Below are 57671 nucleotides of genomic sequence, written 5' to 3' on the forward strand. Positions count from 1 at the left end.
AGGTCGGCGACTTCACGGGCGCGGCGGTCACCGCGGCGGTGGCGGACGGCCTGACCGGGGTGGTCTTCGTGGGCATGGCCGGCAAGCTGGCCAAGCTCGCCGCGGGGGTGCTGATGACCCACTACACCCGCTCGAAGGTGGACCTGTCGCTGCTCGGGGCGGTCACCGCCGAGGCCGGTGGGAACGAGCGCCTGGTCGCCGCGGTCAGTACGGCCAACACCGGCCGGCACGCGTACGAGCTGTGGGAGGCCGCCGGTCTGCTCGGTGCCGCCGGTGACCTGCTCTGTCACCGGGTCCGGGCGGTGCTGCGGCGGTTCGCCGGGGACGCGGTCGCCGTCGACGTGGCCCTGGTGGACTTCGCCGGATCCCGGGTCGTCGCCTCCTCCGGGCGGTGGGTGGCGTGACCGCCGCCGGTGGACGTCACGGCGTGCCCGCCGCCGGCGCTGACCGGAGCGTGCCGGTCGCTGACAGCGGCCCGGTGGTGCGCGGGGTCGAACCGGAGCCGCACCCCGTCGGATCGGCCGCGACGCCCGCACCGGAACGTGCCGTGGCCTCCGACGCGGCCGTGACCGTGGTCGGGGTGGACGCCGCTGGCAACCCGCCGCATCCTGGGCTCGCCGCCGCCCTGTCGCGCGCGGGACTCGTGGTCGGCGCGGCTCGGCACCTGGCCGCGACGCCGGTGCCGCCCGGAGTGGAGACGCTGCTCCTCGGTGCAGTGGCCCCCGCCCTCGACCGGCTCGGGACCGCGGTTGCGGCGGGCACCCCGGCCGTGGTGCTGGCCAGTGCCGATCCGGGGTTCTTCGGGATCGTGCGGCGGCTGCGGGTGGCTGGCCTTCCGGTGCGGGTGCTGCCAGCGGTGTCCAGCGTGGCGGCCGCGTTCGGCCGAGTCGGCCTGCCCTGGGACGGCGCGGCTGTGGTCACCGCCCACGGGCGGGATCCGCGGGCGGCGCTCAACGCCTGTCGGGCGCTACCACTCGTCGCCGTGTTGACCGCTCCGGGTGCGGGCGCCGCCGAACTCGCCGCCGGTCTGGTCGGCTGGCCGCGCACGCTGGTGGTGGCCGAGCACCTGGGCACCGACGCCGAACGGATCACCTGGACGACGCCGGAGGAGGGCGGCGCCCGCGCCTGGGCCGACCCGCACGTCCTGCTCAGCATCGCCGCCGGCGGGCCGCACGCGAGGGTGGACGCGGCGCGGGCCGACAACCAGCCGGCCGCCGCGCCGACCGGCGGGTGGGCGTTGCCCGAGAGCGCGTACGCGCACCGCGATTCCATGGTCACGAAGGCGGAGGCGCGCGCTCTCGTGGTGGCCCGGTTGCGTCCCCGGCTGGGCCGACTGGTCTGGGATGTTGGCGCGGGCAGCGGTTCGGTCGGCGTCGAGTGCGCGCTGCTCGGTGCCGCGGTCGTGGCGATCGAGCGGGATCCGGCGGCGGTGGCGCTGGTCCGGGCCAACGCCGCCCGACACGGCGTCGAGGTGCGGCTGGTGCCCGGCTCCGCCCCGGACGCCCTGGCCGGGCTGCCCGAACCGGACGCGGTCTTCGTCGGCGGCGGCGGCAGCGAGGTGCTCGCGGCTGTCGCGGCGCTTCGCCCGCCGCGGATCGTCGTCGCGCTCGCCGCGCTGGACCGGATAGTCCCGGCCCGGAACCTGCTGCGGGAGTCCGGCTACGTCGTGCACGGTGTGCAACTGTCCGCCGCTCGCCTCGCCGATCTGCCGGGCGGGTCGGTCCGCCTCGCGGCCGCCAACCCGGTGGTCGTGCTCACCGGGGAGCGGCCGTGAACCAGAGCAACCACACCGTGACCGGATCCCGTCGGATCGGGCTCGTCGCCGCCACCGCGGCCGGGTGGCGCCACGCCAGGATGCTCGCCGACGCCTGGCCGGACGCCCGGCCGGTCGAGGCGGACACCGTCGCCGACGCGCTGCGGGCCGCCTGGGCCGAATGCGAAGCGATCGTGACATTCCTGGCCACCGGTGCGGTGGTGCGGATCCTCGCCCCGCTGCTCGGCGACAAGCGCACCGACCCGGCGGTGGTGGTGGTCGACGAGGCGACCCGGCACGCGGTAGCCCTGCTGGGCGGTCACGCGGGTGGCGCCAACGCGCTCGCCGCTGAGGTCGGCGCGGTGCTCGGCGCCGTGCCCGTGGTCACCACCGCCACCGACGCGGTCGGCCTGCCCGGACTGGACACGCTCGGTTGGCCGGTCGAAGGCGCGGTCGCCGCGGTGAGTCGCGCCATCCTCGACGGCGAACCGGTGACGCTGGTCACCGACGCCGTTTGGCCGCTGCCCGCCCTGCCGGAGAACGTTCACGCCGTCGTGGCGCCGGCGCACCGCCCCGACGCCGGACCGGCCCGGGCGTCCACCGCCGCGGCCCCTGCCGTCGCTCCGGACCGTGTCCCTGGCCGGGGCGGCTCCCCCGCGCCGGCCGGCGGCTACCGGCTGCTGGTCACCGACCGGACGGTGCCGTTGGACGGCCGAACGGCCGTACTGCGGCCGCCGTCACTGGTGGCGGGGGTCGGCGCGAGCCGGGGTGTGCCGGCCGGCGAGGTGCGCGGTCTGCTGGACCGGGTGCTCACCGAGGCGGGGCTGAGCGCGGCGAGCCTGCGCTGCCTGGCCAGCGCCGACGTCAAGGCCGACGAGGCGGGCATCCGGGCGACCGCCGACGCGCTCGGCGTGCCGCTGGTGACCTGGCCGGCGGCGGACCTGGCAGCGGTCGACGTGCCCAACCCCAGCGAGGTGGTCCGCGCGGCGGTCGGCACGCCGAGCGTCGCGGAGGCCGCTGCGCTGCTCGGCGGCGACGCGGAGCTTCTGGTGCCCAAGACCGCGACCGCTATGGCCACCGTCGCGGTGGCCCGGCACGCACCGCGCGGCCGGCTCGCCGTCGTGGGTCTCGGCCCCGGCGCGCCGGACCTGCGCACTCCCCGGGCCGTGGCCGAGCTGCGACGGGCCGCCGTCGTGGTGGGCCTGGACCAGTACGTCGACCAGGTCCGCGGGCTGCTGCGCCCCGGCACCCGGCTGCTCGTCAGCGGGCTCGGCGCGGAGGAGGAGCGGTCCCGAGCCGCCGTCGCGGAGGCCAGCGCCGGCCACGCGGTCGCCTTGGTCGGCTCCGGTGACGCCGGGGTGTACGCGATGGCGAGTCCCGCTCTGGAGCACGCCGACGAGCGGGTCGACGTGGTCGGGGTGCCCGGGGTGACCGCCGCGCTCGCCGCCGGCACCCTGCTCGGGGCGCCGCTCGGCCACGACCACGCCTACCTGAGCCTGTCCGACCTGCACACCCCGTGGGAGGTCATCGCGCGGCGGGTGGTTGCCGCGGCCGAGGGAGACTTCGTGGCGCTGCTGTACAACCCGCGCAGCCGCGCCCGGAACTGGCAGCTGCCGGAGGCGCTGCGGATCCTCGCGGCGCACCGGCCGCCCGACACGCCGGTCGGGGTGGTGCGCAACGCCAGCCGCGAGGGTCAGTGGGTGCACCTGGCCACTCTGGCCACCCTCGACCCGGCAGTGGTCGACATGTACAGCGTCGTGGTGGTGGGCAGCAGCCAGACTCGGCTGATCGCCGGCCGGATGGTCACCCCGCGCGGCTACCGGTGGCGCCGATGAACCGTCCCGCGCCGGTGGTGATCGGCGCCTGCCAGGGCTGTGGCGCCTGTCTGCTGACCTGCCCCACCCACGCCATCCGGCCCGTCGCCGGTGGCCTCGCCGTCCGTGTCGACCGCTGCACCGGCTGCCTGGAATGCCTGGAGATCTGCCCGGTGGACGCCATTCGCCCCACCGGCACCGACCACGGTGGAGGACACAGATGAGTACGACCATGCCGCTGCTGTGGACGCTACGCGGGGGCGAGCGTCCCGACGACACGGCGGTGGATCCGGACGCCTGCTCGGCGACGGCCGGCGCGGGTGAGAACCGGTGAGCCGGCTCGTACACCCGATCGAGGTCGAGTCTTACCGGATCCTGCGGGAGCGGGTCGACCTCGGTCACCTGCCGCCGCTGACCCGCACCGTCACCGAGCGGGTGGTGCACGCCAGCGCGGACCTGGACTATGTCACCGACCTCGTCTGCGACGAGGCTGCCCTGACCGAGGGGTTGGCGGCGCTGCGCGCCGGCGCCCCGGTGGTGGCCGACGTGGCGATGGTCGCCGCGGGGATCACCGGCCGGGATGCCGTCTGCCCGGTCGCCGAGCCGGGCACGGCCGAACGTGCCCGCCGGGCCGGGGTCACCCGCTCCGCCGCGGCGGTGCGGGTCGCCCTGGACCGGGTCGGGTCCGGCGCGGTGTGGGTGGTCGGCTGCGCGCCGACCGCGCTGGTGGAGCTGATCAGCCTCGACGCGCGACCGGCGCTGGTGATCGGTCTGCCGGTCGGCTTCGTCGGTGCCGCCGAGTCCAAGGCCGCGTTGCGGGCCAGCGGCCTGCCGGGGGTCTCCAACCAGGGGGAGAAGGGCGGGTCGGCGGTCGCCGCCGCCGCCCTCAACGCCCTGCTGTACACGGAGGAGGGGAACCAATGAGCGCACGGCACAGCGCGCTGGTCGTCGTCGGGCACGGCACCCGCAGCTCCGCTGGCGTCGCGCAGTTCGCCGCGCTGCTGGACCGGATCCGCCTTCGCGCGGCCGGTCGGGTCGGCGACGTCGGGGGCGGCTTCATCGAGCTGTCCCGCCCGCCGCTCACCGACGCGGTCGGCGCGCTCGTCGCCCGGGGGCACCGGTCGCTGGTGGCGCTGCCGCTCGTCCTCGCCGCCGCCGGGCACGGCAAGGGTGACATCCCGGCCGCACTGGCCCGGGAGCGGCAGCGTCACCCCGGCCTCAGCTACGCGTACGGGCGGCCGCTCGGCCCCCATCCGCTGCTGCACGACGCGCTGGAGCAGCGGATCGACTCCGCGCTGGCCGGCGCGGGGCGGGCCGGCAGCTGGGTCGCCCTGATCGGGCGGGGCTCCACCGATCCGGACGCGAACGCCGAGGTCGCCAAGGTGGGCCGGCTGTTGTGGGAGGGGCGCGGCTACGCCGGCGTCGAACCGGCTTTCATCTCGCTCGCCGAGCCGTCGGTGCCGGCGGTGCTGGAGCGGTTGCGTCGGCTCGGCGCCCGGCGGATCGTCGTCGCCCCGTACTTCCTGTTCGCCGGAGTGCTGCCGGACCGCATCACCACGCAGGCGCGGGCGTACGCCGCCGTCCATCCGGAGCTGGACGTGCGGGTGGCCGACGTGATCGGCGACTGCGACGCCCTCGCCGACCTGGTGCTCGAACGGCACGTCGAGGCGGTGCGCGGCGACATCCGGATGAACTGCGACACCTGCGCCTACCGGGTGCTGATGCCCGGCTCCGCCGACAAGGTGGGCCGGCCGCAGACGCCGCACGACCACCCCGACGACCCGGTCGGCGGGCACGGTCACCAGCACCACGGTCACCAGCACCACGGTCACCAGCACGAGCCGACGCTGCGCGCGGGCGAGGCGGCGATCGTCGGCGCCGGACCCGGGCCGGATGACCTCGGCACGGCACACGGGAGGGCACCGCGCGACGGCGTCGGCGTGGTGGTCGAGCGGCTCGCCCCGTAGGAACTGCTCGCCGGGGTGACCGTGGTGGACGCGGTGCGGGTTCTCCGGGGACCGTGGGTCGGGCCGGCGTGGTCAGGTCAGCGCACCGGCCGCCGCGTAGCCCAGGCTTGCCGCCGCGACGGTGGCCGCCACACCGAGCAGGGCGTTGGTCAGCGCGTCGCGGTGGCGGCCGACGTGAGCCAGGCGCAGGGTCTCGTAGCTGAACGTCGAGTATGTGGTCAGTGCGCCGCACAGACCGGTGCCGAACAGCGCACCGGCCGCCGGAGAGACCGGGAGACCCACCAGAAACCCGAGCAGCAGCGAGCCGACCACGTTGACGGTCAGCGTCCCCCAGGGAAACGCCGTACCGAGTCGGGTCTGCACCGCCCGGTCGGTGAGGTAGCGCAGCGGCGCCCCCACGGCGGCGCCGAGCGCGACCAGCAGCGCGGTCATCCGCCACCGCCGGTCGGGCCGGCGCCGTGGCGCGAGCTCGCGCTCGGGTTCCGCCCGGTCCTGGCCAGCCGGTCGGTGGCGGCGTGGCCGGCCCAGACCGCCAGCACCGCGCCGGCCAGGGTGGCCGCCAGATAGGCCAGGGCGGTTGCCGGTGCGCCGGCGACGACGAGTTGCTGCGCCTCGACCGCGTAGGTGGAGAACGTGGTGTAGCCGCCGAGCACCCCAACGCCGAGGAACGGACGGGTCAGGGCCGGCCCACCGCGTCGGGTGAGCACCGCCATCAGGACGCCGATCAGCAGGCACCCGCTCAGGTTCACCGTGAGGGTCGGCCAGGGAAAACCGGCCGGGTCGTGCGGCAGCGCGGCCGACAGGCCCGCCCGGCCCAGCGCGCCGAGCGCACCCCCGGCGGCGACGGCCCCGAGCACCGTGACCGGGTGGGCGGTCAGCTCGGCCCGGTCGGCGGGTACACGCAGGTCGACGTCGGCGTCGACGCGTCGCTGCTCCGGACCGGACACCCGCCCCTCCACCCCGCTCCGGTGTTGGACCGGGCCACCCTACCCCGATTATCCGCCGGCCCCGGGGCGGTGCGAGGCCTCGGCCGGGATCAGCGGACGCGGCGTCGGCCCCGCCGGCCACACCGCGCCGACCTCGGTGAGCCTCGTCGTGGCCGGGCCTTCTCGACCTCCGCACCCGTTCGCCGCGGCGCGGTCCGCCAGCACCCCGGGCCTCGCCGAGTCACCCCAGTCCAACGGACTCCCGACGCCGCCCGGTGCGCCGTGGTGGTGGTGCCCGGTCGGGAGCGGGCGTACGGTACCAAGATCGGCGGAGCGTGCCGGGTGGCGCCGAGCCTCCGTCGCCGTCCGAACCAGGCGTGAGGAAGGGCAGCGATGGAGGACCGTACGCCCCGTCCCGAGGAACTGGAACCGATCGAACGGGCGGGAGTCGACGAGCTGCGGACCCTGCAGCTGGAACGGCTGCGCCGGTCGCTGCGGCACGCGTACGACACGGTGCCGCACCACCGACGGGCCTTCGCAACGGCCGACGTCCACCCCGACGACTGCCGCGACCTTGCCGACCTGGCCCGGTTTCCCTTCACCACCAAGGCGGACCTGCGTGACAACTACCCGTACGGGATGTTCGCCGTGCCGCGCGAGCGGATCGCCCGGCTGCACGCCTCGTCCGGCACCACCGGCCGACCCACGGTGGTCGGGTACACGGCCGGGGACGTGCGGACCTGGGCGCGGCTGATGGCCCGCTCGATCCGGGCGGCCGGGGGACGTCCCGGCGATCGGGTGCACGTCGCGTACGGCTACGGGCTCTTCACCGGCGGTCTCGGCGCGCATTACGGCGCCGAGGAACTGGGCTGCACCGTCATCCCGGTCTCCGGCGGGATGACCGAGCGGCAGGTGCTGCTGATCCGTGATCTCGAGCCGGAGATCATCATGGTCACCCCCAGCTACATGCTCGCCATCGTCGACGAGATGGAGCGCCAGGGTGTCGATCCGCGGACCACGTCGCTGCGGGTCGGCATCTTCGGTGCCGAACCGTGGACCGAGGACATGCGTCGCGAGATGGAGCGCCGCCTGGATCTGCACGCCGTGGACATCTACGGACTGTCGGAGGTGATGGGCCCCGGTGTCGCCGTGGAGTGCGTGGACACCAAGGACGGCCCGCACCTGTGGGAGGACCACTTCTACCCGGAGATCATCGATCCGGTCACCGGCGCGGTGCTGCCCGACGGGGAGCGCGGGGAACTGGTCCTCACCTCCCTTACCCGGGAGGCGATGCCTGTCGTCCGCTACCGCACCCGCGACCTCACCCGGCTACTGCCCGGCACCGCCCGGCCGATGCGGCGGATCGAGAAGATCACCGGTCGGACCGACGACATGATGATCGTGCGGGGCGTGAACGTCTTCCCGACGCAGATCGAGGAGCTGATCCTGCGGACGCCCCAGCTGTCCCCGCACTTCCAGTGCGTCCTGGCTCGGCAGGCGCGGATGGACACCCTCACCGTCCGGGTGGAGCGGCGGCCCGGAGCCGACCGGGAGGCCGCCGGGCAGGCCGGCGCGGCGTTGGTCGGGCTGGTCAAGGAGATGATCGGAGTCAGCGTGGCGGTCGAGGTGCTCGACCCGGACTCAGTGGAGCGGTCCATGGGCAAGATGCGCCGGATCGTCGACCAGCGGCGGGGCGGGTGACGTGGGGGAGCGCAACGCCGCGTACGACATGTTCGCCGCCGACGTCGCCTCGCGCGGGCTCGGCATCGAGCTGGTCGAGGCCGCGGACGGGGCGGCGGTGGCCCGGATGCGGGTGACCGCCGCGATGGTCAACGGGCATGCCATCGCCCACGGCGGCTTCGTGTTCCTGCTGGCCGACACCGCGTTCGCGCTGGCCTGCAACAGCCACGGCCCGGTGGCCGTCGCCGCCGGAGGTGAGATCACCTTCGTCCGGCCGGCCCGTGCGGGAGATCTGCTCGTCGCCCGTGCCACCGAGCGCACCCGGTACGGCCGCAGCGGCATCTACGACGTCACCGTCACCCGCGACGAGGGCGAGGTGATCGCCGAGTTCCGGGGCCGCAGCCGCACCCTGAACGGGGCGTGAGGCTCAGGCCGCCGCCGGCACGGACACCAGGCCGGATCGGCGGGGGACAGCCTCCGTAGCCGCGCCGGGTTCCCCAGGCCGTCGGCTTCCCACCGGCCGCCGCCGGGCCGGTTCGGACGGTGCGGCGGACAGGCGCGGTCGCGGTGGCACGTTCCCGGCGAGGGTCCCGGTCGCGGGCCGGGGCTGCGCGACCTCGGGTCCGGTCGCGCCCGGCCGGCGCCGCACGTGCCCGACGGGCGGTGATCCGGATGTGGCGGGACCGGCATCGCCGGCCGCCGCGGCGGTGGCGGGGCGCCGCGGCGTGGGGTCGCCGGGCCTGACGGCCGACGATGCCGCCGGAGCGCGCTCGACCCGCCGCGCGGTCGCGAGCACCGGCCGGGGCGCCGCGAGGGTCGACCCGCGTGTCTCGGGCCCGCGTTGGCCCGAGGCCGCCGCAGCACCGGGCCGGCCGACCACCGTGCCGGTCATCCGACGCACCCGCTCCTGGCCAATTGGCCAGGACGGCGCGACCGCCGGAGCCGGTCCGGGCATGCCGTCCTCGGTGGCGACCGGCCGGGTGAACGCGCCGGGCCTCCCGTTGGACGCGCGCTCCGGCGCACCGGCGGCACGGCGGACGCCGGGACCGTCCGGCCGGGCGATCCGCCGGGCGTCGGGCGTCGGGTCCGGGCCGTCGTCGACGGGCGAGCGGGTCGGGGGCACCGGCCGGGGCGCGGACGGCCCCGACCGGTGGCCTGCGCGGGTGAGCAGTTCGGCGCGGACCGTCCGGGTCAGCCGCGCGGCGGCGACCGTGGCGACCAGTGGGTCGCCCACGGCGTATCCGCCGGGCCGGGCGGCCAGCAGGTCCCGCTCGACCAGCTGACGCAGCGCTGCGACGGCCCGGCCCGGGGACCACCCGATCAGGTGGTCCACGGTGTCGGCGTCGACCGGAGCGCCGACCGCCGCGGCCGCCATCAGCACCGCCCGCTGCTGGCCGTCGAGGCGGTCCAGGCGGGCGTCGACACTCCGGCGTACCGGATCGGGCAGCGGCGGCCGGGCGGGGACGGCCCCGCCGTCGGGCAGCGCCGCCACGTAGGCCGCGGCCCGCCCCGGGTTCCCGCCAACCAGCGGCAGCAGGGCCGTCACCAGGGCCGCCGGCTTGCCGGCCCGGTGCAGCAGGTGACGCAGCAGCCGTCCGGCCTCCACCGAGGACAGCCGGCGTAGTGACAGCCGGCACCGGTGGTTTCGATCGCCGGTCCGAGCGTCGGCCCACTCCGGGACGTGCAGCGCCACCACGGCTAGCGGCAGGGCACGGGTGCGGGCGCCGGCGAGGAGCCGGTGCAGGAAGTGACCCAGTTCTGGAGCGCCTCGGTCGAGGTCGTCGACGGCCACCGCCACCGGCTGCCGCTCGGCGAGGGCGAGCAGGCACTCCTGCCAGACTGCCGCGCCCCGCAGGGCGTGGGTGCCCGCGTCCGGCCGGGCCAGCAGCCCCTCCAGCGCGTACACCGCCTCGGTTCGGCGGGCCGCCGGAACCAGCTCGGAAACGGCGGCGGTGAGCCGCCCGCGTACCACCGGGGACGGGTCACCGGCGCGGACTCCGGCGAACGCGCGGACCTGGTCCGCGACGGGTGCCAGCGCCTCCTCCGGATACGGCGGGCAGCTCACCCGACACCAGCGGACCGGCGTCCCGTCGACCGCCTGTACAGCCCGGATCACCTCGTGCAGCAGCCGGCTGCGTCCGCTGCCGGCCGGGCCGGCCACCGACACCCACCGGGGCTGGCGCTCCCGCACCGCCCGCACGAGCTGGTCCCGTACGGTCGCCAGTTCCCGCCGCCGCCCGATCAACGGTCCGCCGTGGCGGGCGGGCGTCGGGCGGGTCGCGGCGGTGGCGTGCCACACCTCCAGTGGCAGTGCCTTGCCCGCGACGGCCACCGGCGGCACCGGGCGTTGCTCGATCAACCCGTTCGTGGCCTGGTGGGTGGCCGCGCAGAGCGCCACCCCGCCCGCCGGGGCGTACTCCTGTAGCCGCGCGGCCAGGGTGATCACCGCGCCGCTCGCCGTGCCGTGCGCCCCGTCCCGGGTGGCGGCGAGGTCCACCACCGCCTCGCCGGTGGCCACCCCGACCCGGATCCGCAGCGCCGGCCCGCCGAGCAGCGACCGCCGGTCCAGCGAGCGCTGGATCTCCAGCCCGGCCCGCACCGCGCGGTACGCGTCGAACCCGTCGGATTCCCGGGCACCGAAGAGCGCCATCACCGCGTCGCCGACGTACTTCTCCACCACGCCGCGCCAGTGCTCCAGAACTCCCGCCACGGTGTCGAAGTAGGCCCGCTGCAACGCCCGGACGTCCTCCGGGTCCAACCGGTCGATCAGCGCGGTCGACCCCACGATGTCGGCGAAGAGGACGGTCACCGTCCGCCTCTCCTCCGGCAGCGGCCAGTGTGCGGGTGGCTCGGCGACGCGGCCCGTGGGAGGCGGCGGGACCACGGCCAGGAGCCGGCCGTCGGCGTGCCGCGGACTAGCGGTGGTGGTGTACATGGGCTCGCACCCGCCCTCTCCCTCGATCGTGGCTGACGATCGGAGACTGTCACCCGTGGGCCGGCCGGGGATCTGCAGAACGACGTATGTCCGCCGCCCGCAACCTTTGGTCATAATGTCGACGGGATGAGTACGAGAGGGCCGAAAGGCCTGTAGAACGGTCCACCGACCTGTGACTAGGCTTCGTGTCATGGCCAGCGATGTGGACGGTGTACCGCTCGTCGGCCGGGCCGACCTAGTCCAGGTGGTACGGTCCGCGCTGCTCGGAACCGTCGCCCAGGGGCAACCCGCGGCGGTCTTCCTCACCGGTGAGAGCGGGGTGGGCAAGACCCGGCTGTTGCGCGAGGTGGGCGCGGGGCTGCGTGACGCGGGTGCCCTCGTGCTCACCGGTGCCTGCCTGGACATCGGCGACGCCTCGCCGCTGCACCCGTTGTTGCAGGCGCTGCGCCGTTTCGACGCCGAGCTGACCGCCTCGCACGCCCGCACGTCGTCGGCGGTTCGCGGCCTGCTCGGGATGTTCGCCGAGGAGACCGCCAGCCCGGACGGCGCCGGGGCGTTGTTGGAACGCGTGTCGCGCGGGCTGCACCTGATCGCCGAGGGACGGCCGTTGGTGCTCGTCCTCGACGACCTGCAGTGGGTCGACCGCAGCACCCGTCAACTCTTGCTCTACCTGCTCGCGGGCCTGGGCGACCTGCAACTGTCGGTGCTGGCCGCGGTCCGGGCCGAGTCGTTGCAGGGGGCGCACCCGCTGCGCCGGGTGCTGACCGAGCTGCGTCGGCTCCGCTCGGTACGGGTGGTCGACCTGGCTCCGTTGGACCGTTCCGGCACCGAGCAGCTCGCTGCCGCGGTCGTCGGCGGACCGCTGTCTCCGGACGCCGCGGACCAGGTGTGGCAGCGCAGCGGCGGCAATCCGTTCGTGGTGGAAGAGTTGGCCCGCGACCTGCGGGACGGCCGCGACGGGCTCTCCGACACGCTGCGCGAGATCTTCCTGGCCCGGGTGGACGCGTTGCCTCAGCACGCACACGCCGTGGTGCACGCGGTTGCCGCCGGGGTGGAGCCGGTGGAGCACTGGCTGCTGGCCAAGGTGGTGCGGCTGCCGGAGGACGAGCTGATCGAGGCGGTCCGGGCGGCGGTCGCGCACCGGCTACTGGTCGGCGCCGACGACGGCTACCGACTGCGGCATCGGCTGGTCGCCGAGGTGCTGGAGCACGAGCTGTTGCCCGCGGAGCGGGCCGCCCTGCACCGGCGGTTCGCCGAGGCGTTGACGGCCGCGCCGGCCGAGCTGCACCAGGCCCGGTTGGCACACCACTGGCGGCTCGCCGGTGAACCGGCGCGTGCCCTGCCCGCCGCGGTGGCGGCGGCCGAGGAGGCGGAGCGGCTGCACGGGTTCGCCGAGGCGCACCGGCACTGGACGGCCGCGCTGCACCTGGCTGGCGAGCCCGCTGCCGGGCCGGACGCCGACCGGATCGCCCTGCTGGAACGGGCGGCCGAGGCGGCGCACCACTGCGGCGAGCACGCCCGGGCGCTGGCCCTGCTGGAGGAACTGGCCGCCGCGGACGCCGGCGGGTCCGCCTGTGCGCTGCACATCCGCCGGGCCCGTTACCTCGCCGCCGCCGGTCGGTCGGCGCTGGCCGAGGCGGAGTACCAGCGTGCGCTCGACGCCGTCGACTGCACGCCCCGCGAGCGGGCCACCGCCGCGGCCCACGTCGCCGAGCTGCTGCTGCACCTGGGCCGGTACGCCGACGCCGGTCGGCGGGCCCGGGAGGCGCTCGAGCTGTCCGCGGTGGTGGAGGGGTCCACCTCGGAGGTGGTGCTGGCGAGCGCCGCGCTCGGGTTTTCCGAGGCGTACCTGGAGGACCCGGACGCCGGCTTGGCGGTCGTGCGCCAGGCGCTGGAGACCGCCGAGCGGGCCGGCCGGCCGGAGGATGTGGCCTGCGCGTACCTGCACCTCGCCGAACTGCTCACCGGCCCGCTGAACATCCTCGAGGAGGGCGTGGTGGTCGCCCGCCGGGGTGCCGAACGGGTCGCGGAGTTGGGGCTGGGCCGCACGTACGAGACGCGGCTGCTGGCCATCGCCACCAACGGGCTGTTCCGGGTCGGCCAGTGGGCCGAGGCGGAGAAGGTGGTGGCGGCGGCGCTGCGCCACCGGCCATCCGGTGCGGACGCCGTCGAGCTGCTGCTGGCCCGCTGCCGGCTCTCCGTCGGGTACGGCGACATCGAGGCCGCTGACCGGGACCTCGACGCGGTGGCCACCCTGTGCGCGGGCGGCGGGGCGCGGCACGTGATCCCGCTGCTCACCCTGCGAGCCGGCCTGGCGATGTGGCAGGGGCGGCACGACCTGGCCCGGCAGGCCGTGCAGCGCGGCCTCATCGAGAGCCGCTCCGACGACTTGGTGATCCTCGCCGCGTTGATCTGGCACGGTCTGCGGGCCGAGGCCGAGGCGCGCGCCAGCCGCACGATCGACGTCGACCAGACGGCGGTACGGCGGCTGCGGGAGGCCGCCGACCGGGTGGCCCGCAAGACCGAGTCGGCGGCCCGTCCGGTACGTAGCGTGGTCGACGCGTTCCTGGCGCTGTGCGCGGGCGAGGTGGGCCGGCTTGACGGGAATGCCCCGGAGCTGTGGGCCCGGTCCGTGCTCGAGTGGGACCGGCGTAACCACCCGTACCCGGCGGCGTACTCGCGGCTGCGCCAGGCCGAGGCGCTGCTTGCCCGGCGCAGCCGTAGCGCCACGGCCGCGAAGCTGCTGCGGCAGGCGTACCAGGCGGCGCAGGGGCTCGGGGCGGTGCCGCTGACCTCGGAGATCCGCACCCTGGCCGGGCGGGCGCGGGTGCCGCTGGACGAACGGGGCGCCGCCGCGGCGGGCGTCACGTCGTCCGAGGGGGACGAGTTGGCCGCGCTCACGGCCCGGGAGCGGGAGGTGCTCGCGGCCGTGGCGGAAGGGCTGACCAACAAGGAGATCGGCCAGCGCCTGTTCATCAGCGAACGGACCATCGGCGTGCACGTGTCGCACATCTTCGACAAGCTGCATGTGCGTACCCGGGTCCAGGCCAGCGCCATCTTCTTACGCAGCCGCCCCGCGTGACGCGCGTACGCATACGTCGTTCTACTGATCCGGCCGGCCAGCTCCGGCTGCAAGGCTGTGCAGCGTCGCCGGGACGGTGACGGGAGACAGGTGGAGGAGAGATGACCGAAGCGGTTTGGGGGCCCGTGCACCGGGACATCGTCGACCTGCTCGCCGACCGTCCCGCGGACGTGCCGGCAGTGGTGGACCACCTCACGAAGTTGCAGGACATGCTGGTCCGGTTTCCTCCGCTGGAGGAGAGTTGCCCGCTGGCCGACTTCAACAAGCTCTACCTGACCATCACCGAGAGCGTGCTGAACGGCCTCTACGACGACTGGTTCGCCGACCCGGTCTTTCTGTCCCGGCTGGACGTCGAGTTCGCCGCGCGGTACTTCGACGCGCTGCGGCTGTGGACCGATTCCAGCCCGAGCTGCCCCAGGGCGTGGTCGTGCCTGTTCCAGCGGATGCGGGGCCCGGACGCCCGGCCCCTACCGTCGGCGGCCGCCGGGGTCAACGCGCACATCAACTTCGACCTGCCGTTCGCTCTGGTGACGACATTCGACAGCCTGGAGTCGGAGCCGGTGGACGGCACCGACCAGCACCGCGACTATCTCAAGATCAACGATATCTTCGCGGACCGGATCCCGGGGCTGCGCCGTGGGTACCTGGACCGGTGGCAGCTGCTCATCGACATGCTCAACGGGGACATCGACGACTGGTACCAGGGGGAACTGGTCGAGTACACGCGCGACGTCGCCTGGCGTAACGCGCAGAAGATCTGGCGGTGCCGGCACGACCCGACCGCCCACGAGTGCGAGCGGGCGCGACTGGACGACAACGCCGCCCGGCTCGGCCGGCTGCTGCTGTCCCCTCTCGGGGCGTTCCTGCAGTAGCCGGGGACGGGGGGTCCCCGCGCTGCGCCACGGCGCGGAGCGCGGGGACACGTCCATCGGCCCACGGGGGTGGGCGGCCGCTGTGGGCAGCGCCCAGGCGGGCGTGACACGTGGGTACCCCCGTCCCGACGGGGAAAGCGGGTTCGTCGCGACAGGGGAACGGGTCGGCCCGGCCCGGGGGGTGTCGGCCGGCCCACCCGGGGTATGCCTGAGCCGTGACCTGTCCGGCCCGGCGGCCCGCCGCCCGACCCCGTCCCGCCGTACGATCCGGTCCGGCCCGACCCGGACAGCGCCGCACCGGCCGGGGCGGTGGGTGACGTGCCGCACCGATTCCCGTTCCGTTTCGACCGGCACTTCCGTCCGGCGCTGGCGGTGCTCGGTGTCCGGCCGGCGACCGCCTGGGTACGGGTCGACGACGACGAACTGGCCGTGCGGTTCGGTCCTTGGCGCCTGCACACCGGCCGACGCAACGTGGCCGGTGTCGAGTGCGGTGGACCGTACCGCTGGTGGCGAGCGGTCGGGCCGCGCCTGTCGCTCGCCGACGCGGGGGTCACCTTCGGCAGCAGCGCGGCTGCCGGCGTGTGCGTACGGTTCGCCGAGCCGGTACCCGCTCTGCTGCCGGGCGGTTGGCTACGACATCCGGGCCTGACCGTGACGGTGGCCGACCCCGGGGCGCTCGTCCGGCTGCTCGCCGGATCCTGACGGCGAACCAGGTCCGTCCGTTCCACCCGAACCGGGGTGTTCGCCGGCCTACCGTCGGACCGGGAGGGTGACGGAACATGGGTGACGGACGCGGGGCGCGGCCGCGCCGGTCGCATGGGCGCCGGCGTTCGCCCACCGGTCCGTCCGGGGCGGTTCGGGCGGCCCGGAGTCCGCGCCGCCCGGATCCGGGCGGGCGCCAGGTTACCCTGCCGGAGCGGGTGGCCAGCCCTTCCCGGAGCTCGGTGCCGGCGAGCCGGCTACGCCGGTGGTTGTTCCGCCACCGTGTGCAGCCGGTCGGTCCGGAGGCCGCGGAGGGGCAGGCGCGGACCCATCCCTGGTGGCAGGTGATGTGCCTGACCGGGGTGGACTACTTCTCGACGCTGGCCTATCTCCCCGGCATCGCGGTGGTCGCGGCCGGGGTCCTCTCTCCGCTGGCCACCCTTCTGATCGTCGCGTTGACCCTGTTCGGAATGCTGCCGATGTACCGGCGGGTGGCCGGGGAGAGCCCGCACGGGCAGGGCTCCGTGGCGATGCTGGAACGCCTGCTGCCGTTCTGGCGTGGAAAGGTCTTCGTGCTCGTGCTGCTGGGCTTCGTCGCCACTTCCTGGATCATCACGATCACGCTCTCGTCGGCTGACGCCACGGTTCACCTGCTGGAGAACCCGCTGCTGCCCGCGGGGGTGGGTGGGACCGCGGCGGCCGTCGGGGTCACCGTCGTGCTGCTGCTGATCCTCGGCGGGGTCTTCCTGCTCGGCTTCCGTGAGGCGGTGGCGGTGGCCATCCCGCTGGTCGTGGTGTTCCTCGCCCTCAATGCGGTGATCGTCGCAGTCGCGCTGGTCGAGATCGTGGCGGACGCCGACACCGTCGGCGACTGGACCGGCGCGCTGACCCGGGCCGGCTCCCCGGGTGGGGTGGCGCTGACCGCGGTGCTGGCCTTCCCGCTGCTGGTGCTGGGCCTCTCCGGCTTCGAGACCGGCGTGAGCATGATGCCGCTGGTCGCCGGGGCGGGTCCGGACCGCAGGACCCGACTCGCCGCCCGGATCCGAAACACCCGCCGGCTGCTCACCGCGGCGGCGGTGATCATGTCGGTCTACCTGGTCACGACCACTTTCGTGACCACTGTGCTCATCCCAGAGGGTGAGTTCGGACCCGGGGGGTCGGCGTCCGGCCGGGCGCTGGCGTACCTGGCCCACGAGCACGTCGGGGAGGCCTTCGGCACGGTGTACGACCTCAGCGGCGTGCTGATCCTGTGGTTCGCCGGGGCCTCGGCGATGGCTGGCCTGATCAACATCGTGCCCCGGTACCTGCCGGCATACGGGATGGCTCCCGAGTGGGGGCGTGCGGTCCGTCCCGTGGTGATCGTCTATACCCTGGTCAGCGTGGCGATCACGGTCGTCTTCCGGGCTGACGTCAACGCCCAGGCCGGGGCGTACGCCACCGGCATCCTCGCGATGATGGTGTCCGCCGCGGTCGCCGTGGCGATCTCCGCGGCGCGTCGCCGGCGGCGTCGCCTCGCCATCGGCTTCGCGGTGCTCACCCTTGTGCTGTTGTACGCGCTCGCCGAGAACGTCGTCACCAAACCGGACGGGATCACGATCTCCGCCCTGTTCATCGTCGGTATCGTCGTGGTCTCGCTGATCTCCCGGGTGACCCGGACGACCGAACTGCGCACGGAGCGGATCGAGTTCGACCGACCGGCGCGGCGGTTCATCGCGGAGTCGATCGCGCATGACGGCAGGTTGCACCTGATCGCCCACAAGCCCGCGCACGGAGCGATCAAGGAGTACACGCTCAAGGAGCGGGCCCAGCGTGGGATGAATCCGGTGCCGGGGGAGGGGGACGTCCTCTTCTGGAGATCGACGTGGTGGATCCATCGAAGTTCAGCGACGTGCTGCGGGTCCGTGGCGTGCAGGTGGGCGGGTTCCGGGTGCTCCGGGTCGACAGCTCGGCGGTCCCGAACGCGATCGCCGCGATCCTCTTGGCGCTGAGGGACGCGACCGGCGTCCGTCCGCACGCCCACTTCGAGTGGTCCGAGGGTAGTCCGATTGCGCACCTGCTGCGTTACCTCATCCTCGGTAGGGGTGACACTCCGCCGGTGGTCCGGGAGATCCTCCGCAAGAGCGAACCGGATCCGACCCGACGCCCCGGCATCCACGTGGGCGGTTGACGCGTCGTACCGCGCCGAAAGCGGCAATGTGAAGGCGATTGGGTGATTCATTTATATGAGCCCCACTCGGATCCCTTTATCCCCGTACGGTGACGTTCGGTGTCGGTCGCGAGGTCGGTGCCTCGCCGCCCGGACCGGTGCGGCCAGTCATGCACGAGGGAGAGGCAGGAGCTCGATGTCCACAGATCACGAAATCCGGCGACCTCCGCGAACCCGACGGCGGTCCCGAGGACTTCTCGCCAGCGGCCTGGTGGCGGGCAGCCTCGTCGCCGGCGCCGCGGGCCTGGTCGGCCCGACCAGCGCCGCCGCGGCGCCGCACGGCGACGAGAGCAGGATCGCCACCCGAAACGACCGGGGCCACGGGAAGCCCGGTCTGAACGAGTCGGGCCGCGACGTGCTCGGCCGGGAGACGGGGAAGCGGCTCGGCCAAGACCGCGCGGCGGTGTCCGTCCCGTGCGACACCTCCAGGCTGATCGCCGCACTGGTCCGGGTCAACGCCGAGGGCGGCGGGGCGCTGCGGCTCGCGCCGAAGTGCACTTACACCCTCACCGACGCGTTTCACCAGCCCGACATCTACGGCGGCGGCATCCGTGACGCGCGGGAGACCCCGGGCAGCGCCGAGAACCAGGGCAATGCGGAGGCCGCGGGTGGTGCGGAGGCCGCGGGTGGTGCGGAGGCCGCCGACCGTCCGGCACCTGCGGGTGGTGCGGAGGCCGCCGACCGTCCGGCACCTGCGGGTGGTGCGGAGGCCGCCGACCGTCCGGCACCTGCGGGTGGTGCGGAGGCCGCCGACCGTCCGGCACCTGCGGGTGGTGCGGAGGCCGCCGACCGTCCGGCGCCCGCGGCCGACGAAGAGGCGCCGGAACTGCCCGGCGGCGGCACGGTCAACCTACACCCCGCCGACGACAAGGCGGGCCTGCCGGCGATCTACCACCGGGTACGGGTCGACGGACGGGGCGCGACGATCGAGCGGGCCGCCGACGCCAAGGACTACTTCCGGTTCCTCACCGTCCGCGACGGCGGCGAGTTCCACCTGAGCGACGTGACGCTCGTCAACGGCCGCTCCGCCGCCGAGGGCGGCGCGCTGCACGTGGTGCACGGCGCGTCCGCGGTGATCGAACGGGTCACGGTGGTGCGCAGCAGCTCGCTGTCGGAGGAAGGCGGCGGTGGCGGCATGTTCAACGACGGCAACATGGTCGTCCGGGACAGCACCTTCATCGACAACCATGCGACGGGCGCGGCGGGCAAGGGCGGGGGCCTGCTCAACGGCGGGGTCCTGACCGTTCACTCATCGACCTTCAAGGGCAACAGCGCGGTGGCGTACGGCGGCGGAATGGCCAACTTCCGCGCGGCGGCGGAGGTACACACGAGCACCTTCGCGCACAACACCGCGGAGCAGGGCGGCGGACTGGCGAGCTTCTCGGCCCGGACCCGGACGGTCGACACGACGCTCTACCGCAACCGTGCTCGCACCGGCGGCGGAATCGCCAACTCCGACGCCCTGATCTTCCTGCGCGGCATGGAGATCCGGGACAACACCGCCACCGGCAACGGCGGTGGCATCCACGCCCACCAGGGCCTGGTGCCGCTGGACGACAGCGTGGTGGCGGGTAACATCGCCCACGGCCACGGCGGTGGCATCCACGCCGAGAAGTCGAACCTGCTGGTGCGGGACAGCACGGTGCGGCACAACAGGGCCGTCGAGGCGGCGTCGAACGGCGGGGGCCTCTCGGTCACCATGGGCCGGGTCGCGGTCTACCGCAGCACGGTCGTCGACAACGGGTCCACCCGCCCGGCGGGCGGCCTCTTCGTGGACAGGGCCGAGGCCACGGTCGACGAGGAGACGACGATCGTGGACAACAGGGTCACCAACTGCGCGGGGAGCATCCCACCGGTCGCCAACTGCTTCCGGTAGGGCACGCAAGGTCCGCGCTGGGACGGGTTGGCCGCTCCCGGCGCGGACCCGCGTCCGTCCAGGGCACGGACTCCCACGGGGCCGCGGGGGTTGACACCACCGCGGCCCTCGCGGCCGGGTGGCGAGGCTAACGACGGTTGACCCGGGCGCCGGCCACGGCGGCGGTCGCGGCCAGCGCCACGCAGACGCCGGCGGTGCCGAGCATCGGCAGCCAGGGGACCGTGACCGGGACTGGGACGCCTGTGCCGGCAAGGTCGGCGGTGGTGGCCCGCCACACCAGCCAACCGAGGAACGCCGTGGTGACCGTCCCGAGGACCAGGCCCGCGCCGGTGACCAAGGCGGCCTGCCACAGCGCCGCGCGGCGGACCTGGCGCGGGGTGGCGCCGAGCAGCCGTACGAGCTGGTTCGGCCGGCGTCGTTGCGCGGCGCCGATCAGGGTGACGTTGACGATGGCCAGTGCCGAGTACAGGCCGGCCGGGCCGAGCAGGATGAGCAGGCCGAGGTTGTTGGCCCGTCGGGTGGTGGCTGCGGCCCGCTCGATCCAGTCGCCGGCGGTGAGGACCTCGGTGTCTGGGCCGGCGAGGCTTTGGACGAGTGTGTGGGCGAGGTCGTCGGCGGAGACGCCGGGATGCGGCCGGACGAAGACGGTCGCGGGCCCCGAGTCGAGGTGGGGCACCAGGTCGGCCGGGATCAGCACCTCGGCGTAGAGGTCTGGGGTGTCCGCGACGACCGCGACCACGCGGAGGTCGACGGGGCGGTCGTCGATGCGAGCGTGGAGGGTGGCGCCGAGCCCGGTCTCGGCGTTGACCGCGAAGCTCCGCGTGACTGCGGCGGTCGGTCCGTGCAGTTCCGCCAGGTCGCCCTGCACGGCGCTGAGGCCGCGTGCCTGGATCGCCGCGTTGACATCGATGACATCGACGTTCTGGTGGTCGTTGTGGCCGATCGGAAGTTCGATCGACCGGCGAACATCGGCCACGGCCACCGCCGGGTCGACGGCGAGCGCGGCCGCTGCGGACGGGTCGGTGGTCGACACGACGACAGACGCCGAGAGGTGGGCTCGGTCTTGGGCGCTCGTCCAGTCGACGCCGAAGCTGAGTGCGATCAGCATCGATCCGGCGATGGCTGAGATGGCGACGACCGGGGCGGCGACGGCCGAGGTCGTCCGGTTGTCGGCGCGTAGCTCGTCGCGGGCGAGACGCGCGGCGACGTCGCGGTCGACGAACGGGCGCGCGAGCAGCCCGGCCAGGCGCGGGATCACCAGCGGCCCGGTCGCCATGAGACCGACCACGATGACCTCGGGCAACAGAACCGCGAGGATCAGCGTGAACAGCGGGGGGACGCGCGTGGCAAGGACCGCCGCGGCGACCACGACGGCAAGGCTGAGCGTGGCGACCAGCGCTTGGCCGACCGTGAGGCGGCGGCGTTCAAGGGCGGCCTCGCGCAAGGCGGCGGTGGGCGGGATCCGGGCGGCCCGCCGCGACGAGCGCCACGCGCCCAGCAACGCGACAGCCATGCCGAAGCCACCAGACACGAGCCACGCGGTCAAGGGGGAGGGGGCGGTGAGGCGCAAGTCGGTGATCCCGAACGTACGCACGAGCCGCAGCGCCGCCGGGGTGACGAGGGTGGTCAGCCCGCAGCCGACGACGGTCGCGGTGACGGCCACGACCGTCGACTCGCCGAGGATCAGCCGGCGGATCTGCCGGGGCGTGGCCCCGACGAGGCGGAGCAGGCCGATCGCGCGGCGGCGGGTGACGACCGCGAAGCCGAAGGTGCTGCCGACCACGAAGAGCGCGAGAAAAAGCGAGACGGCCGACATGATGCCGAACATCGAGGTCAGGTCATCCAGTTGCCGGCGTTGTTCCGGTGTCACCCCACGGGCCAGGGTCGCGTCGACCGCGGCGATCAGGGTCACGGTGACACCGATCAGGACGATGCCAACGGCCAGCGCGACGAAGGCCCCCAGATAGGCGGGCCAGGTGGTCCGGACGGTCTGACGGCTGAGGAAGCCGGCGCTCATCGCCGTACCCCATCCAGCTCCGCCGACTGCTCGAGGTCGTTCATCCGCTGGGCGACCTGCGTGGCGTCGGCACCCTGCAGACGGCCCACGAGCTGTCCGTCGGCCATGAACAGCACCTCGTCGGCGTACGACGCGGCGAGCGGGTCATGGGTGACCATCACCACGGTCTGCCCGCCGTCGGCCACCTCGCGCAGCAGGTCCAGGACGGCCCGGCCCGTACCGCGGTCCAGCGCGCCGGTGGGCTCGTCGGCGAACAGGACGTCCGGTCGGCCGTAGAAGGCGCGGGCGATCGCCACCCGCTGCTGTTGACCCCCGGACAGCTCCGGTGGCCTGCGGTGGGCCAGGTCGAGCACCCCCACCCGATCCAATGAGTCGACAACAACCGACCTGTCGATCGGTAGCCCGGCGAGCCGCGCCGGCAGAGCCACGTTGTCGTACGCCGTGAGCGCGTCCAGCAGGTTGTACGACTGGAACACGAAGGCCATGGCCGTGCGGCGGAAACGGGTCAGCGCCGTTTCGTCGAGCTGGCCGAGATCGGTCTCGCCGATCGTGACGTGACCCCGCGACGGGCGGTCGAGGCCGGCGGCTACCTGCAGCAGGGTCGACTTGCCGGACCCGGAGGGCCCCATGATGGCGGTGAACGTGCCGCGGTGGAACAGGTGGGTGACGCCGCGCAGCGCCGGGACCTGGCCGGCGCGGGAGCGGTAGGTTCGGGTCACCCCGTCGAGGGCGATCGCGATGGTGTTGGTTGGCATGGCCTCCATGTCACCCGCGACCGGCGGCCGGCGCAGTGGCCCGCACGCCCCGACGAGGTAGCGCGGGCGCTACCTCGAGACGGCCGCCGTTACCGTACAGTCGAAAGATGATCTCGAGCCCGGATGCCTGGAGCGCGGTCGGCGGGCGGCCGGACCGCTTCCTGGCCTCGCCGTGGCCGTGGCGGTCACTCGGCTACCTTGCCTCGACCGTCCCGCTCGGGATCGGCGCGCTCGTGGTGCTGACCAGCCTCGTGAGCCTCGGCGTGCTGACCACGGTGATCGTGGCGGGCTTCGTCATTCTGGCCGGCGTGCCCAGACTCACCGGGACCATCGCGCGACTGGAGCGGCAGCGGCTGCGGCTCGTGTTTCCCGCGCCGGCGGGCGGCCCGTCCGGCCGCTGGCCTGAGATCGGCCACGCCGCGCTGCTCGCCACCGTACTGTGGGTGGTCGACGCAGTCGTGCTGCTCCTGCTGTCGATTCCGGCGCTGCTCCTGCTCTCGCCCTGGTTGGTCAGGTATGAGCGCGTCGAGGTGACCGGGTGGCGTATCGAGACCCGGGGCGAAGCCTACCTCGCCGTCGCGGTCGGCGTCTTGGGTCTCGTCGCCGTCGCGTACGTCGTGACCTGGGTCGCATGCGGACAGGCGGCCCTGGTCCGGGTGCTGCTCGCCGCACCCGACGCCCACCTGACCGCGGCCGTGGCCGATTTGCGCCGTTCACGCCGCGGGCTTGTCGACGCATTCGAGGTCGAACGCCGTCGCATCGAGCGCGATCTGCACGACGGCGTGCAGCAGCGCCTCGTCGCGCTCACCATGACCCTGGGCAGCGCCGAACTCGAGGTCTCCGACGGTCCAGGCGCGGTGCTGCTGCGTGAGGCGCAGCGGCAGGCCGAGACGGCGTTGGGCGAGCTGCGCGCAACCGTACGCGGCATCCATCCCCAGGTGCTCAGCGACCACGGTCTCACGGCCGCAGTGCACGAGATCGCCGATGCCTCCCCAGTGCCGGTCGCAGTCGACCTTCAAGTTGCGCGACTATCCGGACCCGTCGAGACCGCCGCCTACTTCTTCGTCAGCGAGGCGCTGACCAACATCGCCCGCCACTCCGGGGCGCGCTCGGCGGCGGTGCACGGCTGGCTGCACCGGGACGACCTGATCGTCACCGTCGTCGACGACGGCGTCGGCGGCGCGGATCCGGCTCGGGGCACCGGGCTGGCGGGGCTGGCGGCCCGGCTTGCCGCGTTCGACGGCACGGTGACGGTGGCCAGCCCCGCCGGCGGTCCGACGGAGGTGAGAATGCAGTGTCCGATCAACCAGCCGGAGGCCTGAGGATCGTCCTCGCCGAGGACGCAGCGCTGCTGCGGGAGGGCCTCGTCGGCATTCTGGAACGAGCTGGCCACCACGTCGTCGCCGCGGTCAACGACGCGTCGGCGCTGCGGGCGTACGTTGACGGGACCGCGCCTGACGTCATCATCACCGACATCCGCATGCCGCCCACCCACACCGACGAAGGACTGCGCGCCGCCGCGGCGATCCGCGCCGACCATCCTCGCCTGGGCATCCTGCTGCTGTCGGCCTACATTGCCGACGCCTACGTCGCGCAACTCCTCGAGGCCACCGGCGGTGGCGGGATCGGCTACCTGCTCAAGGACCGGGTCGGCCACCTCAGGGCGTTCTTCGAGAGCCTCAACCGGGTCGCTGAGGGCGGTACCGTGATCGATCCCGAGGTGGTCCGTCACCTGCTCGCCCGCCGCCGCGACGACGGACCGCTCGCGACCCTGACCGACCGCGAACGGAAGGTGCTCGCCCTCATGGCCGAGGGCCACACCAATCAATCCATCGCCGCCCGACTCTTTGTCAGCGAGGCCGCCGTACGCAAGCACATCGGTGGCATCTTCGCCAAGCTACCCCTCGACCCCAACCACGACCGTCGCGTCTCCGCCGTGCTCACCTACCTGCGCGGGTAGCCCGGGCCAGCCCCGCCCTCCGGCGGACCCGCCACGTCGGTGCTTGCCCGATCAGCCGCGGAACCGGTGCGGCGTCCGGCGAGAGCACAAGCCCGAGCCGGCGCTCGTTGCCGGCCAGATCGCGCTTCCCGAACGCCTGGTGGTCGGCCCGCCGCTGTGATGGTCGGGTGGCCGTTGCCGGCGACAGGCCGCCTGCGGAGGAACTGTTCCAGCGTGGGCATGTGTGGGTGGCTGAAGGAATGCCCGGCGGCGCCCTTCGCGGGGTCGCCGGGCATCGGCGTCGGTCAGGCTTTCCCGTCGGCGGGGAGGACCGTCGCCGCCGGCTGGTTGTCCGCCAGGACCTGGGCCTGCTGCGGCCAGGTCGCCAGGCCCGGCGCGGCCCGTAGGCCGGCGGCACGGATCGTGCCCCGCAGCGACGACTCGTCCAACTCGGCGAGCTGCCGGTAGGTCCGGATGCCGGCCGCGTGCAACGCCGCCGCCATCTTCGGCCCGATGCCCTGGATTCGGCGGAAGTCGTCGCCGACCCCCGCGTCGGACGTCGACCGCCCCGGCGGGATGACGACCGGCCTGCGAGGCGCCGGCACCGCCACCGGCTCGGTGGCTGCCGGCTCGGTAGCGGCGGGCTCGGTAGCGGCGGGCTCGGCGGCTGCTGGTTCGGTACCCGCTGGTTCGGTACCCGCTGGTTCGGTAACCGCTGGTTCGGACACGGTGCGCTCGGGTGTCGCCGCCGGCTCGGGCTCGGCCCCGACCGGTCCCCGGGTCTGCTCGGAGCCGGCCGCCTCAGCGATCGGCGTCCCCGCCTCGGTGGCCGGCACCTCTGCCTCCCGGCGGATCGGGTCGCCGTCGTCGCTGGTCCCGGTGTCGGGTGCCGGGCGCGGGGCGCCGACCTTGACGTCCGCGTCGGCGACCACTCCGGTGGTCGGCGTGACCCGGTCGAGCACCGGCGCCACGTCGACGGGGTCGACCGGCTCCGTGGACGCGGCGGTGACCGGGGTCGGCCCGTCGTCGTCCGTGTGGCCATGCGGCGTCCCGGCGACGGCCCGATCGGCGACCGTGGCGGGTGCGGGGACGACGGTCGCCTCCGGACGTCCGGTCTCGGTGGTGGCGGGGGCGGGTTCGTGCCCGCCGGCCGCCGGCACGGTGGCCCGCGCGCCATCCACTGTGGTTGCGGTCGGCGCGGCGTTCCGTCGCCGGCGGATCGCCCACCCGGCGGCGATGCCCACCAGCAGAGCCACGACAAGTATCAGCCAGTCCGTCCACGCCACGGCAGATCTCCCTGTTGATTACGCGAGACAGTCGAGAAAGACTCGCCGCAGCTTGCCACACGCGTCGGCCGGTACGACAGCACGGATCCGGCGGCTGGCTCCGCGGGTGGGGTGGGATGTACCCGGGGTGCCGGCGGGGCGACGGACGGTCGCCGGATCGCCGCGTACGCCCGCGGACGGACCCCGGGGCTGTCCACCGAGGTCCGCGCCGGACGGTTACTCCTCTTCGCCGCGATAGGTGTAGAAATCCTCGACGAACCGGCGGGCCAACCTCGGTACCCGGCTGGTGACGCCGAAGTAGCCCCGGGCTCCGAGCAGCGCCAGTCGGCCCACGACCGGCCGGTACATCCGGTCGTCGCCGCTGGTGCCGCTACGGTTCAACGAGTCGGCCACCCGGGCGAATCCGTACGGCACCATCGCCGACTCGTAGTCGGCGACCGCCTCCACCAGAGCCTTCTGCCCGGCAGCCGCGAGACGCAGCTGCCGGCAGAGCAGCGCGGCATCGCGCAGGGCGGTGATCGCGCCGACGCCACGGCCGGGTGTCATGGTGTGGATGGCGTCGCCGAGCAGGGTGACGGTACTGCTTTTCCACGGTGGCACCGGCTCGCTGGTTGCCACCCTGATCGGCAGGGCGCTGTCGGGGTCGGCGCGGGCCAGCAGCTCCCGCAGCTGCGGGTGCCAGTTGCGGGTGAGGTCCAGGGCGACCCGGACCAGCTCCTCGCCCCGGCGCGTCAGGACGTCCGACGGGAACCGCCGGGCGGTGCTCCAGACGACCAGATTCACGTTGTCCCGGGTGCTGTCGTGGGTCCGTCCCGGCCAGCCTTCGAGCAGTGCCACGTCAGCCGGGTCGAGGCCTGGCTTGAGCGCGCCGGAGCGGTCCCACGGGAACTCCATGACGTGCAGGACGCCCATCATGCCGCCGGTGCCGAAGATGAGGGAGATGCCTTGCTCGACACGTTCGGGCAGCAGCGCCCGGACCTCGTCGGTCAGGGGGATCCGGGTGGCGATGTTGATGGTTCCCGCGTCCCGGGTGACGGCGTGCGGCAGGTACTGCCGGCGGACCGCCGATCCGGTGCCGTCGGCGGCCACCAGCAGGTCACCGCTGGCGCTGCTGCCGTCGGCGAAGTGCGCGGTGACGGTGCCGTCGTCGCGTTGTTCGTACCTGGTGAGGGTCCGGTCGAAGTGCACCACGTCCTCCAAGCCGGTGAGCAGGACCTGGCGCAGTGTCATCCGGGCGACGGACCGTTCGGTGTTGACCGGGTCGGTGTCCGGCCGCAGCGGGAAGGAGGCGGTCTGCCGCATCCGCTGCGTGATGACGTTGAAGTAGCGCGGAGAACGGGCACAGGTGGCCAGATAGGTGCGGAACAGCTCCGGGGGAAGGCACTCGCGCAGCGCCCGACTGCCGGTCGGCCCGATGCCGACCCGGTAGCCCAGCAGGCCTTCACCGCGGGTCCGGTACCGCTCGTAGACGGCCACGCTGATTCCTGCCCGGCGAAGCCCCTGGGCCAGGCAGAGCCCGCCGGTGCCGGCGCCGATCACCAGCACGTGTGGTCCGTTGCGGGACATGATCGCAGCCCCCTCAACCGGCCGGGTAGGGCGCGGCGGCGTCAGCGGCGTCCCAGCGGTAGAAACAGCCGGCGATCGCGTCGCGGGGCGAGCGCCAGGTTGGCAGGTACGGGGTGGTGTGCGCGGACAGTCGTTCGTTGACCTGTCGGTAGAGCGGGTGGTTCCGGGCGGTGGCGAGGGTGTCCGGGTCGACGTCCGCGGTCTCCATCAGGTGGACGCACAGGTCGTGCAGGCAGTACAGGGAGCGGTGCGTCACCCCGGTGAGGCTTGGCAACTCGGTGGCGTCGGACTCGGTGAAGATCTGCGCCACCCGTCCCTCCGCGCCCGGGATGATTCTGCTGACGATCAGTAGACGGCTCATGCGACTCCTTCCGCCGGTGGCGCCCGGGCCGCTGGGGCCGGGCCCTGTGGGTGCGCTCCACGCTGGCTGTGCGGCTGTCACCTGCCCGTCACGCACGTCCTGGTGGTGGTGACGCACGTCAGTGGGTGTGGCCGGCGGCCCGTTCGGCTGGGGGGCGGCGTGTCACGGTGTCCCGGCTGGCCTGCCGGATCGGTCCGAGCGTCTCGTGGAGCAGGGCGGTCATCGCGGTGGACGGTTCCAGCCGAAGTTCCCGTCGCAGCAGGTCCCGGTAGACGTAGAACGCGTGCATCGCCTCGAACGCGTTGCCCTCGGCGAGGTGGATGCGCACGACCAGACGGTGGGGGGTCTCACGCAGCGGCTCGGCGGCCATCGCCTCCAGCGCCGCTTCGAGCGCCTCGCCGTGCCGGCCGGTCGCCAGGTAGCGGTTGGCCAGCCCTTCGAGCATGTGCAGGCGCAGCTGCCGTAGCCGCTCCCGCTCGGCCAGCACCCAGTCGTCGTACCAACCGGGGAGCAGGTCGTGGCGTCCGGCGGCGAGGGCGGCGGTGCTGCACGGGTCGCCGTCGCGAACCCGGGCGGCGGTCCCGACAAGCGCGTCGACGTCGATCCGGACCGCCGAGCCGAGTCGTACCGTGTCGCTGTTGGTGCTCAGCGGGCAGCAGGGGTCCTGCCGCAGCCGCCAGAGGGCCGTGCGCAGCGAGGACAGTGCGCGCTCTTCGGGCGTGTCCGGCCACAGCAGCCCGGCGAGGTGGCTGCGGGTGGCTCCGGGGCGTAGGGCGACCAGCGCCAGGACGCGTTGCAGGCCGCGTGGCACCACCACCGGGGTGTCGCCGTGTAGCAGCCGGAACCCGCCCAGCAGGTGCAGCCGGATCGGGCTGCCGGTGCGGTCCCCGGTGGTCGGCCTGGACGGCTCAACGGCCACGGCTGCACCCCCTGCGGAAACGCTCGTTGGAGAGCCATCGACTGGTGTCCCGGCGCGCCCGCCCGTGAACCCGCTGGCGGGTCTGCGCGCTACGTCGCGCGCACGGTCGCCGAGCTGACCGTGGTGAAGATTAACAATCGTGTTCACTCTGAGTCAATGTCTGGATCGGGATGTCGACAGCCACGAAACCCGTTCTGAACTGCCAATATTCTGGTTCGTCGCGGATCGGCTCCACAGCGGATGCACAGCAAGCGTCAACGCAACGTCACCGAACCGTCGGGTTTGGTTCTGGCTGGTGACGCGGCGGTGACGCCGGTGCGGACATGGTGTTCACCAGTCGTCCGGCGCGGGTGGTGTCCGGCGTAACCGGTACCCGACGCCGTGGGGGGAGGCCCGATTCATGGATCGTTCGTTGATCGTCGCGAAGGTCGATCCGAGCGCCGAGGTGCGCGTCGCGGAGATCTTCGCCGACTCTGACGCGACCGAGCTGCCCCATCTCGCCGGGGTCCGGCACCGGTCGCTCTACCGGCTGCACGACCTGTACGTACACCTGTTGGAGACCGAGCTGCCGGGGGAGAGCGCGGTGGCGGCGGCTCGTGGGCACCCGGAGTTCGCCCGGGTCAGCGCGCGGCTGCGTCCGTACGTGTCGCCGTATCTGCCGACCTGGCGGGAGCCCCGCGACGCGATGGCGCGCTGCTTCTACCGGTTCGACGCCCCCGGGGCGGGGTCATGACCGCCACGGCTCCCCGGGACGAGCAGCTCTGGACCCGCTGCGCCGGCTGCGCCACCCTGCTGTACCGCAAGCGGCTGCGCCGCAACCTTGACGTCTGCCCGGAGTGCGGCACGCACGCCCGGCTCGACGCGCCCGCGCGGCTGGCCCAGCTGGTCGACCCCGGGTCGTTCGCCGCCCTGCCGGACCGAGCCGCCGAAGTGGACCCGATCGGCTTCGTCGATGTGCTGCCGTACCCGCACCGCCTCGCCGCGGCGCGGGGCGACACCGGCCTGGCCGAGGCCGTCATCTGTGGCACCGCCAGGATCGCCGGGCATACCTGCGCCCTGGCGGTGATGGACTTCCGGTTCCTCGGTGGCAGCCTGGGCTGCGCGGTCGGGGAACTGATTACCCGCACCGCCGAGCGGGCGCTCGCCGAACGGGTTCCCCTGGTCCTGGTCACCGCCTCCGGCGGCGCACGGATGCAGGAGGGCGTCCTGTCGCTGATGCAGATGGCCACGGTCAGCCAGGCGATCGCCGCCCTGCGCGGAGCCGGCGTGCCGAGCGTCAGCATCCTGACCGACCCGACCTACGGTGGCGTGGCCGCGTCTTTCGCCACCAACACCGACGTGGTGCTCGCCGAGAGCGGCGCCCGGATGGGCTTCGCCGGACCCCGGGTGATCCGCCAGGTCACCGGACGGGACCTGCCCGACGGCTTCCAAACCGCCGAGTTCCTGCTGCGGCACGGCCAGGTGGACATGGTGGTGCCGCGGCACGCGTTGCGGGGCCGGCTCGCGGCGCTGCTCGCCGTAGCCGGGCGGCGTTCCGGAGGGCCCCGGCCGGCGCAGCCGTCGGCGGATGTCGGGGCGGCCGGTGGCACCGGTCTGCCCCGAGGCGGTGCACGGGACGCCTGGGACACGGTCCGGCTGGCCCGGCACCCGGGTCGGCCAACCTCCCTTGACTACCTGGAGTCGGCGTTCGACGGCTTCGTCGAACTGCACGGCGACCGGCTCGGCGGGGACTGCGCGGCGGTCGTCGGTGGTCTCGCCGAGCTGGGCGGCCGGCCGGTCATGGTGATCGGGCATCAGAAGGGGCACACCACGGCCGAGCTGATGGCCCGCAACTTCGGGATGGCCAGCCCGGCCGGGCACCGCAAGGCGCTGCGTCTGATGAGGCTCGCGGCGCGGTGGGGCCTGCCCGTGGTCACGCTCGTCGACACGCCGGGCGCCGACCCGGCGGTGGACGCGGAGGAGCACGGCCAGGCGGCGGCGATCGCGGAGAACATTCTCGCCCTGGCCACGCTCCCCACACCCGTGGTCGCGGTCATCACCGGCGAGGGTGGCAGCGGCGGTGCCCTCGCCCTCGCGGTCGCCGACCGGGTGCTGATGCTGGAACACGCCGTCTACTCGGTGATCAGTCCTGAGGGGTGCGCGGCGATCCTCTGGCCGGACCGCTCCGCGGCCCCGCAGGCGGCTCGCGCGTTGCGGCTGACCAGCGTGGACCTGCACCGCCTCGGGGTCGTCGACGCGTTGGTGCCCGAGCCGACCCCGGCCGCGCACCACGATCCGGCGGAGGCTGTGCGGGCGCTGCGGGAGGCGGTGCTGGCGCACCTGATACCGCTGCTTGACCTGCCCACCGGGACCCTGGTCCGGCAACGCCGGAACCGCTTCCGTCGCTACGGGGCCGCCCGTCTCGGCGTTCGGGCGGGCGCCCGGTGACCGCCGGGGCGGTGCCGGCCAGGGCGCCGGCGACGAATGGCGACCCGGGCGGTGCGTCCGCCGCCAGCCGGCCGGCCGACACCGGGGGGTCGGCCGACACCGGGACGATGGCGTCCGGCACCGCCGGTGCGGTCCGGCCTGGCGGTCCGCAAGAGTGCGGGACGCCGACGGCCGGCCACCCGGGGGTAGGAGACGAGTCGGACGCGGTCCAGGTTGGCGTTCGGGAAGCGGTCGACGACGCCGTGGTTCATCCGGCACCCGACGTGGTGGCCGGGTTGTGCCGGCAGGCGCGTGCTCTCGTCGCCGACCTGGACGGGCCGGTGCGGCGAGTCCTGCTGCGCAGCGGCGACGCGGTGCTGGAGGTGCAGTGGCATCCGCCGGTGGAGAGCGCCTGGTCGACCATGCCGCCGGCCGGGCCGCCACCACCGGTCCGGCCACCGGCCGAGGCTGCGGCGACCACCGCGCCGGTCGTTGCGCCGCCCCGGCACTCGGTGCGGTCGCCGATCGTCGGCACCTTCTACCGGGCGCCGGAGCCTGGCGCGGCGCCGTTCGTCGAGGTCGGGGACCGGGTCCACCCGGGCCAGGTCGTCGGCATCGTCGAGGCGATGAAGCTGATGAACGAGGTGACCGTGGACCGGCCCGGGCGGGTGACCGAGATCCTCGCCGACGACGGTCGACCGGTCGAGTACGACCAGCCGTTGCTCGCGCTGGACCCGGCCTGAAACGGAGGGGCGATGTTCAAGACCGTCCTCATCGCCAACCGCGGTGAGATCGCCCTGCGGGTCCTGCGGGCCTGCCGGGAGCTGGGGGTCCGCACCGCGGTGGTCTATTCCACCGCCGACGTCGACTCGACCGCGGTGCGTCTCGCCGACGAGGCGGTCCTGATCGGACCGGCGGCGAGTCGGCGCAGCTACCTCAACGCCGCCGCGATCGTGGAGGCCGCCCGCCTGGTCGGGGCGCAGGCGGTACACCCCGGCTACGGTTTCCTCTCCGAGGATGCCGACTTCGCCGAGATCTGCGCCGACAACGGGCTGACCTTCGTCGGACCGCCGCCGCACGTGATGGCGGCGATGGCCGACAAGTCGTCCGCGCGGGCGTTGATGCGCCGCGTCGGGCTGCCGCTGCCGCCGGGCAGCGTCGCGCCGGTGCCGACCGCCGCCGACGCCGCCCGGGTAGCCGCCGAGATCGGTTACCCGGTGATCGTCAAGGCGGCGTTCGGTGGCGGAGGGCGGGGGATGACCGTCGTGCACACCCCGGCCGAGCTGCCCCGGGCGTACGCGCGTACCCGGGCCGCCGCGCAGCTGGTCTTCGGCGACGACCGGGTGTACGTCGAGCGGTACCTCACCGGTGCCCGGCACGTGGAGGTGCAACTGCTCTGCGACGCCCACGGCAAGGGGGTACACCTGGGCACCCGGGACTGCTCGGTGCAGCGGCGCCACCAGAAGATCGTCGAGGAGGCACCCGCGCCGGCCCTGTCCGCGGGCACGCTGGCGGCCATCGCCGACTGCGCTCTGCGCGGTGCGCTGGACGTCGGTTTCACCGGCGCCGGCACGGTGGAGTTTCTCGTCGACGCGGAGGAGCGCTTCCACTTCCTGGAGATCAACTGTCGGATCCAGGTCGAGCACCCGGTGACCGAGATGATCACCGGAATCGATCTGGTGCACGAGCAGCTGCACGTGGCCGCCGGTGCCCCGCTGCGCTGGCGGCAGGAGGAGATCCAGCCGCGCGGCGTGGCGATCGAGTGTCGGGTCAACGTCGAGGACCCGGACCGGGACTTCGCGCCGACCCCCGGCCGGCTGGAGCGATTCTTCCCGCCGGGCGGGCCGTTCACCCGGGTCGACACCCACGGGTATCCCGGCTACCTGGTCGGGCCGCACTACGACTCGCTGCTGGCCAAGGTGGCCGTCTGGGCGCCGGACCGGGACCTCGCCCTGAACCGGTTGGAACGCGCCCTCGACGAGTTCGACGTCGCCGGGCCAGGAGTCCGCACCACCATCCCGTTCGTCCGCCGCGTGCTCGATGACGACGGCTTCCGCACGGGGCGCTTCGGCACCGGCCTGGTCAACCAGTTGCTCGCCGTTTCGCCCGAGGCACCGAGGAGGAACCCATGACCGTCACCCACGGCCGTCCGCTGACCGCCGAGATAACCGACATCCTGGTGGCGCACTGCGGGCTCGACGCCGACGCCGCCGCCCGCGCCCCGGCCGCTTCCCTGGCGGAACTGGGCATGGACTCGCTTGCCCAGCTCGAACTGGCCGCCGTCGTCGCGGACCGCTGGCAGGTGCGAATTCCCGAGCAGACCGGCCAGCTGAGCATCGCCGCCGTGGCGGACCTCGTGGCGCGGCGCGCCGAACCGTCCGGGCACACGGAGAACAGTGTCCTCATCGCCGCGCCGCTGTCGCTGGTGTGGGAGGTCACCAACGACGTCGCCGGCTGGCCGCGGCTGTTCACCGAGTACGCGGTTGCGGAGATCCTGCACCGCGACGGGGACACCGTGCGGTTCCGGCTCACCATGCACCCCGACGAGAACGGCGTCGCGTGGAGTTGGGTCAGCGAACGCACCGCTGACCCGGTCACCCGCGAGGTGCGGGCGAACCGGGTCGAACCGGGCCCGTTCGAGTACATGCGGATCCACTGGCGGTACGCCGAGGAGCCGGGCGGCACCCGGATGACCTGGGTGCAGGACTTCGCGATGAGGCCCACCGCGCCGGTCGACAACGCCGGGATGACCGAGCGGATCAACGCCAACAGTGCGGTGCAGCTCGCCATCATCAAGGAGAAGATCGAGCGGCTGGCCGCGGGGATGGTGACCGGCGATGAGTGAGCCGACGAGGCGGCTGGTCGCCGTCGCCGACGTGGCCGCCGACACCCGCCGCGGCGGCGAGCTGCGGGTGCTGCTCGGACCCCGCACCGTCGGCAGCACCTCCGGCTTCCTGGGCGTGGCCACGCTGCGACCGGGCGAGCGCATCGCCGAGCACTACCATCCGTACAGCGAGGAGTTCCTGTACGTGGCGCGCGGGGCCATCACCGTCGACCTCGACGACGAGCCCATCCCCCTGGCCGTCGGCGTGGCGCTGTTCGTGCCGGTGAACGTCCGGCACCGGCTGCGCAACACCGGCACGGAAGACGCCGAGGTCGTCTTCCACCTGGGCCCCCTCGCCCCCCGCCCGGAGCTCGGCCACGTCGACACCGAGCTGGTCGCACAGCGGGGCGGGTCGTGACCGGGCGCCGTTCGGTGGTGACCGGCGTCGGGGTGGTCGCCCCGGGTGGCGCCAGCCGGGACCGGTTCTGGAAGGCGATCACCGAGGGGCGCACCGCGACCAGGCGGATCACCTTCTTCGACCCATCGCCGTTCCGTTCCCAGATCGCTGCCGAGTGCGACTTCGACCCGGTGGCCGCCGGCCTCACCGAGGCGCAGTGCCGCCGCGCCGACCGGTACGTGCAGTTCGCGCTCGCCTGTGCCGCCGAGGCCGTCGGCGACGCCGGCCTCGACCTCACCGACGCCGAGCGGGACCGCGCCGGCGTGGTGCTCGGCACCGCCGTGGGCGGGACGATGGCCCTGGAACGGGAGTACGTCACGGTCAGCGACGCCGGCCGCCACTGGCTGGTCGACCCTGCCCGCAGCAGCCGGTACCTCTACCAGGCGCTGGTGCCCAGCAGCCTCGCCGCCGACGTGGCCTGCCGGTACGGGCTGCACGGGCCGGCGCAGGTGGTGCCCACCGGTTGCACCTCCGGGATCGACGCCATCGGGTACGCCCACCAGCTCATCGTCGACGGTGAGGCCGACGTGGTGCTCGCCGGTGCCGCCGACTCGCCCATCTCCCCGGTCACCGTCGCCTCCTTCGACGCGATCAAGGCGACCACGCCGGACAACGACGACCCGGCGCACGCCTCCCGGCCGTTCGACGCCGACCGGCACGGGTTCGTCCTCGCCGAGGGCGCCGCCGTGCTGGTGTTGGAGGAGGCCGGGCACGCCCGGCGGCGCGGCGCGCACGTCTACTGCGAGGTCGCCGGGTACACCAGCCGCAGCAACGGCTACCACATGACCGGCCTGCGCCCCGACGGGCTGGAGATGGGGCTCGCCATCACCGCCGCCCTCAAGCAGAGCCGAATCCGCCCCGAGCAGGTTTCCTACATCAGCGCGCACGGCTCCGGCACGCGGCAGAACGACCGGCACGAGACGGCCGCCTTCAAGCGTGCGCTCGGCGAGGCCGCCTACCGGGTGCCGGTCAGCTCGATCAAGTCGATGGTCGGGCACTCGCTCGGCGCGATCGGGTCGATCGAGATGGCCGCCTGCGCGCTCGCCGTCGAGTTCGGTGTGGTGCCGCCGACCGCCAACTGGACCAGCCGCGACCCGGAATGCGACCTGGACTACGTGCCCAACGAGGCGCGCGAACTGCCGGTCGACGTGGCGCTGTCGGTGGGCAGCGGGTTCGGCGGTTTCCAGTCCGCCATGGTGTTCCGCCGGCTGTCGGCGGCGACCCCGTGACCGGCCCGGTCCGGCGCGACCGTCGCGCCGTCGCCGGTCCGGCCGACTGCCTGCCGGTGCCGCGGTGACCGGGCGGGCGGTGGTCACCGGGATCGGAGTGGTCGCGCCGAGCGGCGTCGGTACGGACGCACACTGGCGGACAGTCCTCGCCGGTACCCGTCGCATCGGCCCGATCACCCTGTTCGACCCGACCGGCTATCCGACCCGCCTCGGCGGTGAGGTAACCGGGTTCGACGCCGCGGCGCACGCCGACAACCGCCGGTTGGTGCAGACCGACCGATGGACCCACCTCGGGTTCGCCGCCACCCGGCTCGCCCTGGCCGACGCGGGACTGCCCGAGCGTGCTACCGACCCGTACGGCTACGCGGTTACCCTGGCCAGTTCCTCCGGTGGGAACCTGTTCGGACAGCGGGAGCTGCAACGACTGTGGGGCGGGCCCACCCGCACCGTCGGGGCGTACCAGTCGATCGCGTGGTTCTACGCGGCCAGCGTCGGCCAGCTCTCCATCCACCATCAGTTCAAGGGACCGTGCGGGGTGCTCGCCGCCGAGACCGCGGGTGGGCTGGACAGTCTGGCGCACGCCGCGCGGGCGATCCGTCGAGGCACCCCGGTGGTGATCGCCGGGGCGACCGAATGCCCGCTGAGTCCGTACGCCCTCGTCTGTCAGCTGGCTTCCGGAATGCTCAGCGACGTCGCGGACCCGGAGCTGGCCTACCGCCCGTTCGACGTCGCCGCCAGTGGCTATCTGCCGGCTGAGGGCGGCGCGGTCTTCGTGGTGGAGGAACTGGGGCACGCGCTGGCCCGCGGGGCCCGCGTCTACGGCGAGGTGATCGGGTGGGGCGCCACCCACGACGCCGTCCACACCGGACCGGACAGTACCGGCGACGCGGTGCAGTACGCCCGTGCGATGCGGCTGGCCCTGGACCGGGCGGGCGTCGGCGCCGACGCCGTGGACGTGGTGCTGCCCGACGCGCTCGGCGTCGCGGGGTACGACCGCAGCGAAGCCGTCGCCCTGCGCTCCGCCTTCGGTGAACGGCCACCTCCGGTGACCACGCAGAAGCCGCTGACCGGCCGGGCCCACCAGGGTGGGGCGGCGTTGGACGTGGCGACCGCGCTGCTCGCCTTCGCGCACGACACGCTGCCGGCGTCCGCCGGCCCGCGGGACGTGGCGCCCGATTGTGAGCTGGACTTCCTGCGGGAGCAACGGCGGCCGGCCAACCGTGTCGCGTTGGTCTGCGCACGTGGCTTCGACGGTTTCAACAGCGCGCTGGTCCTGCGCGGGGCCGCGCCGGCGGCATGAGCGGGCGACACAACGACGGCGGATCTGCGGGTGGCGCCGGGCGGAGGGAGGCGGCGTGAGTGAGCGACACGGCGACGGCGCAGGGCCCCGGGGCGGCGCGGGCGGAGGGAGGACCAGTGAGCGAGCGAGTTGCCGAGCGCGGCGCGGGGGAGCCGTGCGCTAGTGCGGGCGGGTGGCGGGCGCGGGTGGTCTTCCTGGTCCGGGTGCCACACGACCGGACGGCGGCCTTCCTGGCCGCGTACGAGGCGGTGCGGCACCTGGTCGCCGACGGGGTGCCGGGGCACCTGGTCGACCAGGTCTGCCGTTCGGCGACCGACCCGGAGCAGTGGCTGATCACCAGCGAGTGGGCGAGCCTCGCCGACTTCGAGGCGTGGGAGCGCAGCCCGGAGCACCGGGACCTGGTCCGGCCGATGCGCGACTGTTTCACCGACGCCCGCTCGCTCCGTTTCCACATCCACACCCAAACCCCTACCCCGGCCTGACCCATCCCCATCCTCGCGATCGTGCACCTCCTTCCCGGTGAATGAACGCCGCATTTGCCGCTGATCGGGGCCGAAAGTGCACGATCGTGGAGTGTGGTGGGTGGGTATGGACGCGGCGCCATCGGCTGTCCGGGTGGCCGGGAACGCCGTACGCACGAGGCGTCATCCGGCGGTTACCCAGTGCTGGCGTACGCGCCTGACTCTGCCCCTCGAAGTGGCTGTCGGCAATCCGGCCAACCGCCTTTTCTGATCTAGCCATTTGCACCTGGCAATGGCGTGGAGGGCTGTCGTAGGGTCAGCCGCAACACCCCGACGGTTGCCTCCTATGGGCTTGTATGCCCTGTTTCGTGCTGGGCGGTGAATGGCAGTGAGTGCGGCCCCCTCGACCGAATGTCCTAAAGCGATGGACCCTGGCTGGGTTGACGGTCTGCTGTTTGTCGGCCGACCGACCGATGTCTGTCTCCGCTTGCCCGACCCGGTCGACCGGGCCACACTGCACCGGTTGGTCACCGAGGCGCAGGCCCGCCTCGCCACCGCCGGGCTTCGTCCCGGTGGCGCCGCCGCGCTGCGGATGCCGCCGTCACTGGCGTACGTGGTGAACCTGCTCGCCACCTGGCGCAGCGGAGCGCAGGCGATCCTGCTCGACCACCGCCTCACCGACCATGAGGTGGATCGCGCGCTGAACCGGCTCACCCCGCAGGTGGTCGTCGCGCCGGTCCGCACCGGCGGTGGGGCGCTGCGGATCTTCGTCGACGTCACCGAGGGCGTCACCGGGTACGCCGACCGCCCGGCGGTCAGCGGCCACGCCGTGATCCAGCTCAGCTCCGGCTCCACCGGCCCGTCCAAGGTGATCGGTAGGACCGCCGCCGACCTGGTCGCCGAGGTGCACCGCTACACCCACATCGACGGGGTGGCGCTGCCCGGTGAACGGATCATCCTGCTCCCGTCGATGGTGCACGTACTCGGTCTCGTCGGCGGTCTGCTCTATGGCCTGCACGCCGGCGTCGAACTGGTCCCGCCGGAGCGGCTCGGCGGCGACGCGGTGCTCGCGGCGATCGCCGCCGGCGACACCCCGGCCACGGTGCTGGGTGTGCCATTCCACATCGGACTCCTCGCCGCCACCCATCCCCAGCGCCCACTTCCGCAGTTCAAACGGATGACCACCGGCGGTGAACTGGTGTCCGAAGCCACCGCCCGGGCCTTCACCGACCGGTTCGGTGTCCCGCTCGGCAACATGTACGGGATGACCGAGGTCGGCGTCATCGGCACCGACCTGTACGGGCGGCACCGGCCGGCGATCGTTCCCGCCCCCGGCACCGAGGTCCGCGAGGTCGGCGGTGAACTCCGGGTGAACTGCCCCGCCTCACCGTATGTCGGCCTCAGCGACCCGACCCGATGGTCCGACGGTTGGCTGCACACCCGCGACGCCGGCACGGTCGACCCGGACACCGGCCTGGTCACGGTGCGCGGCCGGCTCGACTCGCAGGTCTCAGTGGGCGGCATGAAGGTCGACCTGACCGAGGTCGAGACCGCTGTCGCCGAACTGCCGGGCGTGGCCGCCGCCGTGGTGGTCTGGGACGGCGGCATCACCGCCTACGTGCAGCCGGCCGGGCCGCTGTCGGAGGAGACGCTGGACAAGCTGCTCGCCGAGCGGCTGGCCGGTTACAAACGCCCGCGCACCCTGCGCCTGCTCGATCAGCTGCCCCGCACCACCACCGGCAAGCTGGTCCGCTCGATCGACGCGCTGCGGACGGCGGGCACGCCGTGACCGGTCCGCTGCACATCCTCGCCGACGACCACCGCCACCTCGCCGCCGACCACCGCCACCGCCAGGACCAGGTCGCCGTCGCACACCGGATGGCCGACCAGCACCCCGGCGGCACCGGGCACCGGGCGCGGCGGACCATCGACGGGCACCGGCATCCGCCGGCGCAGGCCACCGTCGCGCAGCCCGACGCCAAGCGCCTTGCCGACGGCCTCCTTCGCGGTCCACAGCCGCAGGAAGTCCCGGTTCCGGCCGGCCGCGGGTCGACCGGCGAGCCAGGCCGCCTCGGTCGGGGCGTACCAGCGCCGGGCCAGGTCCAGCGCGGGCAACGGGCGGCACCGCTCGACGTCCACGCCGACCGGTCCGCCGGCGCGGACCGCGACCACCACCAGCCCACCGGTGCGGCTGACGCTCACCGGCAGCTCGACCGGCCCGGCGGAACGGCCCACATCGGACGGCTCGCCGATGCGGACCAGCGGGACCCCGCCGGGCCGGTGCGCCGGAACGAGTTCCGCCTCGGGGCGACCCAGCAGCGCGGCGGCGGCCCGCCGCAGCAGCCGGCCGGCCGAGGCCGGCCGATCGCCGGTGCCCCCGCCGACCCACACGTACACGGTGTCCCGATCGGGCACCGGTAGCTGGCTCACGGAAAGAGGTTAACGATGAGAGCCGAGGTCCGCACCTACGTCATCGAGCAGCTGGTCGACATGAACTACGACGTGGAGGAGATCGACGACGACACGACCCTGGGCCCGTCCGGGGTGGACCTGGAATCCCTCGCCCTCGCCGACCTGGCCGTCCGGATCGAGGACCGGTACGGGCTGACGTTCGCCGACGACGAGTCGGAGAAGCTGGCCCTGATGACCGTGGGCGAGTTCACCGCGATGGTCGCCGACCGGGTCGCCGGGGCGACGAGCGACCACTCCTGATGGCCGATCAGCCCGACCTGGGGCGAGCCGACCTGGTGACCATGCTCGCCGAACTGACCGACAGACCCGCCACCGACGTGCCCGAGCGGCTCGGCTCGATGGAGCTGGCCTGGCTCGTGCACCTGGTCGAGCAGCGCTACGACCGGCGGCTCGACCTCACCGACGACCAACTCGCCGGGATCCGCACCGTAGACGATGCCCTGGCGGTCTTCCGGACCTCGCTGACCGTCGCCGCCGATGGCTGACCGGAGCGGCGTCCAACTCACCGGTGTCCACGCGAGCAGCGCCCTCGGCCGCGGCGCCGAAGCGCAGCTCGCCGGGGTGCTCGCGGGGATCCCCACGTTCCGGCCGGTACGCCGGTTCGACACCTCCTCCCGCCGAGTCGACGCCGCCGCCACGTTGCCGGAGGTCGGCGACCTCGCCGACGAACTGGCCGAGGCGGTGGAGGCGGCCTGCCGGGCCGCCGCGCTCGACGCGGGACGCCGCGCCGAGTCGGTCCTGCTGCTCGCGGTGCACGGCGGGGCGAGGGTCCCGGCGCTGGGCGCCGGCCTCGCCGCCGCCACCGGGTTCCCGGGCGTCCGGACGTACACCACGGCGTGCGTCTCGGCGACCAGCGCGGTCGCCGACGCGGCGGCGCTGATCGGCCGTGGCGACGTCGAGCGGGCCGTGGTCGCCGCCGGCTACCTGGTCGAACCGGACCAGTACGCGCTCTTCGACGTCGGCCGGGCCCTCGCCACCGACGCGGCCGTCCGCCCGTTCAGCACCGGCCGTACCGGGCTGCTGCTCGGCGACGCGGTGGCGGCGGTGGTACTGGAGCGGGCCGGCCGCGCCCGACGGCCGGGCGCGGACCTGCTCGGCTGGGGCCGCGCCGGGGACGCCTTCCACCCGTGTCAACCGGATCCGACCGGGCGCGGGCTGGCCCGCGCGGTCACCGCCGCGCTGCGCCGGGCCGGGCTGGCGCCGGATGAGGTCGGATATCTCAACGCCAACGCCACCGGTACCGGGTACAGCGACGCAGCCGAGGCCGCGGCGCTGCGGGCCGCGCTCGGACCGGCGGCGGCGCGGACCCCGGTCAGTTCCACCAAGGCGCTGCACGGGCACGCCCTGGAGGCATCCGGCCTGCTGGAACTCGTGGTCACCGTGCTGGCGCTGCAACACGGCGACCTACCGGTCAACGCCGGTTGGCTCGGCGCCGACCCGGACTGCCCTCTGGACGTCATCCGGGACACGCCCCGCAAGCCGGCCACCCGCTACGCGCTCACCCTCAACTCCGCGTTCGGCGGCGCCAACACCGCCCTGCTGGTGGGTGCCGGATGACCGGCGACGGCAGGGTGACCGTGCTCGCCGAGGCGGCCTGGCCGGAGCCGGGGGACGGCGCGCCACCGCCGCTGCCGGGCTTCGTCCACTCGGCCTTCAACCCGCTGGTCGCGGCAGCCGCCGACCGGTGCCTGACCCGGGCGTACGGGCGGGCACCGGCCCCGGACGGGGCGCGGACGGCGGTCGTGCTGGTCAGCGTGAGCGGTGACGAGGCCAGCGCGGCGCACGTGCGCGCCACAGTCGCCGGCGGCGGGCGTCCCGGACCGCTGTTCTTCTTCCAGTCGGTGCCGAACGCCGTGGCCGGCCACGTTGCCGCCCGCTGGGGGCTCGGCGGGCCGGTGGTCTGTGTCGCACCGACCGGCGACCCGCGCGCGGCGGGGTTCGCCGAGGCCGACCTGCTGTTGCACGACGGCGACGCCGACGCGGCGTTGCTGGTCCTGATCGATGAGGCACCGGACGACGGCGGTGCGGTCGCGGCCGTCGCGGTGCTGCTGGGGGGAGGAGACCGACCATGAGGACCAGGGGACTGCGCGGCGCGCTAGCCGCCGACGACCGGATCGGCGCCGGCAACGTGCTGGCCCGGGTGCTGGCGCACGGCGCCGACCCGGACGGGCCCGGACTGACGTTCGACACCGCCGTCGACGGGCACCCGGCGGAGACGCCGCTGACGTTGGGACAGCTCGACGAGCGGGTAGCGGCCCGGGCCGCCTGGCTGCACCAGCGCGGCATCGCCCCCCGCGACCCGGTGGCGGTCTGGGCCACCGCCGCGGCCGACATGATGCTGACGTTCCTGGCGTTGACCCGGCTCGGCGCGATCCCGGCGTTGCTCAACGGCAAGCTGCGTCCGGAGATCGCCGCCGAGTACATCCGCCGGCTGCGTGGCGTCGCGGTGCTCGCCGACGACGCCCACACGGCGCTGCTCGCCGAGCACGACCTCGGTGTGCCGCTGCTCGGTACGCCCGCCGAGGCGGGCACCGGCGACCCGGCCGCCGCCCCCGCCCACTACCGGCACCACCCGGACGATCCGATCGTCATCACCCACACCTCGGGCACGACCGGGGTGCCGAAGGCGGTGCTGCACTCGCACGCCAGCCTGTTCGCCGCGACGCGGCACCTGCTGAGCATGCCGCAGGCCCAGGGCACCAGCCGGATCCTCAACGCGTTGCCCGCCCCGCACACCGCCACCGTGCTCATGGTCAACCAGGCCCTCGGTAACCGGGCGGAGATGTTCCTCCTGTCCGACCAGGGCGGTGAGCGGGTGCTCGACGCGATCCAGCGGTGGCGCCCGGACGGGGTGTTCGGCTTCTCCGTCACCTGGGCGGAACTGGCCCGGTTCGATCTGTCCGGGTACGACCTGGACTCGGTGCGGCTGTGGTTCAACACGGGCGACTCGTCGCATGAGCCGCACATCCGGCGCCTCGTGGCGGTCGGATCCAGGGACGTGGTCACCCACGAGGGGATCACGCGGGTTCCCGGGTCGGTGTTCATCGACGGGCTCGGTTCCTCCGAGATGGGGCACTCGATATTCCACGTCACACACACCCGCGACACCGACCGGTACGGGCGGTGCATCGGCCGCCCGTACCGGTTCGCGAAGGTCGCGGTGCTGGACGCGGGCGGCGAACCGGTGCCCATCGGCGAGGTGGGGTGGCTGGGTGTCGACTCACCGTCGTTGTTCCGGGCCTACTGGAACGACTCGGCGACGACGTACCGGTTCCGGCAGCGTGGCTGGTACCTGACCGGAGACCTGGTGTACGCCGACGCCGACGGGCGCTACTACCACGTGGACCGGTCGGTCGACTCGGTCGACGCCGGCGGTGGGAAGCGGTTCTACACGGCGTTGTCCGAGGAGCGGATCCTCGCCGCGTGCCCCGACGTCACCGACTGCACCGTGGTGATCCTCAAGGAGCCTGCCGGGATCGTCACCGACGTCCTGCTGGAGTTGGCGGCCGGCGCGGACGAGACCGAGGACCGCACCGCGCGGGTACGGGCGGCGCTCGGCGTCGACGTCGGGGTGACCCTGCGCCGGGTGGTACCGGTCCGCGCCGACGACATGCCGGTCACCGTCACCGGCAAGGTCCGCAAGGTCGCTTTGCGCGAGCGCTACCTGACCGAGGTGGCCCCGTGAGCGCGAGGAGTGAGCCGGGGTTGCGAGCCCCGCAGTCGCGAACCGGGGAGCTGCCGTGAGCGCGAGGAGTGAGCCGGGGTTGCGAGCCCCGCAGTCGCGAACCGGGGAGCTGCCGTGAGCGCGAGGAGTGAGCCGGGGTTGCGAGCCCCGCAGTCGCGAACCGGGGAGCTGCCGTGAGCGCGAGGAGTGAGCCGGGGTTGCGAGCCCCGCAGTCGCGAACCGAGGAACTGCCGTGAGCGCCGTCATCACCGGGATGGGCCTGTTCACCCCGGTGGGACGCGGCGTCGAGGCCACCTTCGACGCGTTGTGTCGCGGACGTTCGGGCCTGGTCCGCCCGCCCGGGGCCACCCCGCCGCGGGTTCGTTGGAGGTGGCCGGGGTGCTGCCGGAGGTCGACCCGCGGACGGTGGCGTCCGGGCCGGACACCCGGGTGCTCGACCGGATCGTGGTGCTGGCGCTGCTCACCGCCGCCGACGCGCTCGCCGACGCCGGCATCGAGGTGGGCCGGAACGTGTCCGCCGAGCGGACGGCGGTGATCGTCGGAGGGGTCGGCGGGATGGCCACGCTGGAGACCCAGGTGCTGGCCCGGGCCGCCCGGGGCCGGGCCGCCGTCAGCCCGTACCTGCTGACCGGGATCCTGCCGAACATGCCGTCGGCGCGGATCGCGATCCGCCACGGCATCCGGGGCTACAGTTCATCGGTCGGCACCGCCTGCGCCTCCGGCGCGCAGGCCGTCGCCGACGCGGTGCGGCTGATCCGGGCGGGCGAGGCCGACGTGGTGCTCTGCGGAGCCAGCGAGGCACCACTGTTCCCCACCTTCGCCGACACCTTCGGCAACGCGCGGGCCCTCGCCCGGGGTTGGGACGACCCGACGGCGGCGAGCCGCCCGTTCGACGCCCGCCGCAACGGGTTCGTGCTCGCCGAGGGGGCGGCGCTGCTGGTGCTGGAGCGGGCCGAGCACGCCGCGGCGCGCGGCGCCAGCGGGTACGCCGAGGTCGTCGGCTACGGCGTGACGACGGACGCGTACCATCCGACCACCCCGCGGCCGGACGGCGCAGGCGCAGCCGAGTGCATGCGGCGGGCCCTGGCCAACGGCGGGGTGCCGGCGGCGCGGATCGGCTACGTCAACGCGCACGGCACCGGCACCAAGCTCGGCGACACCGCCGAGACCACCGCGCTGGCGGAGGTGTTCGGCGAGCACGGCGTTCCGGTCAGCTCCACCAAGGCGCTCACCGGTCACCTGCTCGGGGCCTCCGGCGCGCTGGAGACGGCGGCCACCGCGCTGGCGCTCGGGCGGGGCCTGCTCCCGCCCACCTGGAACCTCGACGACCCCGATCCGGCCTGCCCGGCCGACCACATCCGCAAGGAATCCCGGGCGACCGAGACCGGGTACGCGCTGACCAACTCCTTTGGCTTCGGTGGCCAGAACGTGAGCCTGCTGCTCGCGCGGGGCGCCCGGCCGAGGGGGTGACGCGGCGCACGACCCGCGGGCGCGAAACGACCGTACGGCAGTCACGGAAGGAACCGGGAAGGGCTGGCACATGGACATCCGTGGGATAGACCACATCGAACTCTACGTGGGGGACGCCCGACAGGCGGCTTTCTACTTCGGCCGGGCGGTGGGCCTGCACCTGTGCGGTCAGGGCGGCCCGGAGACCGGGTTGGCCGGGCAGCGTTCGCTGCTGTTGCGACACGCCGACATTCGCCTGGTGCTCACCTCCGGGCTGGCCGCCGACCACCCGGCGACGCGGTACGTGCTGCGGCACGGCGACGGTGTCGCCGTGGTCGCGCTGGAGGTCGGCGACGCCGCCGGGGCGTACGCCGAGCTGGTGGCCCGGGGGGCGACCGGGGCGCTGCCGCCGACCACCGTGGGCGACGCGGACGCCGAGGTCGTCGTCGCCGAGGTGGGCGGGTTCGGCGACGTGCGGCACCGGCTGGTCGAACGGCGGGGGGACCGGGAGGCGTTCCTGCCGGGTCTGGTGGAGATGCTGCCACCGGAGGACGATTCCGACGAGAAGCTGCTCACCGAGATCGACCACCTGGCGGTGTGCGTGCCGGCCGGGCAGCTCGCCGGGGCGGTCCGGCTGTACCGGGAGGTGTTCGGCTTCGCGGAGATCTTCCACGAGCGCGTCGAGATCGGCGGCCAAGCGATGAACTCCACCGTCGTGCAGAGCCCATCCGGGCGGGTGACACTGGTGCTGCTGGAGCCCGACAGCAGCGGGCAGGCGGGGCAGATCGACGCCTTCCTCGACCAGCACTCCGGGGCTGGGGTACAGCACCTCGGGCTGCGCACCGACGACATTGTCGGCGCGGTGGAGACGCTGCACCGGCGCGGGGTGCGCTTCGCCGGCACCCCCACCAGCTACTACGACGCGCTGGAGGCCCGGGTCGGCCGGGTCGACGCGCCGCTGGAGCGGCTACGCGAGCTGGGGGTGCTGGTCGACCGCGATCACGCGGGCCAGCTACTGCAGATCTTCACCGAGTCCATGCACGTGCGCCGGACGCTCTTCCTGGAGCTGATCGAGCGGCGCGGGGCGCGGACCTTCGGCAGCGGCAACATCAAGGCGCTCTACGAGGCCAAGGAACGGGAGCTGGCCGCGGCGGGGGCGACCCCCGCCGCCGCGGCCACCACCGGACAGGGGGTGACGGCGTGACCAGCACCGAGTGCGAACCGACGCTGACCGCCGAGGAGGAGGCGCTGCTCCCGTCCGACGAGGACGTGGCGTTCTACGCCGAACACGGCTGGTACCTGTCGAAGAAGCTGCTCCCGGACGCCGAGGTGGACGCCCTGGCGGCGGCCGCCGACCGGTACTACACCGGCGAGCGGGACCGCCGCCTGCCGGTCCGCCCGCCGAAGCTCGCCTACTGGGAGCCGGCGAAGGGGGAGGTGCAGCGGCACAACGACTACGTCCACTACGAACACGACGGCATCGGCGCGATCCTGCGCAAGCCACTGATCGGGGCGGTCGCCGCCCGGCTGGCGCAGGCCGACGAGATCCGTGTCTTCCAGTCCACGCTCATCCACAAGCCGCCGATCGACGCGGAGCCATCCAACATCGTGCCCTGGCACTTCGACAAGCACTACTGGGCGTCGTCGTCGTCGGAGCGGATGCTCACCGCGTTCATCCCCTTCCACGACTGCGGTGCGGAGATGGGCACCATCACGATGGTGGACGGCTCGCACCGCTGGCGTGAGGTCGGGGCCGACGACACCGTGGTGCGGCACTTCGCCGAACGTGACCGTGAGCAGCTGGAGGAGATGTTGGTCCGCAACGCCGCGTACAACGGCGCCGCGGTCCGCAAGGTTCCGATGGTGATCCCCAAGGGACACCTGAGTTTCCACCACTGCCGCACCTACCACGGCAGCGGCGCGAACGTCAGCGGACGCCCCCGCCGGGCGATCTCGCTGCACCTGCAGGACGGCGGCAACGCCTGGCGGGCCTACCCGCTCTCCGACGGCACACTCGCCGCCTACAACCACGACGTGCTGGTCCGCCGCACCCGAGACGGGCGGCCGGACTACGCGGACCCCGAATACTGCCCGGTCATCTGGCGCCACCACGCCCAGCAGGGAGGCTGAATCATGTCACGGTACGACTGGGGGACGACACACCCGGGGATCGAGCGGCTGGAGAAGGCGGTGACCGACCGCCGGGACGCGGTCGTCAAACATCCGCTGTACGCCAACCTCGACACCCACGAGGCACTGGTCACCTTCATGGAACACCACGTCTTCGCGGTTTGGGACTTCATGTCCCTGCTCAAGTCGTTGCAGCGGCAGCTCACCTGTGTGACCGTGCCGTGGATCCCGACCGGGCCCACCGGCAGCCGCCGACTGATCAACGACATCGTGATGGTGGAGGAGAGCGACGAGCTGGGCGACGGCTACATCAGTCACTTCGAGCTGTACGTGCAGGGCATGCGGGAGGCCGGCGCCGACACCGGTCCGGTGGACACGCTGATCGAGCTGCTGCGCGCCGGCCGGCCGGTCACCGGGTCGCTGGCCGACGCCGGCGTGCCCGCGCCCTCGGCCGCGTTCGCCGGCACCACCTGGCGGATCATCGAGACCGCTCCGGTGCACTGCCAGGCGGCCGCGTTCGCCTTCGGCCGGGAGGACCTGATCCCGGACATGTTCGCCCAGGTCGTCGCCGTCAACGAGCGCAGCCGGCGGCTCCACAAGTTCGTCGACTACCTCGAGCGGCACATCGAGGTCGACGGTGAGCAGCACACCCCGATGGCGATGCAGATGCTCGCCGACCTGTGCGGCGACGACGACACGAAGTGGCAGGAGTGCGCGGACACCGTCAACACCGCGCTCGCCGCCCGGGCCCGGCTCTGGGACGACATCCTCGCCGCCGTCAAGGGGCGCGGGTGACCGAGGCCGACCCGGTCCGGCTCTACCGGACCGTACGGCTGATCCGTCGGTTCGAGGAGCGGGCGATCGAGCTCGTCCGCTCCGGCCACGTCGTCGGGGGCATCCATCCCTACCTCGGTCAGGAGGGCGTCGCGGCCGGGGTGTGCGCGGCGCTGCGCCCCGCCGACGTGGTCGCCGGCACCCACCGTGGGCACGGGCACGTGCTGGCCAAGGGCGCTGACCCCGCCCGGATGATGGCCGAGCTGTGCGGCCGGGTCACCGGTCTGAACCGAGGCCGGGGCGGGTCGATGCACGCCGCCGACTTCGCCGTCGGGGTGCTCGGGGCCAACGCCATCGTCGGCGCGGGCGGCGCGATCGTCACCGGGGCGGTGTGGGCGCGCCGCCGGCGCGGCGAGGACCTGGTCGGGGTCAGCTTCCTCGGCGACGGTGCGGTCAACGAGGGGATGTTGCTGGAGGCGTTCAACCTGGCCTCGCTGTGGCGGGTGCCGGTGCTGTTCGTGTGCGAGAACAACGGCTGGGCCACCACCATGCCGGTGGCGGGCGCGGTGGCCGGCAGCATTCCCGCCCGAGCTGAGGCGTTCGGAATCCGGGCGTCCGTCGTGGACGGTCAGGACCCGGTGGTCGTCTGGGATGCCACGGTGGCCGCCGTCGACCGGATGCGGGCCGGGGGTGGCCCCGAGTTCCTCGAGGCCCGGACCCACCGCTTCGACGCCCACCACACCTTCGAGCACGCGGTACGGCTGGACTACCGGCCGCCGGAGGAGGTGGCCCGGGGCCGATCCCGGGACCCGGTGGACATCGCCGGTTCCCGGCTGGCCGCCGACCTGCGGGAAGAGGTGGACGCCTCGGTGGAGGCGGAACTCGACGCGGCGGTGGCGTTCGCGCTGGCCGGTCCTGAGCCGGATCCGGCCGCTGCGCTGGAGCACCTGTACGCCAGCGGGCTCACCGCCCGCCCGGGAGGTGGGTAGATGCCGAGGCTGTCCTACCGCAAGGCGCTCAACCGGGCGCTGGCCGACGAGTTGGCCCGCGACGAGGAGGTGTTCCTGCTCGGGGAGGACATCCGGGTCGCGGCGTCGGCGGTCACCGCCGGGCTGCTGAAGCGTTTCGGCCCCGAGCGGGTCCGCGACACCCCGCTGTCGGAGCAGGCCTTCACCAGTTTCGCCACCGGCGCGGCGCTCGCCGGGGCACGGCCGGTGGTGGAGTTCCAGATTCCGTCGCTGCTGTTCCTCGTCTTCGAACAGATCGTCAACCACGCGCACAAGTTCCCGCTGATGACCGGTGGGCAGTGCGCCGTGCCGGTCACCTACCTGGTGCCCGGCTCCGGCTCCCGTACCGGCTGGGCGGGGCAGCACTCCGACCACCCGTACAGCCTCTTCGCCCATGTGGGGGTTACCACCGCGGTGCCGGCCACTCCGGCGGACGCCTACGGGTTGCTGGTGTCGGCGATCCGCTGCGACGACCCGGTGGTGGTCTTCGCCCCGGCCGGCGCGATGGAGGTCCGGGCGGACGTCGACGGGTTCGCGCCGGAGCCGCTCGGCCGGGGGCGGGTGCACCGGGCTGGCGACGACGTCACCGTCGTCGCGGTGGGGCACCTGGTGCACGACGCGCTCGCCGTCGCCGAGGAACTGGCCGACCAGGTGTCGGTGGAGGTGTTCGACCCACGCACGTTGTACCCGTTCGATTGGGACGGACTGCTGGAGTCGGTGGGTCGGACCGGGCGGCTCGTGGTGGCCGACGACTCCAACCGGTCCTGCGGTATCGCCGGGGAGGTCATCGCCACCGTGGCCGAGCGGGCCCGGTTGCACGCCCCGCCGCGTCGGGTCACCCGCCCCGACGGAGCGGTGCTGCCCTTCGCGCCGGCGCTGGACCGGGCCGTGCAGCCAGGTCGTGAGCAGCTCCGGTCCGCCATCCAACACGTTGCGAAGGACGGATGAGACATGATGGAAGCCGACCATCGCTGGCCGTCCGCCGCGCAGGCGTGGCTGGACCTGCCCGCCGACCTCCGTGCCGACCTGGTGGCGGCCGGCGCGGCGGCCTGGCGGGAGATCTTCGACGGCCGGGCCACGTACAACAAGCATTGGCGGCTGGCCCGGCCGCCGGTGATGGACGAGACGTCGCTGCGCGTCCTCAACACCGTGTGCGACCGGCTTGCCCAGCTCGTCTTCGAGGCGTGCCGGCGGCGGGCCGGCACGGCGGGGGAGCTGCGTCGGCTTCTCGGCGTGCCGGACGGCGAGACCCGGCTGCTCGAGGACGACGAGCCGCTGAGCGCGGCGCTGCTCGCCGCGTTCCGCCCGGACGTCCTGCTCAGTGACGGGGTGCCGCGTGTCGTGGAGTACAACATCGACAGCAGCCTCGGTGGGGCCTTCGACGCCGACACCACCGTCCGGCGGTTCGTCGACGTCTATCGGCGGCGGGGCCTCGCCGGGCGGGCCCGGCTGGAACCGGCGCCTTCGGCGGTGGACCTCCGGTTCGCGGCGATCCGCTTCGGCCTGGCGCTGCCCGACGGGGCCCGGGTGGCGATGCTTGTCGACTTCGACGCCGAGTACCCGGGGCTGGACGATCCGGAGCGTTTCGTCCGGCTGCTGTCGCCGGTTGTCGACCGGGCCGCCGCGTTCGGGTTGGACCTGGTCGTCGCGCCGGTCTCGCAGCTGACGGTGGACGGCTCGGGCCGGCTGGTCGTGCGGGGCGAGCCGGTCGACGGGGTGTTCCGGCTCTTCGTGCCCAACCGGGTGACCCCGAGCGCCGGGGTGGATGCCCTGGAGGTGGCGGTGCGGGCGCGGAGCGTACCGATGTGGGTGTCGGCGGCGGCCTGGCTGATCGCCAACAAGCAAACGTTCGCGTGGCTCTGGGACGACGCCGACGCCCTGCCGGCGGCCGACCGGGACCTCGTCCACCGTTACGTGCCGCGGACCTGGATTCTCACCCCGGAGCTGGTCGACCGGGCGGTGACCGACCGGCACGACCTGGTGGCCAAGCCCGCCGACGGCTCCGCCGGTGTGGACGTGCTGATCGGTCGGGAGACCACGGCGGAACGCTGGCGTGCCGGGGTGAGCCGGTTCGCCGCGCGGGGCGGCTTCATCCTCCAGCGGTACGTCCGGGCCGACGACGTCCCGCTGGACTTCGTGCACATCGAGACCGGCGAGACGGTCGCGGCGGACGTCCCGTACAGCATCGCGCCGTACCTGTTCGGCCGCCAGCCGGCGGGCGCCTGCATCCGGACCGGCTTTCCGGGCTGTGACGGGGTTCTCAACCTGGCCCGCGGCGTCCTTCTCTCCGGCCTCCTGGTGACCGACTGACCGCCAGCCGGCCTGGCGCACGGCGACATCGGGTGGCGCTCCGCCGTGTCGTGTAGCCGGTCGGGGGGTGGAGGGCGACGTTCCCTTGCGAACCGTGGTGTCGGCGGCCCGTCCGGGGGTCGGCGGCCGGCCCGGCGGGCGGCCGAGTCCACCGAGGACGAGGGGTTTTCCGAGGTCGAGCGCGCTGCCATCAAGGGCCGCGCGGCGGAGTTGACGTCGGAGGCTCGCCGTAGCAAGAGCGCGGACAAGGCGGCGGCCGACGAGCGGGACGTGCTCGCGAAGATCGGCGACATGGCGCCGCCGGACCGTGCGGTGGCGGAACGCCTACACGCCATCGTCACGGAGACCGCCCCGGACCTGGCGCCGAAGCTGTGGTACGGCCAGCCCGCCTACGCGCGGGGCGGAAAGGTGGTGTGCTTCTTCCGCAGCGGCCAGGTGGACAAGGAGCGGTACTCGACGTTCGGGTTCACGCCGGCGGCGAAGCTCGACGAGGACCACGGCATGTGGGCGACGTCGTTCGCCCTGACGGAGTTGAGCGACAAGGCCGAGACGGCGATCAGGAAGCTCCTCACGAACGCCGTGAGTTGACCCGCGCGGCGTCAGGTCGTCGTCACCAGGACGCGAGGGTCACCGTCGTACGGCTGCCGGTGGTGCGCCCTCGGTCAGGAATCAAGAAGCGCCGGCGGTACGGCGGCCGTTAGCGTGAGCGCCATGAACATCACGATTCAGTCGAGCTTTCTGCCGCACGAGAACGCGGATGCGTCGGTCACCTTCTACCGGGATGTCCTGGGCTTCGAGGTGCGCAATGACGTGGGTTACGCCGGGCTGCGGTGGGTCACGGTGGGCCCGGTCGGCCAGCCGCGGACGTCGATCGTGCTCGAGCCACCGGCGGCCGATCCCGGAATCACCGACGAGGAGCGGCGCACGATCGAGCAGATGATGGCGAAGGGTACGTATGCCGGCGTGCTGCTGGCGGCCCCCGACCTCGACGAGGTGTTCGGGCGGGTGCAGGCCAGCGGAGCCGAGGTGGTGCAGGAACCGATCGAGCAGGACTACGGGGTCCGGGACTGCGCCTTTCGCGACCAGGCAGGCAATCTGGTCCGGATCCAGCAGACGCGCTGAGCTCGCCTGCGAGTGACGAACCCTGGCCGCACAGCGCATCTCTCGCGCCCGGCACCTCGTCGGTCGACCTCGGCTCATCCCGGCGGGTGGAACGGGCGATGGCGTTGCTGCGCCGCGGCGACGTCACCATCACGGAGGTCTGCTTCGCGGTCGGGTGTTCGTCGCTGGGGACGTTCAGCAGCCGGTTCACGGAGCTGGTGGGTGTGCCGCCGAGCACGTACCGGCGGATGGCGTCGCGGGCGACGGCGGGTATGCCGTCGTGCGTGTCGAAACAGGTGACCCGGCCGGTCCGGCGCCGGCAGGCGCGGGCGGTGGAGCGGCAACCGGCCTGACCCGCCGACGGCCCAGGCCCGGCTTGGTCGGCCTCAACATCCACAACAGGTGGGCTCTGCTGCGGGCACCCCCTCGCCTGGCTCGCCCCCTCCCCGCCGCTGGCGTAAGCCCCAGAGCGTGTGCAGTTCTGTGGATCTACCGCCGGGGCCTCATGGCTGTCGCCGGCCCTGGCCCCTCAGACAAGACTCGAACCTCGACCACGCGTGCGGCAGCGTCCCGGCGTGGAGCCAGGGTTCATCTTCCGGTCAGTCCCTGCGTCGTCAACAAGGGATCTTCCGTTCCACCCGGGGGAGCGGGTCGCAGGGCGGCGGCGAGGGGGACCGCGGTGACGACGAGCGTGCACAGGGCCGCCGTCACCAGCGCCGGAGCGAGACCGAGGGCGGTGACCGACCAGCCGCCGAGCAGGGCGCCCAGCGGCAGCCCGGCGAAGGCCAGCGAACCGGCCAGGCCGATCACCCGGGTCTGTAGGTCGGCCGGGACGCGCTCGTACAGCGCCACACCCAGCAGCGGGTTGACCACGGCTATGCCGATGCCGGACACGAACGTCACAGCGAGCACCACCGGCAGGTCCTCGCTGAGCGCCAGCACCAGCAGCCGGGGCGGACCGCTCACCGCCGCGCCGACGGCGAATGTCAGGTCCCGACGCAACCGGGGCCGAGCACCGTGAACAGCACGTTTCCCAGCAACGCCCCGGCCGAGAACGCCCCGAGCAGGAGCCCGAGCCCGGCCGGGCTGCCCAGGACGTCGGCCACCCAGAGTGGGATGTAGACGGCGATGCTGGCGTTCACCACCATGTTCAGCGCCGAGATCACCAGTAGCATGCCGAGCAACGTCGTGTCCCGCCCCAGATAGCGGAGCCCGCCGCCGAGTGCCCGCAGATAGCCCTCGGCCGCCGGACGCGGCGCGTCACCCGCCGGGAGGCGCACCAGCGTGCCGATCACCAGCGCGCAGACCGCGAAGGTCGCCGCGTCGATGAGGATCGCCCAGGTGACCCCGAACCACCAGATGAGCAGGCCGCCGAGGCCAGCCCCGAGCAGGGTGACCACCCGGCCCAACCCGTCGTAGACCGACGTCAGCCGGATCAGCTTCACCCCGGCCGCCTCGGCGACCGGCCGGAACATCACGTGCTTGACCCGGTCGCCGACACCGCGTAGCGCACCCACCACGGCGACCAGCGCGACCAGGGCGCCGAAGCCGATCCACGGGGTGAGGGCCACCGCCACCATCAGGCCCGCGCTTCCCACATCAGCGACGATCGAGGTGCGGCGCAACCCGATCCGGTCCGCCAGCGGCGGACCGAGGCCGCTGGACAGCAGGTACGGCAGCGTTTCGGCGGCGGCCACCACGCCCATCCGCGCCGGGCTGCCGGTCGTCTCCAGCACCAGCCACGGGATGGCGACGATCGAGATCCGGCTGCCCAGGTTGGACAGCAGATCAGCGCCGACCAGCGCGGCCAGCGTCCGCCGGCCGGTCACCTGCGGCTGCCGATCGACGCCTCCGGATGCTCGACGGGGGACGGGTGCGCTGCCGCGTACCGGGCGCGCAGCGCCCGTTTGTCCACCTTGTTCGCCCGGTTCAGCGGCAGCGCGTCGAGGAACTCCACGCCGCCGGGCGCCCAGGTGTCGCTGAGCGTCGTGGTGACCAGGTCGATCAGCTCGGCTCCGGTGACCGTGGCGCCGGGAGCCGGCACGACGTAGGCGTAGGGTAACTCGCCGGCCACCTCGTCCGGCACCCCGATCACCGTGGCGGCGCGGACCGCCGGGTGCCCGGCCAAGATGTCCTCGATGGGCCGGGAGTAGATCGGCCAACTTCGCTGGCGGGTGAGGATCCGGTCCTGGAGGCGGTCGACCAGGTACAGATATCCGTCGTCGTCGAGGTGGCCGATGTCGCGGGTGCGCACCCACCCGCCGACCAGTGTGTCGGCGGTCAGTTCCGGCTGCCCGTGGTACCCGGCGAAGCGCAGCGCGGTGTGCACCCACACCTCGCCGTCGACGCCTGGCGGCAGCACCGCGCCGTCCTCGGCTCGGATCTCGATCCGCACGTCGCCGTACGCCTTCCCGCAGGAGCACAGCCGCTGTGGGTGCGCCGGATCCTCGGTCAACCCCGGCTGGGCGGCGACGACGACCGCTTCGCTGAGGCCGTAGACGATGCGCAGCACCGGGCCGAAGCGGGCGATCGCCTCGCGCAGCCGGGTGGGTGCGGCGGGCCCGGCGCCCACGTTGAACATGAACATCGCCGAGAAGTCCGCGCCGGGCAGGTCGGGGTGGTCGAGCACCTCGTACAGCATCGGCGGGGTGACGAAGGTGGAGTTGATCCGCTCGGCCGGGACGGTGCGGAGGAACGCCGCCGCGTCCCAGCCGTCGCGGGGAAAGAGCACGCCGCCGGTGAACAGATTGAACAGCGTGGTGATCTGGCCGCTGGCCAGCCACATCGGGGAATACGAGAGGTGCCGCAGCAACGGGAACCCGGCGGCCCGGAAATCCGCGGCGAGGGCGAGGATCTGGGTGTAGAAGCTCTCCCGGTGGTGCACCAGCTTGGGGCGGCCGGTGGTGCCGGAGGTCTGCAGGAACGACTCCGCCGCGGGTACGTCGACGGGAAGGGCGGTCGCGTCGGCGGGATCGGCCGGCAGATCCAACTCGGCACCGACCCGTAGCGCGGGTACGCCCGCCAACTCGGCGGCCAGCTCCGCGCCGATGCCCGGATCCCGAGCGTGGTAGACGAGAGCGTCGGGGCGGGCCAGCCGCACGAACTCGTCGATTTCCCGGCGGGAGGTGACCGGCGCGATCCACATCGTCCGGCAGCCCAGCAGATGCAGGGCGAGCTGGACCAGTGGTGCCTCGACCGGGTTGCCGAGCGACACCAGCACCGCGGCGCCCGGGCGGACGCCGTGCCGGAGCAGGGTCGCGGCGAATCCGCGCACCGCGTCTGCCACGTCGGTGTAGGTCAGCCGGCGTCCACCGTCGACCAGCGCCGCACGATCGCCGTAGGCGGCGAACAGGTCCAGCGCGCGGTGCACGTAGCCCGGCTGCGGTCGATCGGTCATCCGGACGTCCCCCATCCTTCGCACGACTGCCGGGTCGGGCCCGGACGGCGTGCGCGGCTTGCGGTGACCGCGCCGCCACGTGCGAGCCTAGGCCGGTCGAAGCGTGGGGACAGGAGCCGAAGGGATCTCCTGGCAGGGCCAGCGGGCCATTTGATCACGTCGATCAGTTGATTGACGTCCGTCAGCCGTGACAGCTAGGTTCCGGACCATCGCCCAGCTGAGCGCCGTCGACGGACGGGGTCCTGGGGTGCCAACTGATGGAGGTTCAATGTCGACCCCGAAGAGATGGCATGTCGTCACGGCGGCGGCGGCGCTGCTGGTTGCGGGTGCTCCCGCCGTGGTGGCGAGCGCCGGGCCGTCGTCCGGAACGGCGGAGCGCGGCCGCGCGACGTGGGCCGCCAGTTGGGCGACCGCGGTCACCCGTGGCAACGCGACCGGCCTGACCAACACCGGCCTGAACAACCACAGCGTCCGCATGGTCGTGCACACCACCGTGGGTGGGCCGGTGCTGCGGGTCCGGATGAGCAACATGTACGGCGAGCAGTCTGTGCGGATCGGCCGCGCGACCATCGCCCGGCCCGACGCCACGACCCCCGACGACCTGTCCGACATCGATCCGGCGACGTTGCGTGAGCTGACCTTCGGCGGCGCCACCTCGGCGACCATGAACCGAGGCGCCGAACTCATCAGCGATCCGGTCGCCTTCCCGATCGGGGACCAGCAGGACCTGGTGCTCACCGTTCACTTCCCGACCCCGACCGGGCCGGTGACCTTCCACGGCCAGTCCCGGCAGACGAACTTCATCGGCGCCAGCGACCTCACCTCCGCCGCCGACGGTGCCGGTTTCACCATCCGGCCCAACTGCTGTTGGTTCTTCCTGTCCGGCATCGACGTCCAGCGTCGGCACAGCCCCGGCTCGGTGGTGGTGTTCGGTGACTCGATCGCCGACGGCAACGGCAGCACGGTCAACGCCAACATGCGCTGGCCGGACCTGCTCGCCGACCGGCTCATCGACGCCCGCCCCGACGTCCGCACACCGGGCGTGCTCAATGCCAGCCTCGCCGGCAACCGGCTCAACCACGAGGGCCCGGAACCGGGCGCCGGCGGCTTCCCCGGCTACCACGAGCTGGGGCCGAACGCCCTCGCCCGGCTGGACGAGGACGTCTTCTCCCAGACCGACGCCCGGACTGTGATCACCCATCTGGGCATCAACGACATCTGGATGTCGGACGACTCCGCGGAGGCGATCATCGCCTCCCTGCGGCAGATCAACGAGCAGGTCAAGGCACGCGGGCTGCGCAGCCTGGTGGCCACGCTCACGCCGTACGAGGGGCACGGCAACCCGGGTGTGTGGACGCCGGAGAAGGAGGCGACCCGGCAGGCGGTGAACGTGTACCTGCGCGGCAGCGGCGAGTTCGACGGGCTGCTCGACTTCGACCGGGTGCTGCGTGATCCGGCGCAGCCCAGTCGGCTGTTGCCGGCCTACGACTCGGGGGACCACATCCACCCGAACGACGCCGGCAACCAGGCGATGGCGGACGCCGTGCCGTTGCGCCTGCTCGGCCGCTGACAGCCTGGTACGGGCGGCGGGTATTCCCGCCGCCCGTACCGCCGATCTCCGGGAGGCTCATCCAGCATGGACGCAGAGCAGCTGCTGACCCGCCTCTACAGTGACGAGGGCCGGCAGGACCCGTACCCCTGCTATGCCGGGCTGCACGCGCTGGGCCCGATCACGGCGTTGCCGTCCCGCCCGGAGCACCGGGCGGTCGCCGCCGTGGCGGTCGGCTACGACCTCGTCGACGAGGTGCTGCGCGACCCGGAGTGGTACAAGCAGCCCCCGCCGGACTGGGCGGAACAGGAGATCCTGCGGACCCTCCAGACCTCGATGATGTTCGTCAACCCGCCGGATCACGGCCGGATGCGGCGCGTGTTCGCCGGCGCCTTCACGCCGCGTCGGCTCGGCACCCTGGAGCCGGTGATCCTCCGGGTGGCGGGGGAGCTGCTGGACCGGAT

49 protein-coding genes and 5 pseudogenes (2 of these 54 only partly in view) are annotated in these 57671 nt (G+C 73.5%); 42 read left to right on the forward strand and 12 right to left on the reverse strand.

From position 1 onward, the window contains the following. From QTQ03_RS04910 to QTQ03_RS04935, 6 genes and pseudogenes are all read left to right on the forward strand, one after another. Window positions 1–404: the 3' end of a cobalt-precorrin-5B (C(1))-methyltransferase gene (locus QTQ03_RS04910; RefSeq protein WP_289276929.1), read on the forward strand. 751 nt of this gene lie to the left of the window's left edge; the window shows 404 of its 1155 coding nt (coding positions 752–1155); its start codon lies off the left edge, out of view; it ends in the stop codon at window positions 402–404. A gap of 77 nt (window positions 405–481) precedes the next feature. Further along, window positions 482–1774, forward strand: coding sequence for a precorrin-6y C5,15-methyltransferase (decarboxylating) subunit CbiE (gene cbiE, locus QTQ03_RS04915; RefSeq protein ID WP_502889840.1), 1293 nt, complete (start codon window positions 482–484; stop codon window positions 1772–1774). A gap of 80 nt (window positions 1775–1854) precedes the next feature. Continuing rightward, complete coding sequence (cobJ, locus tag QTQ03_RS04920) at window positions 1855–3588, forward strand: precorrin-3B C(17)-methyltransferase (RefSeq protein WP_289280681.1); 1734 nt, start codon at window positions 1855–1857, stop codon at window positions 3586–3588. Further along, entirely contained in the window at window positions 3576–3791 is a 216-nt protein-coding gene (locus QTQ03_RS04925) for a 4Fe-4S binding protein (protein ID WP_353890566.1), read from the forward strand. Before cobJ ends, QTQ03_RS04925 begins: the two co-directional genes overlap by 13 nt. Window positions 3792–3897: 106 nt before the next feature. Further along, complete coding sequence (locus QTQ03_RS04930; protein ID WP_289276930.1) at window positions 3898–4491, forward strand: precorrin-8X methylmutase; 594 nt, start codon at window positions 3898–3900, stop codon at window positions 4489–4491. Then, window positions 4488–5597, forward strand: a pseudogene (locus QTQ03_RS04935) (sirohydrochlorin chelatase); the annotation flags it as partial. The gene QTQ03_RS04930 and the pseudogene QTQ03_RS04935, both read left to right, overlap by 4 nt. Window positions 5598–5606: 9 nt before the next feature. Here the strand turns inward: QTQ03_RS04935 and crcB are convergent. After that, window positions 5607–5966, reverse strand: coding sequence for a fluoride efflux transporter CrcB (gene crcB / locus QTQ03_RS04940; RefSeq protein ID WP_289280682.1), 360 nt, complete (start codon window positions 5964–5966; stop codon window positions 5607–5609). Beyond that, window positions 5963–6481: a FluC/FEX family fluoride channel gene (locus QTQ03_RS04945; protein WP_502889695.1), complete on the reverse strand. Its 519-nt coding sequence runs from the start codon at window positions 6479–6481 to the stop codon at window positions 5963–5965. The genes crcB and QTQ03_RS04945 overlap by 4 nt, the downstream gene beginning before the upstream one ends. A 372-nt stretch (window positions 6482–6853) precedes the next feature. Between QTQ03_RS04945 and paaK the strand changes: the two genes are divergently transcribed. Both paaK and paaI read left to right on the forward strand, forming a co-directional pair. After that, window positions 6854–8161: a phenylacetate--CoA ligase PaaK gene (paaK, locus tag QTQ03_RS04950; protein WP_289276932.1), complete on the forward strand. Its 1308-nt coding sequence runs from the start codon at window positions 6854–6856 to the stop codon at window positions 8159–8161. Window positions 8162–8189: 28 nt separating this feature from the next. Continuing rightward, window positions 8190–8564 carry a hydroxyphenylacetyl-CoA thioesterase PaaI gene (paaI, locus tag QTQ03_RS04955; protein WP_289280683.1) on the forward strand — a complete coding sequence of 125 codons (375 nt, stop codon included), beginning with the start codon at window positions 8190–8192 and terminating at the stop codon, window positions 8562–8564. A gap of 3 nt (window positions 8565–8567) precedes the next feature. On the opposite strand, the gene QTQ03_RS04960 is transcribed toward paaI, so the two are convergent. Next, window positions 8568–11075 (reverse strand): AAA family ATPase, encoded by a 2508-nt coding sequence (locus QTQ03_RS04960; protein ID WP_289276933.1) that lies wholly within the window; start codon window positions 11073–11075, stop codon window positions 8568–8570. 190 nt (window positions 11076–11265) lie between these two features. On the opposite strand from QTQ03_RS04960, the gene QTQ03_RS04965 reads away from it, so the two are divergent. The 5 genes and pseudogenes from QTQ03_RS04965 to QTQ03_RS04985 all read left to right on the forward strand — a co-directional run bounded on the left by QTQ03_RS04965 (window position 11266) and on the right by QTQ03_RS04985 (window position 19813). Then, the gene (locus QTQ03_RS04965) at window positions 11266–14157 is read left to right on the forward strand and encodes a helix-turn-helix transcriptional regulator (RefSeq protein WP_289276934.1); all 2892 of its coding nucleotides are present in this window, start codon (window positions 11266–11268) and stop codon (window positions 14155–14157) included. 101 nt (window positions 14158–14258) lie between these two features. Further along, a complete protein-coding gene (locus QTQ03_RS04970) occupies window positions 14259–15029 on the forward strand; it encodes a DUF5995 family protein (RefSeq protein WP_289276935.1) in 771 nt (256 codons plus the stop codon). 318 nt (window positions 15030–15347) lie between these two features. Beyond that, on the forward strand, window positions 15348–15731 hold the full coding sequence (locus QTQ03_RS04975) for a hypothetical protein (RefSeq protein ID WP_289276936.1): 384 nt from the start codon (window positions 15348–15350) through the stop codon (window positions 15729–15731). 77 nt (window positions 15732–15808) lie between these two features. Next, window positions 15809–17898 (forward strand): annotated as a pseudogene (locus QTQ03_RS04980) (APC family permease). 394 nt (window positions 17899–18292) lie between these two features. Continuing rightward, window positions 18293–19813, forward strand: coding sequence for a right-handed parallel beta-helix repeat-containing protein (locus QTQ03_RS04985; RefSeq protein ID WP_502889841.1), 1521 nt, complete (start codon window positions 18293–18295; stop codon window positions 19811–19813). 127 nt (window positions 19814–19940) lie between these two features. Here the strand turns inward: QTQ03_RS04985 and QTQ03_RS04990 are convergent, their stop codons facing one another. Both QTQ03_RS04990 and QTQ03_RS04995 read right to left on the reverse strand, forming a co-directional pair. After that, entirely contained in the window at window positions 19941–21830 is a 1890-nt protein-coding gene (locus QTQ03_RS04990) for an ABC transporter permease (RefSeq protein ID WP_289276938.1), read from the reverse strand. Continuing rightward, a complete protein-coding gene (locus QTQ03_RS04995; protein ID WP_289276939.1) occupies window positions 21827–22585 on the reverse strand; it encodes an ABC transporter ATP-binding protein in 759 nt (252 codons plus the stop codon). The genes QTQ03_RS04990 and QTQ03_RS04995 overlap by 4 nt, the downstream gene beginning before the upstream one ends. 107 nt (window positions 22586–22692) lie before the next feature. Here QTQ03_RS04995 and QTQ03_RS05000 point away from each other — a divergent pair, with 107 nt between their 5' ends. Next, window positions 22693–23907 (forward strand): sensor histidine kinase, encoded by a 1215-nt coding sequence (locus QTQ03_RS05000; RefSeq protein WP_289276940.1) that lies wholly within the window; start codon window positions 22693–22695, stop codon window positions 23905–23907. Beyond that, complete coding sequence (locus QTQ03_RS05005; RefSeq protein ID WP_289276941.1) at window positions 23880–24545, forward strand: response regulator transcription factor; 666 nt, start codon at window positions 23880–23882, stop codon at window positions 24543–24545. The genes QTQ03_RS05000 and QTQ03_RS05005 overlap by 28 nt, the downstream gene beginning before the upstream one ends. Before the next feature lie 284 nt (window positions 24546–24829). Here the strand turns inward: QTQ03_RS05005 and QTQ03_RS05010 are convergent, their stop codons facing one another. The 4 genes from QTQ03_RS05010 to QTQ03_RS05025 all read right to left on the reverse strand — a co-directional run bounded on the left by QTQ03_RS05010 (window position 24830) and on the right by QTQ03_RS05025 (window position 28656). Beyond that, window positions 24830–25810, reverse strand: a complete 981-nt coding sequence (locus tag QTQ03_RS05010; RefSeq protein WP_289276942.1) for a helix-hairpin-helix domain-containing protein — start codon at window positions 25808–25810, stop codon at window positions 24830–24832. A gap of 216 nt (window positions 25811–26026) precedes the next feature. Next, window positions 26027–27376 (reverse strand): FAD-dependent oxidoreductase, encoded by a 1350-nt coding sequence (locus tag QTQ03_RS05015; protein ID WP_289276943.1) that lies wholly within the window; start codon window positions 27374–27376, stop codon window positions 26027–26029. Window positions 27377–27389: 13 nt separating this feature from the next. Next, entirely contained in the window at window positions 27390–27737 is a 348-nt protein-coding gene (locus QTQ03_RS05020) for a TcmI family type II polyketide cyclase (RefSeq protein ID WP_289276944.1), read from the reverse strand. A gap of 118 nt (window positions 27738–27855) precedes the next feature. Further along, window positions 27856–28656, reverse strand: a complete 801-nt coding sequence (locus QTQ03_RS05025; protein WP_289276945.1) for an AfsR/SARP family transcriptional regulator — start codon at window positions 28654–28656, stop codon at window positions 27856–27858. Window positions 28657–29056: 400 nt separating this feature from the next. Here QTQ03_RS05025 and QTQ03_RS05030 point away from each other — a divergent pair, with 400 nt between their 5' ends. From QTQ03_RS05030 to QTQ03_RS05075, 10 genes are all read left to right on the forward strand, one after another. Then, a complete protein-coding gene (locus tag QTQ03_RS05030) occupies window positions 29057–29389 on the forward strand; it encodes a TcmI family type II polyketide cyclase (protein ID WP_289276946.1) in 333 nt (110 codons plus the stop codon). Continuing rightward, window positions 29386–31083, forward strand: coding sequence for an acetyl-CoA carboxylase carboxyltransferase subunit alpha (locus tag QTQ03_RS05035; RefSeq protein WP_289276947.1), 1698 nt, complete (start codon window positions 29386–29388; stop codon window positions 31081–31083). Before QTQ03_RS05030 ends, QTQ03_RS05035 begins: the two co-directional genes overlap by 4 nt. After that, the gene (accB, locus tag QTQ03_RS05040; protein ID WP_502889696.1) at window positions 31080–31805 is read left to right on the forward strand and encodes an acetyl-CoA carboxylase biotin carboxyl carrier protein; all 726 of its coding nucleotides are present in this window, start codon (window positions 31080–31082) and stop codon (window positions 31803–31805) included. Before QTQ03_RS05035 ends, accB begins: the two co-directional genes overlap by 4 nt. Window positions 31806–31817: 12 nt before the next feature. Then, window positions 31818–33194 carry an acetyl-CoA carboxylase biotin carboxylase subunit gene (locus QTQ03_RS05045; RefSeq protein ID WP_289276949.1) on the forward strand — a complete coding sequence of 459 codons (1377 nt, stop codon included), beginning with the start codon at window positions 31818–31820 and terminating at the stop codon, window positions 33192–33194. Beyond that, the gene (locus tag QTQ03_RS05050) at window positions 33191–33907 is read left to right on the forward strand and encodes an SRPBCC family protein (RefSeq protein WP_289276950.1); all 717 of its coding nucleotides are present in this window, start codon (window positions 33191–33193) and stop codon (window positions 33905–33907) included. The genes QTQ03_RS05045 and QTQ03_RS05050 overlap by 4 nt, the downstream gene beginning before the upstream one ends. Then, window positions 33900–34304 (forward strand): cupin domain-containing protein, encoded by a 405-nt coding sequence (locus QTQ03_RS05055; protein ID WP_289276951.1) that lies wholly within the window; start codon window positions 33900–33902, stop codon window positions 34302–34304. The genes QTQ03_RS05050 and QTQ03_RS05055 overlap by 8 nt, the downstream gene beginning before the upstream one ends. Further along, window positions 34301–35572 (forward strand): beta-ketoacyl-[acyl-carrier-protein] synthase family protein, encoded by a 1272-nt coding sequence (locus QTQ03_RS05060; RefSeq protein WP_289276952.1) that lies wholly within the window; start codon window positions 34301–34303, stop codon window positions 35570–35572. Before QTQ03_RS05055 ends, QTQ03_RS05060 begins: the two co-directional genes overlap by 4 nt. A gap of 64 nt (window positions 35573–35636) precedes the next feature. After that, window positions 35637–36872: a beta-ketoacyl synthase N-terminal-like domain-containing protein gene (locus QTQ03_RS05065; RefSeq protein WP_289276953.1), complete on the forward strand. Its 1236-nt coding sequence runs from the start codon at window positions 35637–35639 to the stop codon at window positions 36870–36872. 185 nt (window positions 36873–37057) lie between these two features. Beyond that, window positions 37058–37354 (forward strand): antibiotic biosynthesis monooxygenase family protein, encoded by a 297-nt coding sequence (locus QTQ03_RS05070; RefSeq protein WP_289280684.1) that lies wholly within the window; start codon window positions 37058–37060, stop codon window positions 37352–37354. Between the two features lie 403 nt (window positions 37355–37757). Continuing rightward, window positions 37758–39122 carry a class I adenylate-forming enzyme family protein gene (locus tag QTQ03_RS05075; protein WP_289276954.1) on the forward strand — a complete coding sequence of 455 codons (1365 nt, stop codon included), beginning with the start codon at window positions 37758–37760 and terminating at the stop codon, window positions 39120–39122. Here QTQ03_RS05075 and QTQ03_RS05080 read toward each other — a convergent pair. Next, window positions 39050–39763 (reverse strand): 4'-phosphopantetheinyl transferase family protein, encoded by a 714-nt coding sequence (locus QTQ03_RS05080; protein WP_289276955.1) that lies wholly within the window; start codon window positions 39761–39763, stop codon window positions 39050–39052. The two genes, QTQ03_RS05075 and QTQ03_RS05080, sit on opposite strands and share 73 nt — an antisense overlap. A 15-nt stretch (window positions 39764–39778) precedes the next feature. On the opposite strand from QTQ03_RS05080, the gene QTQ03_RS05085 reads away from it, so the two are divergent. From QTQ03_RS05085 to QTQ03_RS05155, 15 genes and pseudogenes are all read left to right on the forward strand, one after another. Next, entirely contained in the window at window positions 39779–40045 is a 267-nt protein-coding gene (locus tag QTQ03_RS05085; RefSeq protein WP_289276956.1) for an acyl carrier protein, read from the forward strand. Beyond that, window positions 40045–40290, forward strand: a complete 246-nt coding sequence (locus tag QTQ03_RS05090; protein WP_289276957.1) for an acyl carrier protein — start codon at window positions 40045–40047, stop codon at window positions 40288–40290. Before QTQ03_RS05085 ends, QTQ03_RS05090 begins: the two co-directional genes overlap by 1 nt. Then, window positions 40283–41362: a beta-ketoacyl synthase N-terminal-like domain-containing protein gene (locus QTQ03_RS05095; protein ID WP_289276958.1), complete on the forward strand. Its 1080-nt coding sequence runs from the start codon at window positions 40283–40285 to the stop codon at window positions 41360–41362. Before QTQ03_RS05090 ends, QTQ03_RS05095 begins: the two co-directional genes overlap by 8 nt. Then, a complete protein-coding gene (locus QTQ03_RS05100; RefSeq protein ID WP_289276959.1) occupies window positions 41359–41877 on the forward strand; it encodes a beta-ketoacyl synthase chain length factor in 519 nt (172 codons plus the stop codon). The genes QTQ03_RS05095 and QTQ03_RS05100 overlap by 4 nt, the downstream gene beginning before the upstream one ends. Continuing rightward, on the forward strand, window positions 41874–43490 hold the full coding sequence (locus QTQ03_RS05105) for a class I adenylate-forming enzyme family protein (RefSeq protein WP_289276960.1): 1617 nt from the start codon (window positions 41874–41876) through the stop codon (window positions 43488–43490). Before QTQ03_RS05100 ends, QTQ03_RS05105 begins: the two co-directional genes overlap by 4 nt. A gap of 232 nt (window positions 43491–43722) precedes the next feature. Continuing rightward, a pseudogene (locus QTQ03_RS05110) lies at window positions 43723–44960 on the forward strand (beta-ketoacyl-[acyl-carrier-protein] synthase family protein). A gap of 70 nt (window positions 44961–45030) precedes the next feature. Continuing rightward, the gene (gene hppD, locus QTQ03_RS05115) at window positions 45031–46143 is read left to right on the forward strand and encodes a 4-hydroxyphenylpyruvate dioxygenase (protein WP_289276961.1); all 1113 of its coding nucleotides are present in this window, start codon (window positions 45031–45033) and stop codon (window positions 46141–46143) included. Next, entirely contained in the window at window positions 46140–47069 is a 930-nt protein-coding gene (locus QTQ03_RS05120) for a phytanoyl-CoA dioxygenase family protein (protein WP_289276962.1), read from the forward strand. The genes hppD and QTQ03_RS05120 overlap by 4 nt, the downstream gene beginning before the upstream one ends. A gap of 3 nt (window positions 47070–47072) precedes the next feature. Beyond that, on the forward strand, window positions 47073–47864 hold the full coding sequence (locus QTQ03_RS05125) for a DUF3050 domain-containing protein (protein ID WP_289276963.1): 792 nt from the start codon (window positions 47073–47075) through the stop codon (window positions 47862–47864). After that, complete coding sequence (locus QTQ03_RS05130) at window positions 47861–48832, forward strand: thiamine pyrophosphate-dependent dehydrogenase E1 component subunit alpha (RefSeq protein WP_289276964.1); 972 nt, start codon at window positions 47861–47863, stop codon at window positions 48830–48832. Before QTQ03_RS05125 ends, QTQ03_RS05130 begins: the two co-directional genes overlap by 4 nt. Then, complete coding sequence (locus QTQ03_RS05135; protein WP_289276965.1) at window positions 48833–49798, forward strand: alpha-ketoacid dehydrogenase subunit beta; 966 nt, start codon at window positions 48833–48835, stop codon at window positions 49796–49798. 3 nt (window positions 49799–49801) lie between these two features. Then, entirely contained in the window at window positions 49802–51160 is a 1359-nt protein-coding gene (locus QTQ03_RS05140; RefSeq protein ID WP_289276966.1) for an ATP-grasp domain-containing protein, read from the forward strand. A 144-nt stretch (window positions 51161–51304) separates the two neighbouring features. Further along, window positions 51305–51748 (forward strand): annotated as a pseudogene (locus tag QTQ03_RS05145) (iron chaperone); the annotation flags it as partial. Window positions 51749–51871: 123 nt separating this feature from the next. Then, complete coding sequence (locus QTQ03_RS05150; protein WP_289276967.1) at window positions 51872–52282, forward strand: VOC family protein; 411 nt, start codon at window positions 51872–51874, stop codon at window positions 52280–52282. Then, window positions 52228–52614, forward strand: coding sequence for a helix-turn-helix domain-containing protein (locus QTQ03_RS05155; RefSeq protein WP_502889842.1), 387 nt, complete (start codon window positions 52228–52230; stop codon window positions 52612–52614). Before QTQ03_RS05150 ends, QTQ03_RS05155 begins: the two co-directional genes overlap by 55 nt. A gap of 235 nt (window positions 52615–52849) precedes the next feature. Here QTQ03_RS05155 and QTQ03_RS05160 read toward each other — a convergent pair. Beyond that, window positions 52850–54090: pseudogene (locus tag QTQ03_RS05160) on the reverse strand (MFS transporter). Next, window positions 54087–55658, reverse strand: coding sequence for a class I adenylate-forming enzyme family protein (locus tag QTQ03_RS05165; RefSeq protein WP_289276968.1), 1572 nt, complete (start codon window positions 55656–55658; stop codon window positions 54087–54089). Before QTQ03_RS05165 ends, QTQ03_RS05160 begins: the two are co-directional and overlap by 4 nt. Window positions 55659–55926: 268 nt before the next feature. Here QTQ03_RS05165 and QTQ03_RS05170 point away from each other — a divergent pair, with 268 nt between their 5' ends. Beyond that, window positions 55927–57228: an SGNH/GDSL hydrolase family protein gene (locus tag QTQ03_RS05170; protein WP_289276969.1), complete on the forward strand. Its 1302-nt coding sequence runs from the start codon at window positions 55927–55929 to the stop codon at window positions 57226–57228. Window positions 57229–57294: 66 nt separating this feature from the next. After that, a protein-coding gene (locus QTQ03_RS05175) for a cytochrome P450 (protein ID WP_289276970.1) crosses the window boundary here: on the forward strand, window positions 57295–57671 show its 5' end (the start). Its footprint extends 847 nt past the window's final position; only the first 377 of its 1224 coding nucleotides appear in the window; its start codon is at window positions 57295–57297; its stop codon lies off the right edge, out of view.

Origin of the sequence: Micromonospora sp. WMMA1363 (assembly GCF_030345795.1) — a bacterium.
Classification (GTDB): Bacteria; Actinomycetota; Actinomycetes; order Mycobacteriales; family Micromonosporaceae; genus Micromonospora.

Excerpts from the sequence above, each read along its gene's own strand:
- QTQ03_RS05075 (WP_289276954.1), top strand. The coding sequence starts at position 37,758 with ATGGACCCTGGCTGGGTTGACGGTCTGCTGTTTGTCGGCCGACCGACC.
- QTQ03_RS05055 (WP_289276951.1), top strand. The coding sequence starts at position 33,900 with ATGAGTGAGCCGACGAGGCGGCTGGTCGCCGTCGCCGACGTGGCCGCC.
- QTQ03_RS05045 (WP_289276949.1), top strand. The coding sequence starts at position 31,818 with ATGTTCAAGACCGTCCTCATCGCCAACCGCGGTGAGATCGCCCTGCGG.
- QTQ03_RS04965 (WP_289276934.1), top strand. The coding sequence starts at position 11,266 with ATGGCCAGCGATGTGGACGGTGTACCGCTCGTCGGCCGGGCCGACCTA.
- QTQ03_RS04995 (WP_289276939.1), bottom strand. The coding sequence starts at position 22,585 with ATGCCAACCAACACCATCGCGATCGCCCTCGACGGGGTGACCCGAACC.
- hppD (WP_289276961.1), top strand. The coding sequence starts at position 45,031 with ATGGACATCCGTGGGATAGACCACATCGAACTCTACGTGGGGGACGCC.
- QTQ03_RS05020 (WP_289276944.1), bottom strand. The coding sequence starts at position 27,737 with ATGAGCCGTCTACTGATCGTCAGCAGAATCATCCCGGGCGCGGAGGGA.
- QTQ03_RS05140 (WP_289276966.1), top strand. The coding sequence starts at position 49,802 with ATGATGGAAGCCGACCATCGCTGGCCGTCCGCCGCGCAGGCGTGGCTG.
- QTQ03_RS05035 (WP_289276947.1), top strand. The coding sequence starts at position 29,386 with ATGACCGCCACGGCTCCCCGGGACGAGCAGCTCTGGACCCGCTGCGCC.
- QTQ03_RS04990 (WP_289276938.1), bottom strand. The coding sequence starts at position 21,830 with ATGAGCGCCGGCTTCCTCAGCCGTCAGACCGTCCGGACCACCTGGCCC.
- QTQ03_RS05165 (WP_289276968.1), bottom strand. The coding sequence starts at position 55,658 with ATGACCGATCGACCGCAGCCGGGCTACGTGCACCGCGCGCTGGACCTG.
- paaI (WP_289280683.1), top strand. The coding sequence starts at position 8,190 with ATGTTCGCCGCCGACGTCGCCTCGCGCGGGCTCGGCATCGAGCTGGTC.
- QTQ03_RS05135 (WP_289276965.1), top strand. The coding sequence starts at position 48,833 with ATGCCGAGGCTGTCCTACCGCAAGGCGCTCAACCGGGCGCTGGCCGAC.
- QTQ03_RS05105 (WP_289276960.1), top strand. The coding sequence starts at position 41,874 with ATGAGGACCAGGGGACTGCGCGGCGCGCTAGCCGCCGACGACCGGATC.
- QTQ03_RS05090 (WP_289276957.1), top strand. The coding sequence starts at position 40,045 with ATGGCCGATCAGCCCGACCTGGGGCGAGCCGACCTGGTGACCATGCTC.
- QTQ03_RS05000 (WP_289276940.1), top strand. The coding sequence starts at position 22,693 with ATGATCTCGAGCCCGGATGCCTGGAGCGCGGTCGGCGGGCGGCCGGAC.
- cobJ (WP_289280681.1), top strand. The coding sequence starts at position 1,855 with ATGCTCGCCGACGCCTGGCCGGACGCCCGGCCGGTCGAGGCGGACACC.
- QTQ03_RS04960 (WP_289276933.1), bottom strand. The coding sequence starts at position 11,075 with ATGTACACCACCACCGCTAGTCCGCGGCACGCCGACGGCCGGCTCCTG.
- QTQ03_RS05125 (WP_289276963.1), top strand. The coding sequence starts at position 47,073 with ATGTCACGGTACGACTGGGGGACGACACACCCGGGGATCGAGCGGCTG.
- QTQ03_RS05095 (WP_289276958.1), top strand. The coding sequence starts at position 40,283 with ATGGCTGACCGGAGCGGCGTCCAACTCACCGGTGTCCACGCGAGCAGC.
- QTQ03_RS05030 (WP_289276946.1), top strand. The coding sequence starts at position 29,057 with ATGGATCGTTCGTTGATCGTCGCGAAGGTCGATCCGAGCGCCGAGGTG.
- QTQ03_RS05085 (WP_289276956.1), top strand. The coding sequence starts at position 39,779 with ATGAGAGCCGAGGTCCGCACCTACGTCATCGAGCAGCTGGTCGACATG.
- QTQ03_RS05170 (WP_289276969.1), top strand. The coding sequence starts at position 55,927 with ATGTCGACCCCGAAGAGATGGCATGTCGTCACGGCGGCGGCGGCGCTG.
- QTQ03_RS05100 (WP_289276959.1), top strand. The coding sequence starts at position 41,359 with ATGACCGGCGACGGCAGGGTGACCGTGCTCGCCGAGGCGGCCTGGCCG.
- crcB (WP_289280682.1), bottom strand. The coding sequence starts at position 5,966 with ATGACCGCGCTGCTGGTCGCGCTCGGCGCCGCCGTGGGGGCGCCGCTG.
- QTQ03_RS05015 (WP_289276943.1), bottom strand. The coding sequence starts at position 27,376 with ATGTCCCGCAACGGACCACACGTGCTGGTGATCGGCGCCGGCACCGGC.
- paaK (WP_289276932.1), top strand. The coding sequence starts at position 6,854 with ATGGAGGACCGTACGCCCCGTCCCGAGGAACTGGAACCGATCGAACGG.
- QTQ03_RS04970 (WP_289276935.1), top strand. The coding sequence starts at position 14,259 with ATGACCGAAGCGGTTTGGGGGCCCGTGCACCGGGACATCGTCGACCTG.
- QTQ03_RS05050 (WP_289276950.1), top strand. The coding sequence starts at position 33,191 with ATGACCGTCACCCACGGCCGTCCGCTGACCGCCGAGATAACCGACATC.
- QTQ03_RS05150 (WP_289276967.1), top strand. The coding sequence starts at position 51,872 with ATGAACATCACGATTCAGTCGAGCTTTCTGCCGCACGAGAACGCGGAT.